Source organism: Alteromonas confluentis (genome assembly GCF_001757105.1).
GTDB classification, from domain to species: Bacteria; Pseudomonadota; Gammaproteobacteria; order Enterobacterales; family Alteromonadaceae; genus Alteromonas; species Alteromonas confluentis.
The window spans coordinates 1-43,092 of record NZ_MDHN01000016.1; the positions used below are offsets into that span (position 1 = coordinate 1).

General features: G+C 48.6%; 40 protein-coding genes, 1 tRNA gene and 1 pseudogene. 11 read left to right on the top strand and 31 right to left on the bottom strand.

Annotated features, from left to right (window positions below; translation table 11 throughout):
• Positions 1–1,033: 1,033 nt before the first annotated feature.
• Positions 1,034–1,216: an IS66 family insertion sequence element accessory protein TnpA gene (gene tnpA / locus BFC18_RS22130; RefSeq protein WP_425388360.1), complete on the bottom strand. Its 183-nt coding sequence runs from the start codon at positions 1,214–1,216 to the stop codon at positions 1,034–1,036.
• On the opposite strand from tnpA, the gene BFC18_RS21680 reads away from it, so the two are divergent.
• Entirely contained in the window at positions 1,210–1,386 is a 177-nt protein-coding gene (locus BFC18_RS21680; RefSeq protein WP_170826579.1) for a hypothetical protein, read from the top strand. The genes tnpA and BFC18_RS21680 overlap by 7 nt on opposite strands.
• A gap of 52 nt (positions 1,387–1,438) precedes the next feature.
• On the opposite strand, the gene BFC18_RS08275 is transcribed toward BFC18_RS21680, so the two are convergent.
• Positions 1,439–3,556 carry a TonB-dependent receptor gene (locus tag BFC18_RS08275; RefSeq protein ID WP_070125099.1) on the bottom strand — a complete coding sequence of 706 codons (2,118 nt, stop codon included), beginning with the start codon at positions 3,554–3,556 and terminating at the stop codon, positions 1,439–1,441.
• Positions 3,557–3,732: 176 nt separating this feature from the next.
• Positions 3,733–4,803, bottom strand: a complete 1,071-nt coding sequence (locus BFC18_RS08280) for a PepSY-associated TM helix domain-containing protein (protein WP_070125100.1) — start codon at positions 4,801–4,803, stop codon at positions 3,733–3,735.
• A 142-nt stretch (positions 4,804–4,945) separates the two neighbouring features.
• On the opposite strand from BFC18_RS08280, the gene BFC18_RS21610 reads away from it, so the two are divergent.
• The gene (locus BFC18_RS21610) at positions 4,946–5,218 is read left to right on the top strand and encodes a hypothetical protein (RefSeq protein WP_139138973.1); all 273 of its coding nucleotides are present in this window, start codon (positions 4,946–4,948) and stop codon (positions 5,216–5,218) included.
• A 48-nt stretch (positions 5,219–5,266) separates the two neighbouring features.
• Here BFC18_RS21610 and BFC18_RS08285 read toward each other — a convergent pair.
• The 3 genes from BFC18_RS08285 to mutY form a co-directional block, all read right to left on the bottom strand.
• Positions 5,267–5,342: transfer RNA gene (locus BFC18_RS08285), tRNA-Phe, on the bottom strand.
• 170 nt (positions 5,343–5,512) lie between these two features.
• Complete coding sequence (locus BFC18_RS08290; RefSeq protein WP_070125101.1) at positions 5,513–5,785, bottom strand: oxidative damage protection protein; 273 nt, start codon at positions 5,783–5,785, stop codon at positions 5,513–5,515.
• Positions 5,786–5,860: 75 nt separating this feature from the next.
• Positions 5,861–6,901, bottom strand: coding sequence for an A/G-specific adenine glycosylase (gene mutY, locus BFC18_RS08295; RefSeq protein WP_070125102.1), 1,041 nt, complete (start codon positions 6,899–6,901; stop codon positions 5,861–5,863).
• Positions 6,902–6,980: 79 nt separating this feature from the next.
• Here mutY and BFC18_RS08300 point away from each other — a divergent pair, with 79 nt between their 5' ends.
• The 6 genes from BFC18_RS08300 (at position 6,981) to arcA (ending at position 13,762) form a co-directional block, all read left to right on the top strand.
• On the top strand, positions 6,981–7,676 hold the full coding sequence (locus BFC18_RS08300) for an alpha/beta fold hydrolase (RefSeq protein ID WP_245680360.1): 696 nt from the start codon (positions 6,981–6,983) through the stop codon (positions 7,674–7,676).
• A 111-nt stretch (positions 7,677–7,787) separates the two neighbouring features.
• Positions 7,788–8,507, top strand: a complete 720-nt coding sequence (gene trmB / locus BFC18_RS08305) for a tRNA (guanosine(46)-N7)-methyltransferase TrmB (protein WP_070125104.1) — start codon at positions 7,788–7,790, stop codon at positions 8,505–8,507.
• A gap of 39 nt (positions 8,508–8,546) precedes the next feature.
• On the top strand, positions 8,547–9,635 hold the full coding sequence (locus BFC18_RS08310; RefSeq protein ID WP_070125105.1) for a methyltransferase: 1,089 nt from the start codon (positions 8,547–8,549) through the stop codon (positions 9,633–9,635).
• Positions 9,636–9,742: 107 nt separating this feature from the next.
• Positions 9,743–11,170, top strand: a complete 1,428-nt coding sequence (gene glgA, locus BFC18_RS08315; protein WP_070125106.1) for a glycogen synthase GlgA — start codon at positions 9,743–9,745, stop codon at positions 11,168–11,170.
• Between the two features lie 90 nt (positions 11,171–11,260).
• Complete coding sequence (locus tag BFC18_RS08320; RefSeq protein WP_070125107.1) at positions 11,261–12,922, top strand: sensor histidine kinase; 1,662 nt, start codon at positions 11,261–11,263, stop codon at positions 12,920–12,922.
• Between the two features lie 132 nt (positions 12,923–13,054).
• Positions 13,055–13,762 (top strand): two-component system response regulator ArcA, encoded by a 708-nt coding sequence (arcA, locus tag BFC18_RS08325; protein WP_070125108.1) that lies wholly within the window; start codon positions 13,055–13,057, stop codon positions 13,760–13,762.
• Between the two features lie 87 nt (positions 13,763–13,849).
• Here the strand turns inward: arcA and pmbA are convergent, their stop codons facing one another.
• Positions 13,850–15,181, bottom strand: a complete 1,332-nt coding sequence (gene pmbA, locus BFC18_RS08330) for a metalloprotease PmbA (protein WP_070125109.1) — start codon at positions 15,179–15,181, stop codon at positions 13,850–13,852.
• 71 nt (positions 15,182–15,252) lie between these two features.
• Between pmbA and yjgA the strand changes: the two genes are divergently transcribed.
• The gene (yjgA, locus tag BFC18_RS08335; protein WP_070125110.1) at positions 15,253–15,804 is read left to right on the top strand and encodes a ribosome biogenesis factor YjgA; all 552 of its coding nucleotides are present in this window, start codon (positions 15,253–15,255) and stop codon (positions 15,802–15,804) included.
• Positions 15,805–15,910: 106 nt separating this feature from the next.
• Here the strand turns inward: yjgA and tldD are convergent, their stop codons facing one another.
• The 24 genes and pseudogenes from tldD to BFC18_RS08455 all read right to left on the bottom strand — a co-directional run bounded on the left by tldD (position 15,911) and on the right by BFC18_RS08455 (position 40,507).
• Positions 15,911–17,353 (bottom strand): metalloprotease TldD, encoded by a 1,443-nt coding sequence (tldD, locus tag BFC18_RS08340; RefSeq protein ID WP_070125111.1) that lies wholly within the window; start codon positions 17,351–17,353, stop codon positions 15,911–15,913.
• On the bottom strand, positions 17,346–18,170 hold the full coding sequence (locus tag BFC18_RS08345; RefSeq protein ID WP_070125112.1) for a carbon-nitrogen hydrolase family protein: 825 nt from the start codon (positions 18,168–18,170) through the stop codon (positions 17,346–17,348). The genes tldD and BFC18_RS08345 overlap by 8 nt, the downstream gene beginning before the upstream one ends.
• The gene (locus tag BFC18_RS08350) at positions 18,163–22,041 is read right to left on the bottom strand and encodes a YhdP family protein (RefSeq protein ID WP_070125113.1); all 3,879 of its coding nucleotides are present in this window, start codon (positions 22,039–22,041) and stop codon (positions 18,163–18,165) included. Before BFC18_RS08350 ends, BFC18_RS08345 begins: the two co-directional genes overlap by 8 nt.
• Before the next feature lie 15 nt (positions 22,042–22,056).
• A complete protein-coding gene (gene rng, locus BFC18_RS08355; RefSeq protein WP_070125114.1) occupies positions 22,057–23,523 on the bottom strand; it encodes a ribonuclease G in 1,467 nt (488 codons plus the stop codon).
• A complete protein-coding gene (locus BFC18_RS08360) occupies positions 23,520–24,104 on the bottom strand; it encodes a Maf family protein (protein ID WP_070125115.1) in 585 nt (194 codons plus the stop codon). Before BFC18_RS08360 ends, rng begins: the two co-directional genes overlap by 4 nt.
• Positions 24,105–24,113: 9 nt before the next feature.
• Positions 24,114–24,593, bottom strand: a complete 480-nt coding sequence (gene mreD, locus BFC18_RS08365) for a rod shape-determining protein MreD (protein WP_070125116.1) — start codon at positions 24,591–24,593, stop codon at positions 24,114–24,116.
• Complete coding sequence (gene mreC / locus BFC18_RS08370; protein WP_070125117.1) at positions 24,593–25,477, bottom strand: rod shape-determining protein MreC; 885 nt, start codon at positions 25,475–25,477, stop codon at positions 24,593–24,595. The genes mreD and mreC overlap by 1 nt, the downstream gene beginning before the upstream one ends.
• Before the next feature lie 72 nt (positions 25,478–25,549).
• Entirely contained in the window at positions 25,550–26,593 is a 1,044-nt protein-coding gene (locus BFC18_RS08375) for a rod shape-determining protein (RefSeq protein WP_070125118.1), read from the bottom strand.
• A gap of 313 nt (positions 26,594–26,906) precedes the next feature.
• Positions 26,907–27,326 (bottom strand): pilus assembly PilX family protein, encoded by a 420-nt coding sequence (locus BFC18_RS08380; protein ID WP_070125119.1) that lies wholly within the window; start codon positions 27,324–27,326, stop codon positions 26,907–26,909.
• 7 nt (positions 27,327–27,333) lie between these two features.
• Complete coding sequence (locus tag BFC18_RS08385; RefSeq protein WP_070125120.1) at positions 27,334–28,185, bottom strand: type II secretion system protein; 852 nt, start codon at positions 28,183–28,185, stop codon at positions 27,334–27,336.
• On the bottom strand, positions 28,182–28,769 hold the full coding sequence (locus tag BFC18_RS08390; protein WP_070125121.1) for a type IV pilus modification PilV family protein: 588 nt from the start codon (positions 28,767–28,769) through the stop codon (positions 28,182–28,184). Before BFC18_RS08390 ends, BFC18_RS08385 begins: the two co-directional genes overlap by 4 nt.
• A complete protein-coding gene (locus BFC18_RS08395) occupies positions 28,759–29,328 on the bottom strand; it encodes a prepilin-type N-terminal cleavage/methylation domain-containing protein (protein ID WP_070125122.1) in 570 nt (189 codons plus the stop codon). Before BFC18_RS08395 ends, BFC18_RS08390 begins: the two co-directional genes overlap by 11 nt.
• A 416-nt stretch (positions 29,329–29,744) precedes the next feature.
• Positions 29,745–29,838: pseudogene (locus tag BFC18_RS22135) on the bottom strand (type IV pilin protein); the annotation flags it as partial.
• 56 nt (positions 29,839–29,894) lie between these two features.
• Positions 29,895–30,530 (bottom strand): pilus assembly FimT family protein, encoded by a 636-nt coding sequence (locus tag BFC18_RS08405; protein WP_070125137.1) that lies wholly within the window; start codon positions 30,528–30,530, stop codon positions 29,895–29,897.
• A 43-nt stretch (positions 30,531–30,573) separates the two neighbouring features.
• Complete coding sequence (locus BFC18_RS08410) at positions 30,574–31,089, bottom strand: hypothetical protein (protein ID WP_070125124.1); 516 nt, start codon at positions 31,087–31,089, stop codon at positions 30,574–30,576.
• Entirely contained in the window at positions 31,086–32,321 is a 1,236-nt protein-coding gene (locus tag BFC18_RS08415; protein WP_070125125.1) for a type II secretion system F family protein, read from the bottom strand. The genes BFC18_RS08410 and BFC18_RS08415 overlap by 4 nt, the downstream gene beginning before the upstream one ends.
• A complete protein-coding gene (locus BFC18_RS08420) occupies positions 32,308–34,053 on the bottom strand; it encodes a GspE/PulE family protein (protein ID WP_070125126.1) in 1,746 nt (581 codons plus the stop codon). Before BFC18_RS08420 ends, BFC18_RS08415 begins: the two co-directional genes overlap by 14 nt.
• A gap of 3 nt (positions 34,054–34,056) precedes the next feature.
• Complete coding sequence (locus BFC18_RS08425) at positions 34,057–35,358, bottom strand: tetratricopeptide repeat protein (RefSeq protein ID WP_170826580.1); 1,302 nt, start codon at positions 35,356–35,358, stop codon at positions 34,057–34,059.
• Positions 35,355–36,269 carry an ExeA family protein gene (locus tag BFC18_RS08430; protein WP_070125128.1) on the bottom strand — a complete coding sequence of 305 codons (915 nt, stop codon included), beginning with the start codon at positions 36,267–36,269 and terminating at the stop codon, positions 35,355–35,357. Before BFC18_RS08430 ends, BFC18_RS08425 begins: the two co-directional genes overlap by 4 nt.
• Positions 36,270–36,272: 3 nt before the next feature.
• Entirely contained in the window at positions 36,273–37,946 is a 1,674-nt protein-coding gene (mshL, locus tag BFC18_RS08435) for a pilus (MSHA type) biogenesis protein MshL (RefSeq protein WP_070125129.1), read from the bottom strand.
• Positions 37,947–37,956: 10 nt separating this feature from the next.
• Positions 37,957–38,319, bottom strand: coding sequence for a hypothetical protein (locus BFC18_RS08440; protein WP_139138975.1), 363 nt, complete (start codon positions 38,317–38,319; stop codon positions 37,957–37,959).
• Positions 38,312–38,956 (bottom strand): hypothetical protein, encoded by a 645-nt coding sequence (locus BFC18_RS08445; protein ID WP_070125131.1) that lies wholly within the window; start codon positions 38,954–38,956, stop codon positions 38,312–38,314. The genes BFC18_RS08440 and BFC18_RS08445 overlap by 8 nt, the downstream gene beginning before the upstream one ends.
• Positions 38,953–39,561 (bottom strand): hypothetical protein, encoded by a 609-nt coding sequence (locus BFC18_RS08450; protein ID WP_070125132.1) that lies wholly within the window; start codon positions 39,559–39,561, stop codon positions 38,953–38,955. The genes BFC18_RS08445 and BFC18_RS08450 overlap by 4 nt, the downstream gene beginning before the upstream one ends.
• On the bottom strand, positions 39,551–40,507 hold the full coding sequence (locus tag BFC18_RS08455; protein WP_070125133.1) for a hypothetical protein: 957 nt from the start codon (positions 40,505–40,507) through the stop codon (positions 39,551–39,553). Before BFC18_RS08455 ends, BFC18_RS08450 begins: the two co-directional genes overlap by 11 nt.
• A 433-nt stretch (positions 40,508–40,940) precedes the next feature.
• On the opposite strand from BFC18_RS08455, the gene BFC18_RS22015 reads away from it, so the two are divergent.
• Positions 40,941–41,483: a DapH/DapD/GlmU-related protein gene (locus BFC18_RS22015; RefSeq protein ID WP_281182391.1), complete on the top strand. Its 543-nt coding sequence runs from the start codon at positions 40,941–40,943 to the stop codon at positions 41,481–41,483.
• A gap of 319 nt (positions 41,484–41,802) precedes the next feature.
• Positions 41,803–42,825 carry an IS110 family RNA-guided transposase gene (locus BFC18_RS08470; protein WP_070123325.1) on the top strand — a complete coding sequence of 341 codons (1,023 nt, stop codon included), beginning with the start codon at positions 41,803–41,805 and terminating at the stop codon, positions 42,823–42,825.
• The last annotated feature ends 267 nt before the right edge of the window (positions 42,826–43,092 follow it).

Below are 43,092 nucleotides of genomic sequence, written 5' to 3' on the forward strand. Positions count from 1 at the left end.
CTGTAAAGACCCCATCTGACTTAATGCAGATGGTCAGTCCGGTTTTATCCTCCACACCATTACTGGCTTTCTCAGGCCGGACCTTACTCACTACTACGGCATCATCTGCCACCTCGCACCAACACCTGCCTTGAGTTTCCTCTCGTACAGATGCTTCTGGTTTATCACCAGAGACGGTGTCAGGCTTCCCCAGTTACTGCACTGGCTCCCTGTTAGAAATCCCACCCTCAAGCACAATACAGGACTGACCGAGTATCGGGCTTCACGCTATTTTGCACGCTTACCCTCCTGCATTGCCGAATCAGGTTCACTTTCGTTGTGTACTTCTAACTTCCTATGGCTTCCTTCAGACCCTGCCGTTGGCCAGCAACGCCCTTGCCATTCGGATTATCTTCCCCTCAGTCAGGGTGATTCAGGTTTCTTTCAACCTGACGGGTTTGCCAGCTTCGCTGGGCAAACAAAAAAGCCCTCGCATTTCTGCAAGGGCTTCAATGATGGTACCTCGACCCGGGATCGAACCAGGGACACGCGGATTTTCAATCCCTATCAGGTTTCATCGAACGATCCAAACTATTGATTTAATTGAACTTGAAAAAATCCTTATGTGACAAAATGCTGTGACAAATACAAAAAAATCGTCACACCTAAACTGGCGAGTGAAGTGCAAAATTTCTTGTTAAGAGGGGTGCTCTCACGTCGTCGCATTTTTATCAGGGTTAACGGCAGCCCTTAGTCAAACGTGTATATATAGGTTTTCTCCAGAAGCCTATGTGAGAGAAATAAAGAACAGCTTTGCCCCTATGGGAATATAAACAATGTATTTTTACGATAGGTCATGTTAACTGTAATTAACATGACCTATTTTCAGTTAATGCCTTATCACAGTTCTCGTGTAGGATCTTGTGGAAAAAGGAGTATATAGTCTAACACCATTATAAAAATGAACTTTCTCGGTGCAGAGCATTAAGGAAATTATCTTGTTACATCAGTTAAGGGCTGCTGCAGACAATGAAGCGGAAGTTCAATTGTATGGTTAAACAATTGGTTTTAGCTGTGGAAGATGCGAATAAGTCCTCCAATTGAGACCGCAGTATTTATAAAAGTTTGAAATGGGTAATTTATTTTCTCTGCAAAAGGCAACAATAAATAAGCCGCTCTTTTGTTGTTCCTCAATTAACTGTTTCCACTCATCTAACGTTTTTCGCTTCAATGACACCTCCGGACAAGATCAGCAAATATTTTCTGGTAACCGCATTTATTTCAGAAGGTGTGATTTACCGGACGCATACTGTTAATGGACACGAACCGTGGGCAAAAGGCGCAAATAAGCTGAAAGCGGGAGAGAATGGCGGCATTACGGTGAAATTCACCAACTATGAGGGTTGAAAGTGATGGCAAGGAAAAGACACCTCGCCTGCATTAGACGAGGTGGTATTAGTTAGAATGAGTAAGTCACACCAAGGGTTGCCGTGGTGCCTAACCCTTTAATATTGTAGCCACCATAGGTATACGACTGAGCGCGCGCAGGATAGTAGTCACTGTTAAACAGGTTCTCGACACCCATAAACGCATTCCAGTTTTCAGCGAACTGGTATTGTCCACTTAGGTTAACAATATTGTAGCTCGATATAGGTCCTTGATCGCCCACATAGTCGCCGTCAGCATTTGGCGAGAAGCGTTTACGGTCACCCACATACAGATAGCTAACTATTAGCGATAAAGTGTCTGATGGTTTCCAATTTACGTTTGCCGTTGCTTTGGGTGGGCTAATTTGGCGAGATCCAAGGTACACGTCAGCTTCGGTATTTTTCCCTTCAACGTAACTATATGTAGCTACCACGTTGAGCGTTTCAGAGATTCGATAGTCTACTAAGCCTTCATAACCCCAAATTTCCTGTGGTGCGCGTACAGGCTCATATACACCTGTCACCTCGTTGAAACTATTGGTCGTACCTAGTTCAGATGTACTTCTGTAAGCCGCAACTTCAAGGCGTACTTGGTCGAAAAGAGAAGTGAAGCCCACTTCGTAGTTATCGATGATAGAAGCTTCCGTTTGAATAAGACCAATATCATCTACCGTTGCAGCGCGCAGTAGGCGGCCAATGTCAGCGATGTCTGAACCCTGCGAGTAATTGAAGAACGGGCTAAAGCTGTCGCTCCAGTTGTACTTTATCGCAATGTTATAAGTAGTGGCGTCGTAATCTATGGTGTCACCCGTAACCTGAAGAGGAACAGAACATTGGGTTTCTGAGCGACACAGCTTCAATGTTTCGTAGTCATCAACCGATAAGTCGATGCTTTCCCTTCTCACACCAGCCTTTATGATAACGTCGTCGCTAATTACCCATTTCGTTTGTAAAAAGCCAGCTAAGCTGTCCATTTCCATTTCAGGAACCCACACGCGCCCATCAACCAGCGGCTGTGAGGTGGTGTCTTTCAGTGCGTCGATACCATAAATGAACGTAGCTTCAACACCATCAAAATCAACAGCAGTATTAAACATCGCGCGAGCGCCGCGCTTTTCAGAGCGAATGATAGACTGACCACCGTCGTAGCCTTCATCTGGATTAGCTAAGTTAGGTGAAAAGAAAAATACGTTCTCAATATCCTGTGTGTACACATCAAGCGTCATTTCGCTGTTTGCAAAGATATTGCTGTCTGTGTATTTCAGAGTAATGTTCTCATTACCGTCAGGCCCCTGTGGTTTCCCGCGTTTTTGCAGAGCTTCAGGTACGTGAATAGCGTAGGTTTTAACACCTTCGTTGATGTCTCCGGGAACATCCGCCAAGTCAGTTTTTTGTTGAGAGCTGAAGTAGTTGTAGCTGAACTGAAGACGTTTTTCTTGATCGAAATCGTAACCTAATTTGGTAAAGTAATTCTGTGTTTCAGCATCTGACAAACCGTACTGCAAACCTAGAATATCGCCTTCAGCATCGCGCTGAACGCCGTTTTCCTCGTAGCTGGCGGTTACAAGGTAATCAAAATTCTCCACCTTCCCGTTAATCGCAGCTGAAATACGTGCACCGGCTGACTCTTCAAGCTTCACTGCGCTAAAACGTGAGGACAAACTCACTTGGCCCTCATGCGTGTCTTGCGCCGTCGCTTGTTTAGTAATGTAGTTGATAATTCCGCCCGACGCTCCGTTACCATAAACAGACGTGGCACCCTTAATTACCTCAATTCTAGCAAGCGCGCTAGGGTCAATCGTCTTTACACCTAACGAGCCATTTCTAAGCGGCGTAGACTGGGGCACGCCGTCAATCATCACAAGCGGAGCTCGTCCGCGCAACGACTGGCCAGTATTGCTCGAACTACCCGTATCAGGAGCTAAGCCCGGTACCATCTGCGCTAACAAGCTTTGTAGTTCAGGGTTCACCTTCAGGTGATCTTCAATCTGTTTTCTGGAAATAACGGTGATCGACGCAGGTACTTCATCAATACTTTCGATAACACGACTTCCAGAAACAATAATGCGTTCCATATCGTTTGGGGCATCATTCGCCAGAGAAGGTGCACTAACAACTAGGGCAATAAGCGTAAGCGATGGTTTAAACATGAAAACTCTTTTTAGAAAATAGGTTTAGGAAAGGCGCGTTATACTAAAGATGCAAATTCACAATGTAAAGCAAATAAAAATCATTCTCATTACCCTGAATAATTTTAGTAGTGAGCTTAGATAATGAAATCTAGATTAGATGAATTTGAAGCCCGTCGCTCAGCCATAAAAGCGCGTCATTTGTAATGGCGTTTATACCAAAAATAAAACCCTGTAATTGTAAAAAACGCTGGAAGTAATGCGATAACTAACCAGATAAATTCAAGCAATGGGCCTGCGAAGTCGCCTATGTGAAATTTGTATTTGAAGTTCCACACCTGCGTCGCAACATTCGCTTTTGACGCATCGTAATAGCCCGTTACTTTCCCATTCAAAGGGTTAGCCCATACCCAACTATAGGCGTGGCTTTCACCTGGGTTTTGCATTCTAAATCCTAGGTGTTCACTCGGCTTTTTAGGGAAATAAATGCGAAATAATGACGCATTAGGAAAAACCTCCATGGCATTTTGGTAGGCGTCATCAATCGCCAATGGAGTGATATTCGTTTCGTAAGATAACGGCGCTGGAACTGGCCTAGTCTCGACCTTTGAAAAAGTAACAGCTTCCACCACCTGCTGCGTAGCGCCTTTCCATTTAAACGCCATACCGCTAAACGCGATAAGTATGAGCGGTATAGCTAAATAAACGCCCAGCACGGTATGGAGTTGATACATGAGAATTCGAAACTTGGCGCGGCGCATAATCGCAAGGCGTTTTAATCTATTTTTTGGTTTTACCCAAAGGTAAAAACCCACTATCACTTCAAGAAGTAGTACCAAGGCACTAACAGACACCCAGTTTCTAAGTGGCCTTTCGTTGTCACCATCTTGATACAACAGCCATCGATGAATAGCCATGGTGAACCCATAAAACGTGCTGTAATAATCGTATCTATGGAGTATTTCGGCAGAGTTAGGGTTTACGCTTATGTATTCGCTGTTGTTGAGCTTCGCTTGCCAAGCAAGTTCAGGGTCTGACTCGGGCATTAAGAGCTCGACCTTCTTACCCGTCTGGTTTTCTAACGAGTTCACAATACTGGAAAGCGGTAGCGGCGAGCCTTGAGGCTTTATGGTCCACTTTTCTGGCTGGACCAAGGTTTGGATATCCTTTGCATAAATGAGTAGCGCACCGGTGATACTGAGGCAAATAATAAATAACCCACACGCCAGCGCTAAAATAAGATGCAGTCGTCGTACCCAAAGTTTCAAAACAGCGCTCACATATTGCGAAATAAATGCGAATAGTAACGATTATCGAGAATAGTTCAATGAAAGTTAAACGCTAGAATCAGACTTACAATCGCATTAGGTCCCGAATTCAGATAATAAGTGCACCACTCATGGTTAATGGGTGACAGACGATCAACTGTTAAGTGGAAAAGAACATAGTTTCGGAATAGATATTACAAACAGCATTAATAACTACCTGGTTAATCCCGACAACGCAAAATTTACCAACAATGTATCTAGAGCTTTATGCAGTAAAAAAATTCTCAATCAAAAATGGATAAATGTCCGTAAATATGTTCACCCTAAATACAAAGCATTTTCTCTTAGCGAAAACTGGTTAGAAAGCTTGGAAGATATTTTTGGAACACCATTTAACAATCAATTATTAAGGTGAATTAACGAGAAAAGCCCCGACCATTTCTGATCAGGGCTTCTTAATAAGTGGTGCCTCGACCCGGGATCGAACCAGGGACACGCGGATTTTCAATCCGCTGCTCTACCAACTGAGCTATCGAGGCTGAAACTGTTTAGCGGGTGGCTTTTTGAAGCCTGTCCTGCTGTGGGTGCGTATTAAACGGATTTCCGTGCTTCAAGTCAACCGTTTTTCTTCATATTTTTTTCAACTGCGCATTAGTTGCGCAATTCCGAGAAAAAAACAGCAACCCGCGCGTTTTTCATCCGGTTTAGATTACTTTTTCGGGGGCACATAGCCTTCAATGGAAGGTTCTTTACCTTCAAATAAAAATGCTTCCATCTGCTCTTCGAGAAATTTTCTGTCGGTGGGCTCCATCATATTGAGCTTTTTCTCGTTGATCAGCATGGTTTGCTTCTTCTGCCACTCAGAAAATGCCTCTTTGGAGATATTGTCGAAGATGCGCTTACCCAGCTCGCCGGGGTAAAGCTGAAAATCCAGGCCGTCGGCTTCTTTGTTGAAGTGCTGGCAAAATACTTGTCTGCTCATAGTGTCTCCTTAAATCGGGTCTGAGCGCTGCGATGCCCGCGCCATTCACTAAACACAGGCAATAATGGGCATAGTCTAAAGGATTTGTTTTATCTGCGAGATAATTTTTTGCGTTGGTGCTGCAGTGCCTACTCCCAATGATTCGTCAATATTGAACCAGCGCTGATTGCTTTCATTTACCTGCAAGCCGCCAGGAGCATCAACAAACAACAGATAAGGCTGAATATCCAGGTGAAAATGACTGAAGGTATGACGAAAGCCTTCCAGCGCTTTATGGCCTGATATTTCAAAAGGCAGCGCCTTAATCGCATCATCTACCGGAAGTTCAGTTTCCAGAAAGCCGAATAGCCCGCCCCACAATCCGGTTGGTGGGCGCTGTTCCATTAATACAGTGCCGTTATAGAACACGGCTAGCATGGTAGTAGTGCGAACTGGCAACGTTTTCTTCGGTTTCTTTCCGGGGAATTCGGCTTGTCTTCCTTGCGCATAGGCCAGACAACCTGATTGCAGCGGACACTCATCACAACGAGGCTTCGAACGAGTGCAAACCATAGCGCCCAAATCCATCATCACCTGCGTGTAGTGATTACAACGCTCATTCGGCGTATTGGCTGTGGCATATTCCCACAGCTGATTTTCTACCGCTTTCTGTCCGGGCCAGCCCTCTACGGCGTAGTAACGTGCCAGTACGCGCTTTACATTGCCATCGAGAATAGGATGATTCTGCCCGCACGCAATAGAGAGAATCGCCCCTGCAGTAGAACGGCCTATGCCGGGTAGCGCCATCACTTCTTCAAACGTTTGCGGGAATTCACCGCCATATTCACTGGCGATTTGCTGTGCGGCTTTGTGCAGGTTTCGGGCACGGGCGTAATAACCAAGGCCGGTCCATAGATGCAGTACATCGTCCTGGGGAGCGTCGGCTAAATCCACCACGGTAGGAAATCGCGCCATAAAGCGCTCAAAGTACGGAATTACTGTGGTTACCTGAGTTTGCTGCAACATAATTTCAGACACCCACACCCGGTAAGCAGAAATATCCTGCTGCCAGGGCAATGTCTTGCGGCCGTGCTTATCGAACCAGTCGAGCACGAGGCGGGAAAATGGCTTTGTCATCGAATACTAAAATCGGTCGGTCTTGATGCGGTGTATGATAACATGCACAAGTCAATACCAAACCCAGTCAGGAGCTTTTGTGTCAAAGCCTACGTTGTTTCTTCCCGGTACTCTTTGTGACGAGCGCGTGTGGCTCCCAGTGTGGCGGCAACTCTCTATTTATCAGCGCCGTTACGTGCCGCTACAGTGGGCGAGCTCAAAAGAAGACATGCTGGCACTAACATCAGACCGGGTGCTCGACAACGAAAAAGTCCACCTAGTGGGTTTCTCGATGGGCGGTTATATGGCTGCAACCTGGGCTACGCAGAATCAAACTAAGGTGGCATCACTCACTATGATTGGCGCATCGCCCTATGGCCTTACCGCTGAAGAAGAAAAGCGTCGCGGCCAATTGGTGACTATGCTGAAAAAAGGCAGTTTTCAGCCAGATAAAGCCGCTTACGTTTCGCGCTTTGTGCACCCTTCGCACCAGAACACCCCAGACGTTGCTGGTGTAGTGCGAGAGATGGGTAAAGATTTAGGCGCGGCCACATTGCTTGCCCATACCAATGCAACTACTCCCAGACCAGCCATTATCGATAAACTTAAAACCTGTACTTTCCCGGTGAACATCATTGCCGCCGAAGATGATGAGTTGGTGCCGTTTTCTTCATTACAACAGGCCGCTGATGAAATCCCATCTTCTCATCTGATCACAGTAAAAGGTGCAGGACATATGTGCCTTTTAGAGCAACCAGACACGCTGGCGCAATCAATTCAGGCGATTTGCGGCTAACGCACCCCACTTCACACGGATTTGCAGTAAAATACAGCAGAGATTATTGCAATCAGCCGGGCAGTGGGCATAATGCCGCCCGGTTTCAACAGCTAAAAAAATGGGCGCAGCATGGGTCAATACAAAAATCAGGAAGAAGCAGAAGCGGCTGGCGTATACGTCAGCAAAGTTCGCAGCTTCGTAAAACGGGAAGGCAGATTAACGAACGGTCAGGCGAAAGCGCTTGAATCCTTCTGGCCAACCATGGGGGTAGATTTTCAGGAAAACTTACTCTCTTTTACTGAATTGTTTGGCAATGACAACCCGGTTGTGTTGGAAATTGGTTTCGGAATGGGCAAATCTCTGGTAGAAATGGCAGAGAACGACCCAAACACCAACTTTATTGGTATTGAAGTTCATCGCCCTGGCGTGGGCGCTTGTTTGTCTGAAGCTGGAGAACGCGGCCTGACAAACTTACGTGTCATGGAGTACGACGCGGTAGAAGTTTTCAAGAAAATGATTCCCGACGGCAGTCTTGCCCGGGTTCAACTCTACTTTCCTGATCCATGGCACAAAAAACGTCATCATAAACGTCGTATAGTACAGCCTGAATTTGTACAGATGGTACGTGAGAAGCTAGCTATTGGCGGTAAATTTCATATGGCAACCGACTGGGAACAATATGCAGAGCACATGGCTGAAGTCATGAATGCGGCCCCAGGGTATAAAAATACCGCCACCGACGGCGATTATGTGCCGCGCCCGGACTATCGTCCTATTACGAAATTTGAAGTACGTGGTCAGAAGCTGGGCCACGGCGTTTGGGACCTGATTTACCAGCGCACAAATTAATACAAAACAATAAATAAAATAAACGGAACCTAAAACAACATGTTGAGCCCGCAAAGCCAGTTATTAGAACGGAACCTTGAGCTTTTTGATACTGGAAACTGGTTATTCATTAATCCCAGCGATGCCTATTTCGCTGATTTACTCGACAATAAACCAGCCACCTTTTTGCATCAGTATTTCGATATTTTTGCAGAAAGCGTGCGGGTGATCCCATCCTGCGAATTCGACAGTCGCGATGTAAGCCAACGAGAACATGGGTTTTGTATTGAACAAAAAGCCAGTGGTCATATGCACTGGTTCTCACCGTTTATTCCTGCCGAAAAGACGTTTTCAGATATTCTGATATTTATGCCCAAGTCGAAGCCGCACACACAAATGCTGCTGGCAATGGCCCATAGCGCTTTATCTGAAGGTGGCAGAATTCACATTGTCGGTGAAAACAAAGGCGGCATAAAAAGCGTTGCCAAACTCACCGACAAAATTGGCCCTAACCAAAAAATCGACTCTGCCCGCCATTGCAGCTTGGTTACCGTAATGCCAGAAACCACAGGCCCGGCTTTTTCTCCGGCAGACTGGCTCACCGAATCAGAGTACGAAGTGGACGAACTTACCTGGGAAGTAGTGTCGTTACCGGGTGTGTTCAGCCACGGCGAGCTTGATGAAGGTACTCGCATGTTGCTGAAAAAAGGCTCTGACCGTTTACGTGGCAGGGTACTGGATTTCGCGTGCGGTGCGGGCGTCATTGGGGCTTATCTACTCAAGCGCTTCCCTCACCTCGATATGCAACTGCTGGATGTGAGCGCCCTGGCCATCTATTGCGCCGCGCGTACCTTAAACGCTAACCAGCAGTCTGCTTGTTTGTTGGCCGCAAACGGCCTGCATGGCATCGAGCGTAACTTTTCGCACATTGTTACTAATCCGCCTTTCCACACGGGCGTAAAAACCGATTACACCATTACCCGCAGATTTATTGAAGACAGTAAGCAGCGTCTTGCCTCTGGTGGCACTCTGCAAATGGTGGCAAATCGATTCTTGCCCTACCCTGGCTTGCTAGGCGATGTGTTCCCTCAAACGCACACCGTGGCGCAGGATACCCGCTTTTCCCTGTACATGAGCACAACAGGTTAGGCAGATTTAATTCTGTGTGATAACGTTTAGTTGAATATAACCGGTGTCACACTTACATAGCATGTGTACAAAACGCACCGTGGCTTTGGGTTGTTTGGAGACTTGCCGTGAATATTGTTTTCGCCATTTCGGAAGTAGAAGATTTAGTTAAAACAGGCGGTCTCGCCGACGTTGGAAAAGCACTGCCACTGGCGCTTAAGAAAGCTGGTGAACAGGTCAGCATCGTGATGCCGTATTACAAAGCCATTGCTGAGCAGTACAAGCTTGCTGACGCCTGCGCCCAGCAAACGCTGTTTACAGAAGGCAAGGTTTACCACTACAACATTAAGCAATTGTCCTGGAATGACATTGACGTTTATTTCATAGATTACCCTGAATACTTCGACCGTGAAGGCCTGTACACCAGCACTTATGAAGCTTACGCTGATAATTCCGAACGCTTCAGTTTCTTTTGCGGTGCGGCACTCAATGCTTTGCAAGCACTGAGTATTCAGCCCGATGTCATTCATTGCCACGACTGGCACACGGCAATGCTGCCATTCCTGCTTCACAATGATCATTCTGGTTTTTTCAACACCACTAAAACCGTTTTCACTATTCACAATGCGGCTTTTCAGGGCGTAACCAAGTTAGACGATATTCCTTACTTACGCCATCACCCTGCTATTGCCTCACAAGTGCATGGTGGCTATATCAATATGCTGCAGTCGGGTATCGAGTTCGCCACTAAAATTACTACGGTGAGCCCGAATTACGCCGAGGAACTGCTTACCGATTTAGGTTCGCACGGGCTACACGACCGGTTAGTTACCCGCCAGCAAGATTTAAGCGGCATTCTAAACGGATGTGATTATGGCCAGTGGAATCCGCAAGACGACGAATACCTTCCCAAAAATTACTCAGCCGACACCTTGCACGACAAGAAAATGTGTAAGCTGGCGCTACAGGAAATCAGTCATCTGCCGCTTAATGCAGACGTGCCGCTACTCGGCATGGTTTGCCGCCTGACAGACCAAAAAGGATTCGGCTACTTAGTACCTATTCTTCAGGAACTCATGCACCACAATGTGCAGCTCGTTATTGTAGGCACCGGCGATCCGAAGGTGTGTATGGATTTGGATGAATTTGCCCAAAACCATGCTTCCCAGTTTGCTTTCATCAATGGCTTTAGTGTTCATCATGCGCACCTGGTTGAAGCTGGCGCAGACTTTTTCCTGATGCCTTCTCAATTCGAGCCATGTGGACTGAATCAGATGTACAGTCTGGCTTATGGCACATTGCCTATTGTTCGTGCTGTGGGAGGCTTAAAAGATACGGTAGTCGACACGAATCAAGACAAAGACAATGCCACAGGTTTTGTGTTTAATGCGCCGAGCCCAGCGGCACTGCTAAGCTGTATCCGTCGCGCTTTATTATTCTATTATGAGCACCCGGTGAAGTTCCGTGAGATGCAAATTCGCGGCATGAATACCCGTTTCACTTGGGAAACGGCCGCGGAATCCTATCGCGCTCTTTATGCCTCAATGAGCCATTAGAAAAAGATAAATAATCATCCCGCTTTATTTTTGCGCCTCTTTCAGCCATATTTAGCGTAAGAGTGCGCAAATTATAATCATTCATAACAAATGTCACAGCCAACCGTGCAGCTATCGATAAGAAGCCTTTTTCTCTGGGTTGTGATGGCCATTGCCACCTTGTCACTCATCGTGTCTGCGGGGCTCACCAGTTACAACCAAATAAAACATTACCGCGAAACCTTGCGCAACGACGTGGTGATTTTCGCCGACCTGCTAGGCGCTATCTATGGCGATATGATAATTAGCGGTTTGAGTGACCACGAAGAAGAACAGCTTGATGGTCATCTTAGCAAGCTCGCAGCATCGCCCGATCTGATTAACCTTAGGATTTATGAACAAGATGAAGCTGGCGATCTTAATCCGCTTGCCAGTTATACCCGCGAGGGTGACTTTCCAGCAACGCCGAAACAAACTTCCATCGGCCAATATTTCGAGCCTGTGATGACTGCAGATGCCATCGAAATTGCCCGGGCGATTGAGAATCAACAAGGCAGAACGGCTGGCTACGTCTATATCAAATTTTCCACACAGCGCTTGAACCGGGAAATTGAACAAGCCATTTTTACCACGGTAGCCGTTATTATCGTGATCCTGGCGTTGTGTTTAATAGTTTCGCTGCGCATGCAGAAGCTGATCACCCAGCCTATAGAACGACTTGGTGACTTTCTCAGTAACACATCTCGCCAACGAGACTACAGCGCCCGGGCCGAACCCACCAATATTCGTGAAATTGCAGACCTTTCTGTATCGATTAATGTCATGCTGAGCCGGGTGCAGGAATATGTACAAAAACAACGGATGGCAGAAGAGCAACATCGTAAGCTAAATGCGAGTCTGGAAGACATGGTAAGTCAGCGTACTTTGGCCCTCAAAGAGGCAAACCGCGAACTTATCCAGACGCTGGAAAAATTACACCAGTTTCAACGCCAAATTGTGCAGAACGAAAAGATGGCATCGTTGGGCGATATGGTTGCCGGGGTGGCCCACGAAGTTAACACGCCAATAGGTCTTGGGGTAACTGCATCAACCATGATGTTGGACCGATTAGCAATAATTCAAAAAGAATTCGAGAGTAAAACATTAAAAGCCAGTACAATGGCTCGGTTTCTGACCGAAAGTCAGGAAAATCTGAATATTATTTACCGTAACCTGAATCGCGCAGCCGAGCTGATTTCCAGTTTTAAACAGGTGGCTGTAGATCAATCATCAGAAAATGACCGTATTTTTTGCTTTTCCCAACTGGTCAATGAGATACTTTTATCTCTGCGGCCCCGGCTAAAGCAAGTCGAGCATGATATCCGGGTAGATTGCGATCCTGCACTGGTTATTAAAACCAAAGCAGGGCCAATCAACCAAATCCTGATCAATCTAATCATGAATTCAGTTATTCATGGTTTTGAAGACATGGATCACGGCGAAATAAACATCATTGCAGAAATGATGACGCCGACAAAAATGAAACTAATTTACAAAGATAACGGAAAAGGGATCTCCAACGACATCCGCAAACGTATCTTTGACCCGTTTGTTACAACAAAACGAGGGCAAGGTGGCTCCGGTCTGGGAATGCATCTGGTGTATAACCTGGTGACTCAGGCATTAAACGGCACCATCACAATTACCAGTGAAGAAGGCAACGGCGTGGAATTTCTTATCATTTTCCCTGTCGAAAGCTCTGAAAGTGGAAAATTACCGTTAAAAGGTGAATAAGCCCTTGTAATTTTTGTACGAAAACTTATACCGTAGACAAGTTGTCCGATAAGTACTTTTAAAACAGGCTATCGGATATTAGAATTTGTCAGAAGAAGCAGCTTAATCGATTGTAGAAGAGTGTAAAACACCATGCATACGCCAAATATTTTAATTGTTGAAGATGAAGTGGTAACCCGTACCACGCTGAAAAGCTTATTTGAAGCTGAAGGCTACAATGTGTTTGAGGCCGAAAATGGCGATCAAATGCATGACTTTTTTGAAAACCACTCTATCAATCTGGTTATTATGGACATTAACCTGCCAGGTAAGAATGGTCTGATCCTGGCGCGTGAAGTTCGCGACCGCAAAAATGTCGGCCTTATCTTCCTGACTGGTCGTGACAACGATGTAGACCGTATTTTAGGTCTGGAAATCGGTGCCGATGACTACCTGACGAAGCCATTTAACCCACGTGAGTTAACGATTCGTGCTCGTAACCTGCTTGCACGTACCACTAACTCTGCTGAAGACGACGACTTACCAAGCCGCGTTAGCTTCAATGGTTGGACGCTGGATGGCGATAGCCGCTCACTGATCTCACCAAGCGGTACAGAATTCCGTCTGCCACGCTCCGAGTTCCGTGCATTGCACCTGTTCCTGAGCAACCCAGGCAAAATCCTTACCCGTGAACAACTGATCATGGAAATGACTGGCCGTGAACTGCGCCCGAATGACCGTACGGTAGACGTAACCATTCGTCGTATTCGTAAGCACTTCGAGTCTGAGCCAAGCGAAGAAGAATTGATCGTAACCATCCACGGTGAAGGTTACCGTTTCTGTGGTTCAGTAGACCAATAAGCACGCTGCTTATCTACTGATAACCACAAGCAAAAAACGCAGCTTTAACGCTGCGTTTTTTTATGCCTGAAATTTACGAGTGCGGACTTAACTCCCCGCCACTCGCATTTCACCAATCAATACAGAACCGGTTTGTACACCGCCGCGTAACTCGCGCTCAGCGCCGATGGCAGCAATGTTCATGAACATGTCTTTCAAGTTACCGGCAATGGTCACTTCGGCTACCGGATACTGGATAATACCGTTTTCGACCCAGAAACCTGCTGCGCCACGGGAGTAGTCGCCGGTTACGGTGTTTACACCCTGCCCCATTAGCTCGGTCACCAATAATCCTGTGCCCATTTCTTTGAGCATTTCGGCATCAGACTGACCGGTTGTACCGATTATCCAGTTATGAATACCGCCAGCATGGCCGTTAGACTTCACGTCCAGCTTGCGAGCAGAATAAGTGGTGTACAGGTAGTGTGACAATAAACCATTTTCCACAATGGTCATGTCTTTAGTAGCGACACCTTCAGAGTCGAAGCTGGAGCTGGCCAGACCGCCTTTCAGGAACGGCTTTTCTTCAATATTCAGCCATTCGGGAAACACCTGCTCACCCAGTTTGTCGAGCAGGAACGATGAACGACGATACAAACTACCACCGCTGATAGCACTCACGTAGTGACCAAACAAAGAGCTAGCGACATCGCGGTGCAGCATCACAGGCACTTTACCCGTAGGCAGCTTACGCGCCCCCAAACGGGCTACAGTGGCTTCGGCAGCCTCACGGCCAACCTCTGCTGCAGATTTCAATAAATGGGCCTGACGGCTCACTGTGTACGCGTAATCGCGTTGCATGTCGCCGTCTTGTGCTCCAATCATCATGCAGCTTAGGCTATAGCGGCTGCTCGGGTAGCCAGCGTTGATTCCATGGGTATTACCATAAACCCGCATACCCAGATTAGCGTTGTAAGAAGCACCATCAGAATTGGTAATGCGCTCATCGTACTCAAGCGCGGCCTTTTCGGCTTCAATGGCAAGCTCGATACCTTTTTGCGGGTCTAACTCGATAGGATGATACAGTTCCAGATCCGGAAATTCGGTGGCGATTAAGTCTTCATCAGCCAGGCCGGTGCACGGGTCTTCGCTGGTGTAACGGGCAATATCCACCGCTTTTTCTACTGTCAGAGCCAGTGCTTCTTTACTCAGATCAGCGGTTGAGGCGCTACCTTTGTGCTTACCCACGTAAACACTGATACCCAGTCCACCGTCATTGTTAAATTCAACATTCTCCACATCGCCCATGCGGGAAGACACAGAAATGCCCTGCACTTTCGACATACTGGCCTCGGCCTGCGTGGCGCCTTTACTCAGAGCCATGTTCAGCACGTCGTCGACAACGCCCTGGATTTCCGCAATTTGCTTTTCTATTTGCATAGTGAGTTTCGCTATTTCCGTCTGTATGTCACAATACTCGAATACTGCAGTGTAACATTTATGAGTGCCAAATGAGCGATAACAAGCATCATTCTGACGAAGAAAACTATTTTGACGATGGTCAGCCTGAAGACGGCTCCGAAATTGTCAGTAAATCTGAACTGAAACGCCAGTCTGAAGAGCTTCAGAAGCTAGGCGAAGACTTGGTGAATCTGTCTGCCGCCCACCTGGCGACCATTCCAATGGATGAAGAGTTGGAAGATTCGGTCATGCTGGCGCGGAATATCAACCGCAAGAAAGATGGCTTCCGCCGACAGCTTCAGTTTATCGGTAAATTAATGCGTAGCCGTGATGTGTCAGACATCGAAGCAGCCATGGCCCGGTTAACCCACCAGCACCAGGCGCAGAATGCGGCCTTCCACGCGCTGGAAAAAGCCCGTGAAGACGTTATCAATCATGGTGATGACGGTATTCAGCGCTTAATGGAAGAATATCCGCAGCTCGATCGCCAAAAGCTACGCCAGTTCCACCGCCAGATTAAAAAAGAGCGTGAAAAGAACGGGCCTCCAAAAGCATTCCGCGAACTGTTTCAATATCTGAAAGAAATGATTCACGAAGAGTAGGCGCTTTAGTTAAAGTGCTGTTCTAACAATTCGGTACTAAAAACCCGTACAAACAAAAACGGCGCGATAGCAATATCGCGCCGTTTGTTTATCTGTTAACAGGTACTTACGCTGTACCGCCCACGGTGAGTTCATCTACCTTAAGTGTTGGCTGACCAACCCCTACTGGTACTGACTGGCCGTCTTTACCGCATACGCCTACGCCGCGATCGAGTGCTACGTCGTTACCAATCATGGAAATCTTTTGCATAACTTCCGGGCCGTTGCCAATCAGCGTGGCGCCTTTTACCGGTGCAGTGATTTTGCCGTTCTCAATGAGGTAAGCTTCCGCGCTGGAGAACACGAACTTTCCCGAGGTGATGTCTACCTGACCACCGGCGAAGTTAGGCGCATAAATGCCTTTATCGATTGTTGCGATAATTTCCTGTGGATCATACTGGCCACCCAACATATAGGTATTGGTCATGCGGGGCATAGGCAAGTGTGCGAAGGATTCACGGCGACCGTTACCCGTTGGCGCAACACCCATCAAGCGTGCATTCATTTTGTCCTGCATGTAGCCTTTGAGGATGCCATCTTCAATCAATACATTGTGCTGCGTCGGCGTGCCTTCGTCGTCTACCGACAGAGAACCACGGCGGTCGGCCATGGTGCCATCGTCCACCACTGTAACCCCTTTTGCTGCCACGCGCTCACCGATGCGACCACTGAAGGTAGACGCACCTTTGCGGTTAAAATCACCTTCTAAACCGTGGCCAACCGCTTCATGCAGCAGTACGCCAGGCCAGCCGTTACCCAGCACTACCGGCATGGTACCGGCAGGCGAAGCTACGGCTTCCATGTTAACCCGAGCCATGTGAAGGGCTTCGTCAGCCAGCATTTCAAAGTAGGGTCGGCCGTCTTTGTCTGATTTGAAGAAGTCATAGGAATGACGACCACCGGCTCCGGCACTGCCGCGCTCACGACGATCGCCTTTTTCCATCAACACTGAGCAGTTCAGGCGCACCAGCGGGCGAATATCTGTCGCCAGCGTGCCGTCTGTGGCAGCTACCAGAATTTCTTCGTATACGCCGCTTAAGCTCACTACTACCTGATTGATGCCTGGCTCTTTCTCACGAATATAGGCATCTACGGCTTTCAGCAGAGAAATCTTGTCGGCGTCTTGCATGGCTAGCAGCGGGTTATCGTCTTTATAACGACTGCTGTACTTGGCACTTTCCAGCGACTTCACCTGATGCTTGCCACCCGTTGGCGCAATGGTGCGCGCGGCCCGGCAGGCATCCAGCAAAGCGTTTTCGTTGATGTCGTCTGAGTAGGCAAAACCGGTTTTTTCACCGCTGATTGCCCGCACGCCAACACCACGTTCAATGTTGTAACTGCCATCCTTGATAATACCGTCTTCCAGCACCCAGCTTTCATGCTGACTGGACTGGAAATACAAATCGGCATAGTCGTTGTCGTGGTGATAAATTTCACCTAATGCTTTTTCCAGCGACGACAGGTCGAGGCCTGAATCAGTAAGCAAATGGGTTTTTACGTTATTAAACAAGTTGGCTCCTGAATCGGTTATGTTGGCTGACAGGCATGTTTGTCTTCAGCTTCTTCCGATCGTTAATATCTATTTCAGCGCAGACGATACCGGTATCAGTGGCGTTTTCTGCCATGATCTCACCCCATGGCGAGATAATCATACTGTGACCGTAAGTTTCCCGGTTGTTCGCGTGTATGCCGGTTTGTCCGGCTCCGACGACAAAACATTGCTTTTCAATGGCGCGACTGCGTAAAAGCACTTCCCAGTGGGCTTCACCCGTACGTTGAGTAAAGGCTGCCGGTAATACCAGAATATCGATGTCGCCCATAGCGGTAAACAAACCAGAGAAGCGCACATCATAACATACTGCCATACCGATACGCCCTATCGGCGTATCGACCACCACCACCTTTCCACCGTGGCGGGTGTATTTCGATTCCAGATAACTGCCGGTGTTGTCGTTTACGGCCACATCGAAGAGATGTATTTTCTGGTATTCCGCCATTAACTCACCTTCCGGTGAATACAACAAGCTGGACGCAGTGAATTTATTTTCATCGTCAGTTTTAAGCGGGATGGTGCCTGCCACCAGATAGCATCGATACTGCTTTGCCATGCGACTCAGTTCATCTTGCATGTATCCAGCGCCTTTCGATTCTGCGATAGCAAGCTGCTCGCCGTCCCGAGAACCAAAGCGGGCAAAACATTCAGGCAGCACCACAAGGCTGGTTACCTTGGCTGGGTCGGGCAACGATTTTAGTTGCGACTCAACAAACCGTAGATTCTGGTCTACATGGGGCGTAGACGTCATTTGAATTGCCACTACGTTAACCATCGTCTACCTCCAGTTTGATGCGTTGCATATCTTGCTCTGTGAGCGGATCGTCGGGAGATGTTGCTGGTGTGGTTTTAGCCGGTAACGAGACCTCTTTGCTATCACGACCGACTTCCTCAAACACCGGTTCGCTCAGACTCCCGGTTACGCGATAATTCACGTTTGAAATCACCTTAGCAGACGTGAGCACCTGATCAAGGGCCAGTGCCGCCAAGGCCGTTTGTGGCGTTGCAAGGAAATATACCAGCACAGGCAGGTTGCCCGTCACATTGGGCGTGAACTCCACATTGTAATTCAGTTGGTTATTAACTAAATCGGTGTAACCATTAATATTGATCTCACCGGCACCGCCATCAATTCGGGTATCGTCGGTATAAGCTTTACCGTCAGCGATAGACAGCGTGCCGCTCATATCATCGTAGAAAAACCCTTTGGCAAATACATCCCGGAAATCCAGGCTGAGTTTGCGCACCAGTGAGTTCAGGCTAAACAGCGTGAAAATCCGTGAACCTTTATCGCTCACGTCGCTGAGATAGCCGTCAGACAACGACCAGTCCATGTTTCCGATAAGGCTTTGTGCCGAGAAATCCATAGGCGACTTCGCCCAGCCTAAATCGAATTTCAGATCGGCTCCCGAATCTTTAATGCCGCTGTCGACACCCCAGCTTTTCAACATCATGCCCACATCGTCGCTGGTAAACGTACCGTTCAGGGCTGAACGATTGGTGGCTTCGGTGAAAATCCATTTGCCTTTGGCGTTAAATTTACCGTGCTTGCTGATTGCGCTGAACTGGCGAATATCCAGACCGTCATCGGCCCGGGCCACATCCAGCGTTACCTCTCCCAGATCTTTTTCCAGCAGGGAGCACTGATTACAGTGAAAATAAATAGGTGGCAGAGTGGACGCATCCCAGTCTTTAGCGACACTTTCGTCGTCTTCACTGGCTGCTACCCAGTTATCGAGCTGCAGATAGTCGGCCTCTATCACGATACCTCGTGCCAGCCAATCATCAAACAGGTTCACCGTACCCCGCGCTTCCGTGGTGTTGATGTCTACCACCCAGTTGTTATTTTGCTGCTTGGTTGTGATTTGTGCCTGATGCAAGCTCTGCCCTGCCAGCTTCACGGTATTGGCATTCAGGAAAATGCGCTCTGGTACGGAAAATAACGGCTTCGCGGTAGTTTCAGTGCGGCTACTGTCGCCGAAACCACTGATCAACATATCCACCGTATTGTGCCATTCATTTATATCGACTTCGTCCATATTGGCCGAAATACTAAAGCCGATGCCCATACCGACAAAATCGCTTTTACCCAGCGCCAGATGCGCCCGTGAGAACTGCATTTGCTCGTACGGCAATACACCTTCAAAGCGCACATCGTCACCTAAACTCGCCTGCACCGTGGATGCCTGCTCGTTGCCTTCGCTTACCACATTAAACAGCAGTTCATCGGTATCGGCTTTAGCGAACGGCGCAGGTAGCAAAGAGTGCAGTCCTACCAGCGGCGTGGTGATATTCGCTTTATAATTGAAGCCTTCTGGTAACAGGCGCAAATTCAGCACCGCTTGCCAATGGGCATTACCAGAAAGTGATTGATTAAATTTTGGATTAAATTCTGCCAGTAACGGCGCAACTTCCCAGTCGCCGTTCATTGAAAGGTCGACAACGTAATCTTGTTCGTCCTTATCGCCAGTAAACGTTAGCTTTACCGGCTGCCCCAGAAGCTGGGCATTCAGATTATCGAAGGTCACTCTTTCATTCACAAACGACACCTGGCCTTTTGCGTCACCAAAATCCATCTTGGTACTGGCAATATGAACGTCGTTTCCTGGCAAGGTCACCGTACCGGATGCCACCACATCAGGACTGCTGAATGGAATATCGAGATGCAGACTGGCCGACAGCGCACCATCAATCAGTATGTCTTTATCTAGCAGTCGGCCGAGTGATTCAGACAAACTACTGTCTAGCATGAGTGCTGTAACGGCTTTTGAATCCGCCTCCCCGAAGGCATCTATAATGACTTTTGAATTGCTCTTTAGCGCCGGGATTTCTGCTCGTAACTGGCTCACTTTCACGTCGCCAAGCAGGGCATCCGGGCCAGACATCAACAATTTTTCATTTTCGAAGAGTAAGGTGAGATCGAGATGCTCTAGGGGCTGCCATTTGTCTGAGAACCGGAACGTGCTATCGGTAATACGCACATTGGCCTGAAACACGCCCTCGTTGTTTTCAAATGGAAAGTCGGCAGGCTTGCCTTGCCACACGATGCTAGCGGCCTCAATGGTACCAGGCCCTTCAAATGCACGATTAAGAAATGCGGTGGTATTTTTACCCATGATTGGGCCGGGCAATAACAATTGAATGTCTTGTAGCGGACGTTTCTGCACATCTAAACGCGCTGCCAACTCGCCATTTTTCGTATCGAAGCGGAATGAAGGGATTGCCGTGAGCTTAGCAGATTCAAGCATCATGCGGTCACTGTGTACAACCCAGTGCTTTTCTTCATTAACGTCTTGCTGATAAATATACACGCGTCCACGCAGCGCATCGATATCTACGGACTCTGGTAATAGGTTGTCGATATCCAGTTTGGCCTCGTTCGCAGACAGCATGATGACGCCTTGCTTCTTGTGCCAATAGATGTCGAGATCCAGGCTCGACATGCCCGGCGTTTTATTGTCTTGCTGCCAGCTCACACCCAGTAGTTTAGCTGCAACGTCTACACCCCTCGGCCTGATATTCAGCTGCAACGTGGCCAACTGACCTTCCGGTTTCAAATCACGAATATTGTCATCGGCGGTGTCATCGGTGAACAAGGGAAGCAGCACCAGGAAAGGATTCACCGGCGCAGGTTTCACCGTATTCACCAGTACCTCGCCCTGAGGCGATACTGTGCCCACTAAATCGGTAACCAGACTTTGGTCATTCGAATCGAAAATCAGCTGATCTACGCGGAAGTGCCAACGATTGTTGTACGGTTGCGCCTGAATACTGCCACCACGAATACCGGTGTTAAATACCACATCGTCATCGCCGCCCCAGGCCAACTTACTTTCATGAAATTCAGTATAAAAAGCACTGAACTGACTTTCTTTTACCTCAGCCCACACTTCGAAGTTTGCACGACTTTCTTTAAGTGGGCGGCGGGTTGCTAATAACCCTTTCACCCAAGGTGAAATATCCAGCTCTTCCGCTTTGGCGTACATCACCCCGTCTAGCGAATCTGCCGAACCATTTAAGTCGATGATAAACGAGGCTGAATTGGCGGTAAGTTCCTGCACCCGCACTTCGCCAGTGCCTTGGTGGTGCTGCTCTTCGTTTATCCAGCTTAAAGATTCAAGTTGCAGTATTTCGCGCTCACCATTTCTAACAATGGCAACCTCACCATCGGTAAGTGAGAAGCGCTGGAGTTGCTCGAGAAACAACCGCTTTAATGCATCAACAACGGGAAAGTCGCTTTCACCTGCACTGTCCATCCTATCTGCATCGATTTCCAGGCTTAAATCATCAAGGGTGAAAACATTGGAAGACAGCATGCGTAGCCGCAGGCTTTCCCAGAAATCAATTTCCATGTGCACATGTTTGATTTCCAGTTCAACAGGAGACGATTCGTTATTGGCCAGCACCACGTCGTTAAGCACAATACTGGGGCCGCGCTTTTCCCAGTCGGCTTTTACGCTGCCGATTTTAAGTTCGACACCGTATTTTTCGTTAACGAAGTCTTCGAGGATATATTTTTTGTGGTCGATGTGAGGCAATGCGTAGCGCATCACGCTAAGCACTACGGCAAAGAGAACAAGTAATACTGCCAGTGACAGCCAAAGCTTCTTAATTGCCCAGGCTGCTACAGTTCTTGCTTTTGACACCTGTTTCGGTCCGCCTTACATCATCACAACATCGTATTTGTCCTGATTATACAGCGGTTCTGTCTGCACTTTAATCTGCTTAGACACGAACACTTCCAGCTCAGCCAGAACATGGGATTCCTCACCCAGCAGCGCATCAGCTACATTTGGCGAGGCATAAATAACAAATTTGTCAGCGTCGTAGGCGCGGTTAACCCTCACCACCTCACGCATAATTTCAAAGCAGATGGTTTCGATGGTTTTCACCGACCCCCGCCCTTTACACACCGGGCATACACCACATAAAGTATGTTCCAGGCTTTCCCTTGTACGCTTTCGGGTCATTTCAATTAAACCCAGAGCAGTAAAGCCGTGAATATTGATTTTCGCCCGGTCTTTTACGGTGGCCGTTTCCAGACTATTTAAGACCCGTCTTTTGTGATCTGGTTCCGACATATCGATAAAGTCGATAAGGATCATGCCACCCAAATTCCGTAGTCGAAGCTGGCGGGCAATAGCCAGTGTCGCTTCGATATTCGTATTGAAGATGGTTTCTTCCAGGTTACGGTGACCAACAAACGCGCCGGTATTAATATCGATGGTGGTCATGGCTTCGGTTTGATCGATAATCAAATAGCCACCCGATTTAAGATCGACCCGGCGTTCCAGCGCTCTTTGCACTTCGTTTTCTACATCGTACAAATCGAAAATGGGGCGCTCGCCACGGTAGTATTCCAGTTTGCTCTGTAGTTCAGGCACATATTCGCTGGTGAAGTCTTTCAGTTCCTGAAACGACAAATTAGAATCGATACGAATGCGGTCTAGCTCGGTACCAACAAAATCACGAAGTACGCGGCGGGCCAAGGGCAAATCTTCATACATGATGTGCTGTTTCTTACGCCCCATGCGCTGCTTTATCTTGTTCCACAACCGGCGTAAAAATGCCGCATCAGAAGATAACTCAGCCTGAGATACGCCTTCGGCAGCGGTACGAAGAATGAATCCGCCTTCGTCGTCGCAGTACTCCTGCACCAGATTTTTCAATCGCTCGCGCTCGGATTCATCTTCAATTCGCTGACTCACGCCCACGTGGGTAACACTGGGCATGAAAACCAAATAGCGGGAGGGAATGGTGATGTCGGTGGTTAATCTGGCACCTTTTGTGCCGATTGGGTCTTTCACCACCTGAACAATGATATCCTGACCATCACGCACCAACTCGCGAATATCTTTTTTCTGTACCTGACTGCTGGCCACTTCATCGGCCACCTCGTTATGAGCAACAATGTCAGATGCATGAAGAAATGCAGCTTTATCCAGGCCAATATCCACAAACGCCGCTTGCATGCCCGGTAACACCCGACTTACCTTTCCGCGATAAATATTGCCCACGATGCCTTTCTTCGTGTGACGCTCTACGTGGATCTCCTGAAGGATCCCGTTCTCAATCAGTGCCACCCTCGACTCAGAGGGTGTCACGTTAATCAGCAGTTCTGCACTCACTTTGAAATTCCAAATTCTTTAAGCAAACAACGGGTTTCATACAACGGCAGACCAATTACCGAACTCACACTTCCACTAACGGATTTTACAAACTGGCCGCCAATGCCCTGAATGGCATAACTGCCTGCTTTATCAGCAGGTTCACCGGTATCCCAGTATGCGGCAATATCGTCGTCGGATACAGGGGCGAATTGCACCTTGGTGCAAATGCACTGGGTTTTACTTCCCTGATCATCTTTTACACTAATGGCAGTAAGCACTTCGTGTTCGTTATCGGAAAGAGAGCGAAGCATAGTGAAACAATCTTCACGGTCGGCAGGTTTCCCCAACGGCTTGCCGTTAAAAGCAATAAGCGTGTCTGAGGCAAGCACAACCATGTCCGTCTCACCCGCTGCCGAAAGACGCTGCCAGGCGGTGGCCGCTTTTTGCTCAGCAAGGCGCATTACCATGGCCTCGGGAGACTCATCGGCAAGTGGCGATTCGTCGATATCTACGGGAAACTGGCGATGACTAAGCCCCATTTGGTCTAGAAGGGCCGTACGGCGGGGCGATGCTGATGCCAGAATGAGTGAAATCGACATAAGCGCCCCTTAATTGATGCTAAATTGTCTGCGTGCTTTACGAAGGAGCCAGAAAATCCACGGCCACAGCAGCATAGAGCTGACAACCGGCCACAAATAACTGAGCTGGAATGGAATACCGGTGAGAAGATGCTGCACCCAAAACAATACAACATGGTAGAGCGCACTGATTACACCGATAATGATAGCCTGTTGCCAGACCGAATAATTACGCAAACGCTGGTAGTTTGCGGTTAATGTATATACCGACAAACTAAGCGCGATGGAGTGAATCCCCAGCGCGGTCCCCAGCAGAATATCCATGGCGATGCCGGTCATAAATGCCACACCCACATTCACCCTATGTGGCAATGCCATCGTCCAGTAAGACAGCACGATGAGCACCCAGTCAGGGCGATAGATATCGACCTGAATGGGCAGCGGAATAATTTGTAATACCAGGGCAATCAGAATACTGATGATAACAGAGTAATGACGAACTTTGAGCATCAATTGGCGTCCTCTACTGATGCTTCGTCTTCAGTAACTGCATCGATTTCCTGCGGATCATCGGTCCCTTCCGGCCATAGCAACAACAAATATCTCAGCCTGTCGAGACGCGCCACTGGCTTCGCCACAACAATAGCAAAGGGGCGGCTTTCGTCTCTGGTGACTTTAGATACCTGTGCGACCGGATATCCTTCCGGGAACACGTGACCCAGGCCAGATGTTACCAGCATGTCGCCCACTTCCACATCGACGCTGTGTGGCACGTGCTCAAGCAACAACTCATCCAGCGAGCCAGTGCCACTGGCAATAAAACGAATATTATTACGCACAGAGCGTACCGGTACCGCATGCGTTACGTCGGTAATAAGAATGACACGGCTGTTCGTGGTACCCACTTCCGATACTTGCCCGACAATCCCGCGATCGTCCAACACCGATTGCGACAGATACACGTCGTCCAGCGCACCTTTATTCAGCACAATTTGCTGGCTGAACGGGCTGGTTTCCACTGCCATCAGCTCTGACACTTTTTTTCGCATGCCAGGTTTAGAAGGAGTATCGAGTAATGCGCGAAGCTGGTCATTTTCGGCTTGCAGTACATCGAATCTTTGCATGCGCTCACTCATCAGCAACACCTGATTGGTCAGGCGCTGATTTTCATCAACCAGATCCTCATGGGAGGTAAGGCGCTGAGCACTCACATTCAGCAACACGGAAGGCAGGTTAGCCAAATACTGAAGTGGACTCATAAGAGAATTCATATACACGCGCGAAGATTGGAACATATCGAAACGGGTGTCAGCGATAATCAGCGCCACAGACATCACCAGAGCCAGTATCAGCCTGATATTGAGTGACGGACCGCGTGTAAAAATAGTATCCATAAATAGGGTACGTACAACGAGATAAAGGCTATAAAAACAAAGGCTACCTTACGGTAGCCTGATTATTTGATATTATTCGTAGCTGAACAGGTCGCCGCCGTGAATATCAATCATGTCGAAGGCTTTACCACCACCGCGGGCCACACAGGTTAGCGGGTCTTCGGCCACAACTACCGGAATACCAGTTTCTTCCATTAGCAGTCGGTCGAGATCTTTCAATAACGCACCACCACCGGTAAGAACCATACCACGCTCAGAAATGTCTGATGCAAGCTCTGGCGGAGACTGCTCCAGGGCGACCATTACCGCAGACACGATACCGGTTAACGGTTCCTGCAATGCTTCAAGGATTTCATTAGAGTTTAGTACAAAACCGCGCGGTACGCCTTCAGCCAGATTACGACCACGCACTTCAATCTCGCGGACCTCATCACCAGGGTAAGCCGCACCAATTTCGTGCTTGATACGCTCTGCGGTTGCTTCACCAATCAGTGAACCAAAATTACGGCGAACATAGTTAATGATCGCTTCATCAAACTTATCACCACCGATGCGAACTGAAGAGGAATACACCACACCGTTCAAAGAGATAATCGCAACTTCAGTGGTACCACCACCGATATCGACCACCATTGAACCGGTCGCTTCAGATACCGGTAAGCCGGCACCGATGGCCGCTGCCATTGGCTCGTCAATCAAATACACCTCACGGGCACCTGCGCCAAGGGCAGATTCTTTGATTGCACGGCGTTCAACCTGAGTCGAACCACAAGGCACACAAACCAGCACACGCGGGCTTGGGCGTAAGAAATTGTTGTCATGCACTTGCTTAATGAAGTGCTGAAGCATCTTTTCTGTTACGTAGAAGTCGGCTATTACACCGTCTTTCATTGGGCGAATTGCACGGATATTACCAGGTGTACGACCCAACATGCGCTTGGCCTCAGAGCCAACTGCGGCAACACTTTTGGGTCCCGATGCGCGCTCTTGACGGATTGCCACAACAGACGGTTCGTTAAGTACAATGCCCTGATCTTTTACGTAAATGAGCGTATTAGCCGTTCCGAGGTCGATGGACAAATCGTTGGAAAACATGCCTCGAAGCTTTTTAAACATGAAATGCCAGTTCCTGTTATTGCGCCTGCATACCTCTTGTTCGGGCATGTCTTTCGGCGTGACTGCAAAATGAAGATTATACTCAAAATACCTCGTGAAAGATGGTTCAGAAGTAGTTTGAGTATATATCCGCACACTTTAACAACGGGTCAGAGTTTGGGCAAGCAAATCACTGTTCATGCCGCAAAAATCCCGCTTATATGTCGACTTAAATTTAGCCTCAGACATTTTAGTGCAAAAAAACGGCTGAACCCGGAGTTTGACCAGCGCGATCTCATTCTGTTCAAGCTAATTTACGTTTTATTTCGAATTATTAGTTTTGGCGGCGGGTCATGCTGCGGGTGCTGGTCTTTACCGCGGTAAAATCGCCCGCGGAGCAGGTTGCTGTCGATTTCACTTCGTAGTGCCAATCACGGCCACCACTGAAGCTTACATCTCTGGTATCACAACGCACAACAACGGAACAGCCTTCCATACCCTCCAAGGTTGAAAACCTTGTCAGGTTGAAGCTGGCGTTACAAATATAAATCATAGAATCGTTGGCAGGATGAATTGCGTAAATCAAAATTTCCAACCCCGCCCGTGAAGCCTGTTCCGCTCGCTCACCGAGCACTTCATTCACGATAGTACGCTCTGAAGATGTCAGCAGTGTGGCCATGCTAATGCCCAGCAAAGACAGAATAACCATGGCGAACATGGCCATAACCAGCATGTTACCTTGCTGTTTTTTCATGGAAGATTTAAAGCGTGAATACACTGCCAACCTCTTCATGATGATTAACCACTTCGTCGTAGCTGTTAAAATACAGATTAATTTTCACAAAATTGCCAGCCGGATACACGCCAGAAAATACGGCAAACGGGTTGGTCGATTGATAATCGGTCACAGGGTTAGACGACAACGGATTGGTTACATGCTCTGCAACCACCGTGGCCCCAGATAATGAAACATTCTGGTTTACGTCCAGCCCGCCTTCTTTACGCCACAGGCTGCCGTTAGAAACGCAGTAGCTTACAGTACGGTTAAGCAAATACCCGCGTCTGGCACCAGAGCTACTGGCAAATGCACGATTTACATTCACCTGAATGACATCGTCGGGATCATCCCGGGTAGCACAATTGCCATCACCACCGTCAGAACACGATTCTATACGTGCCCGGCGATTACGCCCTTCATCATAAACGTCGGCGGCCTGTTGTGGATTTACCGTGAGGTACTGGCCGGCAGCAATCACCCAAATGTTACCGTCGGGGTCGTGGGGGAAGAACATCTCAACGCGCCGACTGGATGTTGAGCCTTGAGGAATAGAAAAATAGTTTATTTGCCAGAGTGTAGGCGCAAATTCCACGCAGTGCGTGCTGCTATTACCTGCGACCCGGAAGCTGTTGGGCACAGCCTTACGCATTTCTTCTTGCATTCTTGTCATGGCGAAACGGGATTCACTGAGCAATTGGTCCCGCTCAACGTTGCCACTAAACAGCAGCATTGCATTGCCAAGAAAGCTGCTAAGCCCTATTCCCACGATACCGAGGATCACAATAACGGTGACCATTTCGATAAGGGTGAAGCCGGCGTGTCTACGGGTATTCATCGAATATTCCACCGTATCGCAGAAAAACGCACCCAATCACCACCGGGGGTATTCACATACACCACCATTCGCTTTACGTTGCCAACATAGGTGCCGGTATCGTACACCCCATCCTGATTTAAATCGTCATCGTCAATGCCGTCGGTATTGTCATCGTAGTGAACACGCACATAAAGGGCGAAGCCTTCGTACATGGCCGAGCCATCTGGATTCACCAGGCGAACGCCTCGGCTATCAGTAATATCCGCACCAACCTGATACAGACGATGAAAATCATCAAAATCGTCCCAGTTCTGACGTTGCTCTCCGCCACCAGGCCCTAATTCATTGGTTTGAGAGCAGCGACTGCCGTTTTCGTTGCAGCGAGGATCAGCAGGGTTAGAACTGGAACGGGTGTCGAATTTTTTGTTTTGCGCTTCAGACAGGATGGAGCGTGCAAGTTCGGCAGCACGACTTTGCCAAATAGGCTCCATGCTACGTCTGGATTGCTCGGCAATCATTTGTATAGTCGTAGCCATAACGATGGCAAAAATAGCCAGCCCAATGACGGTTTCAAGCAATGTGAATCCGCGGCTAGCATTCATAAATTAGCCCTTCGCCATTAACGCATACACCCACCGTGGACTTGCCAGTGAATGAAAACCGACAGCCATTGCCTGAAGCACAAGATGCCCCCGCAGTTAGCGGACGACCCGCATTATTAAACCCAATGTACATGGGTCTTGAAGCGCCTTCATCTACGCCGTTCATTGTAATACCAAGGCCCTGCATTTCACCGGCACTGGTACGCAAATAATCAGGCGCATTAAATTCAATGGAGGATGAACATGAATCAGAAGCCGAGGCTGCACTCATGTTACTCACGGGAGGACCGAAATTTTGAGTGCCAGGGGAATAGTTAAAGTTCAGCCGGTAGCAATAGCCGTCACGGGTATCATGCATCGCCTGCATCTGAACATGCCTCAACGCGCTATGCAGGCGTTTCTGCAACAGATACTCGTCATACCCTGCGCCCTCATCCATACGCGTAATGGCCATTGCGGAAATAATGCCAAGAATCGCGATGATTATGATGAGTTCGACCAGGGTAAACCCCGACTGAACTTTACCAGTAGGGCCAGCGCGCCCTACATTTTTTTTCATTTAATTGTCCGGTTAGCAGCCGCCAGTTTCCAATGTGATGACTGGTGCAACATTAGCGCCGGTAGATTCGGTGAAAATCAGTTGGCAGGCGCTGGCAGCTGTTGCGTTATAGGCCACACCCTCAGGTGTCACTACAAACTGACCCGCAGCAGGCGTATCAGCTGTCAGATCCCAGTCCGCATCGTTCAGTTCAATCCATTGATTCAGAATACCAATGTTCGTTGTTGTCTCTGCATCTGGATAACCAAAGTCAGTTTCTACTGCGTTACCATTAATGGTAACCCGTGATGTATCGTCGCCAGCGTTTGCGTTATTTTGCTCACCTGCAATTGCAGATTTCGCATACACCAATTGCATACCGCTGGTCATTGCTGCTTTTGCGCCTTGCAGGGTAGATGCGCGCGCATCACCTTGTAAATCAATGAAACGCGGTGCTGCAGTAACCGCTAAAATACCTAAAATGACGATCACAATGACCAGTTCTATTAATGTAAAACCACGTTGTTGCATGCTCAGTACCTCTGACTTGGAAATTAAACTAAATGTATTATCGGCTATTTCAACGGCTAGTTGGTTATGAGTTGATCGTTGTTGTTAGTAAAAACAATAACCTGACCTATCCGTGAGTCGTATATAAATCCATTTCCCTGAGAGTTATCCACTGGCGCACTGTTAAGATTCTTAATGGTTTGACTTAAGTAATAATAGCACAAGTCATTACCACCAGAGCCTTGCCCCGTGCGGACTGCGGTGTAGTAACGGTATCGCTCCGTTGGTACGTTACTCCATATCGATGTGATGCTGGGTGCGCTCTGCATGATCAGGCTGAACACACTCTGGCAATCCGCATCGGTCATATTGGTATCTTCCGAACTTCCATCATTTAGAAGTTGTCCGGTTGGATAACCAGTATCTCTGTCAACGCCCACCTCAACACCGTCGAGGGTGACAAACGTTAAATTTGAACCACCGTTTTCTTCCGGTCTGGCATCGAGCTCCCATTGCGCACGCACCAAACCCGCGCCAGTGGCAAAGCCACCAGCAACACCCTCAACGGTGGCGTTTTCGGCATCTTCGGTGACATCCAGAAAACGCGGAATCGCTACAGCAGCAAGAAGCCCCAGCAAAACAACTACGATTGTCAGCTCAATGAGCGTAAAGCCCGCCTGCTTATCGACGCGTTGGATAGGCTGCGTTTCCATGGTTTGATTCTCCAAATGGTAAAATTTTTGGCGTACGGACAATTTATTCATCGTCATAAATCACGTCGCCGCGAAAAATAGCGTAATCAAAGTAATCACCGCTACTCAGACTAAATCGACAATAAGAATTGTCGGCTCGCCCTTCGCCTTGTGATTCATCATAAAATTCGCCGCGCACCCTGAACCCATCGACTTCCATCGGTTGGTGCAACAGCATCTGCCAAACCCGCTGACATCCTTCCGACGAGGCGTTCACTTCAGGCCACCCCGCCAGATTCATCGCCACAGGGCTGCGATCGGTTTCTTTTCCATCACTATTGTAGTGCACCAGAATAATTCGCTGCGGACGCCCCTCAGCTTGCCACTGCCAATGAGACGTAATGGCCGCATCTTCAAGCGCTTCGCCCCGCTGATGCAGAATTTGCCCTTTCAGGTTTGGCTCGCTCTCGTAAAAATAGATGATAAACGTGGCCATCAATATGGCGAAAACCAGGGTCGACACAATGCCGATGTACATTTTCCGCTGTTCGCCTTCGGCGGTGTCGATACTTTTTCTCATCGGCCCCCCTTTATGGCACTCATCATGTCCCACATTGGCGAGAAGATACCCAGTGCCAACACCAGAACCATTCCGGCCACAAAAACTATAAGTATAGGCTCTATGCGAGCAGTGAGACTTTTCAAATCGTAGTCCACTTCCCGTTCATAAAAGCCGGCCACCTCGGCCAGTAGTTCATCTACCCGACCGGTTTCTTCGCCCACGTTTATCATCTGCATGATCATTGGCGTGAACAGCCCACTTGCCCGGCTTACCCGTGTAAGGTTTTCGCCTTTTTCAATGCGCTGGCGCATTTCAATAATTGCGGCCCCCACATAAGCGTTATCGACCGCATCGGCCACAAGGTTTAGCGCATTGGTTAACGGCACCCCGGAATGCAGCATCATGGAAAAGCTGCGACTGAATCTGGCGAGCAAGGAGCGACGAATAATCTCACCCACGATGGGTAAGCGGAGTTTCATGCGATCCCACTTGTAACGACCGGTTTGTGTATTGATATAGCGGTAAATCGCAAACCCGATAATCGCAACGATAGCCACCAGAATGTAGCTGCGATGAATCATAAAATCCGAGATCGACAACAGCACACGGGTCATGGTTGGCAGTTCTGCACCAAATTTGGCGAACATGGTGGCAAACTTAGGAATAACGAAAACGTTTAGAACGATAAAAGCCGCAACAATAGCGACAATAACGAAGATGGGATAACGGGTTGCAGCCTTGATTTGTTTGCGTGTTTCCTGCTCTCGCTCCAGGTACTCGGCAAGCTGCAAGAAGGCGGCATCAAGCTGACCGGTGTTTTCACCCACATGGATAATACTGACAAACAGTTGGTTAAAAATATCGCTGTGAAGGTGTAGCGCCGATGACAAAGTACGACCCCGTTCAAGCTGCGCAATGACATCCAGCAATGCGACGCGCATGCGCACGCTGCTACTGGATTCGGCTAAGCCACTCACGGCACGTAATATTGGAATACCGGCCCGGGTTAGCGAGTACATTTGCCGACAGAAAATCACCAATTCCTCAAGGGCAACATTCGGCGTATACCAGTGTACTTCCGATGATATCGCCGCCCCGGGGCTCGCCTCCTCCTTTGCCGACTCAATGCGAATAGGAACCACGTTACGGGCAAGCAACAGTTTTGCTACCGCGCTTTCGTCGGTAGCTTCAATAACGCCTTCGGTTAATTCCCCGGTGCGCTCGCGAGCGGTATAACTATATTTGGCCATACTCGCCTGTATCCTCAGCCTGCTCGGTATCGGTTCCCGCTTCAGCCACCATTTCTGATAGTTTGAGTACTTCGTCTACCGAGGTCATACCCATTTTCGCGTAGGTTAGTGCGGCATAGGCCAGCGGTCGATAGCCTTTGCTGTCGCGTGCATGGCGGGCAAAACCCACGGTGTCACCCACTTTTAGCGCGTCCATCATTGCATCATTCATTTCCAGCAACTCGAACACACCGATTCGGCCTTTATAGCCGGTCTGACTGCATTTCTGACAGCCACGGCCACGTTTAAACACCACCTCACCGATGTTCTCATCGACGTGTTTTAGCCAGAACAATTCCTGAGAAGTGGGCGTGTAAGTTTCTTCGCAACTGTCGCAAATTCGCCGAACCAGACGCTGAGCAATTACGCCACGTAGAGCACTGGCCGCCAAATATCCGGGTGCGCCCATATCCAGCAGACGAATAGCGCTGGATAAGGCATCGTTTGTGTGCAAGGTAGACAACACCAAGTGACCCGTTAATGCGCCGCGCAGACCAATTTCAACAGTCTCCTGATCACGCATTTCCCCCACCATGATGATGTCAGGGTCTTGACGTAAGGTTGTGCGCAGGACACTGGAGAAAGTCAGGTCGATTTTTGCATTTACCTGCACCTGATTAATACGCGGCAGACGATATTCCACCGGATCTTCAACGGTGATAATTTTGCGCTGCGGTTGATTCAGTTCACTCAATGCACCATAGAGCGTGGTGGTTTTACCTGACCCCGTGGGACCAGTAACCAGAATCATACCGTGAGGACGTTGCAATAAGGCCCGGAATCGATTGAGGATAGCCGTTGGCATGCCAGTTTGGTCGAGGGTGAGTACTCCCGCCGACTGATCCAGCAAACGCATAACCACAGATTCCCCTGCCTGAACCGGCATGGTAGATAAACGTACGTCAATACGATGACCTTTCACTTTGACCTGTGTGCGCCCATCCTGAGGTAAACGCTTTTCCGAAATATCCAGCCCGGCCATGAGTTTAAGGCGAAGCACCAGAGCCGCTGCAATGTTGCCCTGAGGAATTACCGTTTCTTGCAACATGCCATCAACACGCTGACGGATACGCAGTTTATTTTCATCAGGCTCGATATGAATATCTGATGCTTTGGCAATCACCGCATCGTCAAAAATAGACTGCAGGAGCCGTGAAACCGCGGTGTCCTGCTCTTCTTCAACCCCGGCGCTTAACGTGAAATCATCGGTTTGCTGATATTCTTCTGCAAGTTCGGTGGCGAATGAAGCAATTTCATCGGTTTTCCGATAGTGCGTGTCGTAGGCATCATAAAGTTGCGCTTCGCTGACAACGGCAGTATCGAATGGCTTAGTTAGTAATTCAGAGAGATTATCCTGAGCGTTAAGGTCTGCAGGATCGCTCATGGCCACCAATAGACGGTCGCCCTTATCCTCAATCACTAAGGCACGATATCGTCGGGCCTGTATTTCAGGTAAAAGTTTTACCGCATTGGGGTTTACCTGATACTGCTCCAAATTAATCAGCGGCACATTCAAGTGACGTGATAACAACTCCAATAAAGCTTGCTCTGACACCAACCCCATGGATATCAAAGTAGCCCCGAGCTTACGGCCGGTTTTACGCTGTTCTCCCAGCGCCGAAACCAGCTGTTCGTCTGAGATCAAGCCATTTTGTACTAACAGATCGCCTAAGCGTATTTTCGGCTGATTCATGGGTTACTCCGAGAGTTCGCTTATTCGCTGGCGAATAAAAGTTTCAACATCATCATCCAGTTCCTGTAACCGGAGCGCCTTTTGATAAGCCTGCACAGCCATGTGGCTTCGATTCGTTTTATCTGCCGCTACGCCAAGTCCCAGCCACCAGCGGGCATCGCCTGGCTGCAAGGCCACCAGAGTATTGTAGTCTGCCAGGGCGGTTTCAAAGCGTTGCTGTTGCTGGGCAAACCCGGCACGAAAGCCAAGAAAGTCGGTATCGTTGGTCAGTGCCGGCTCGCGAATCGCTTCCCAAGCCAGTGAATGCATGTTTTGCTGCACATACAAACGCCCCAGCATCAGCCTGACACTGGTGTTCGCCGGAACCTTGATCAGAGTTTGTTCAAGTAGCTGTTGTGCCTGCTCTATCTGACCTTCAGCGAAATACACAGAGGCGAGTTTTTTGCGTACGCTAATGTTATCGGGCTCTCGCTGGGTGAGCTTATTAAGTAAACGAATCGCTTTCCGGGTGTCGCCGCTTTTCATCGACCGGTCAATTTCGTCGCGTAGTGTTGCTTCCACCTCTCTGGGCGTCGCTATGGCCACTTTCATGGTAGCTGGCTTTTTTGCAATCGCATCCGCTTGAGGGGTTGGATTTGCCGGCGGGCGCCGTTGATTTTCGTCTTTGCTGGCAAACACGATCAGCGGCCCATCCTGGGCATCATTAAACTGGTTGGCCTGTGCGGCGCTTACGTTGCTGGCAGTCGCGTCGGGGGATTCTGCTACATCTGCCTGTTCTGTTAGTTCTGTTAGTTCTGTTTGTTCTATTTGAATTAATGGCTGCGATTGCGATGTATTTTCCACCGCTACCAAACCTTTGCTTCCCGCTTCCGGGATCAGCACTGGCTCGTTATTTTCGCTTGTAGGCTTCACTTTTCGTACCGGCGACTCACTGTCAGCATTAAAAGCAATACCACTATTCATATTCAATGCGGGTTGAGTCACAGCTTGTGCGGTGCTATCAGTACTTGCAGCAGTTTCAGCACTTGAACTGTTATTTATAACTTGCTGTGGCGCTGCAGCTGCATTGGCCACCGACGCCGGCACCGGGTTTGATACAAACGTGCCTGCGCTCGCCGGTGTTGGATTGTCAGTAAATGTCATCCAGCTCCACACTAAAGCCGCAATGAGCAAAATGCTCAACACAACAATGCGCCAAACCGGTAACGACGACCCCGTCGACGATGAAGGATGGTAATTTTTGCCGTTGGGATTCTGGCTATTTTGTCCTTCTAGATCCCGCAGCATTCTATTGATTACACTCACCAGCCGCCTCCTGTCTGCCACATCACAACCAATGAGACTGTGAGAAAGACAACGGTGGAAGCAGCAACCGCCCATCCCATGTATCGATTCATCACGGCACCACGGGTGGCTTCTGTGTCGTTAACAGCGTACTTTACGTGCTCCAATGACACTTCATGCTTACCCTCTCCGTAAGCCAGCATCAACGCTTTATGTGACACCACATTAATAAGTCGCGCGGTGCCGTGGCAGGCGGCGACCATTGCTTTACATTGTTTGTGTCCGAATACGGGCGCGCCTTTATAGCCAGCAATCTGCAGCCGGTGATGTACGTATTGTTCTACCTGATCGGCATCCATCTTTCTTAGCTGATAGCTGAAGGTAATGCGCTGTCGAAGCTGGCGAAGGCGGGGCGAAGCTAATTTCTGATCGAGCTCAGGCTGTCCGAACAGCACCACTTGAAGGAGTTTCTTTGATTCGGTTTCTAAATTTGTCATCAGGCGCAGTGCTTCAATGGTGTCATCTGGCATCGCCTGGGCTTCATCAACAATGAGTACCACCGACAGACCTTCCGACGCTTTCTCAATTAACTTGTCTTCGATTTGCCGGGTAAACTGCTGCTGATCACCACCTTCTTGCAAAACCACGCCAATCTCGGCCGCCACAGCGCGACGGAATTCCTGTGGCGCCAACATAGGGTTGGGAATGTAAGCCGTGGGGAAATTTTCAGGTAGCTCGTTAAGAAGCTTGCGGCACAGTAGCGTTTTGCCCGAGCCCACTTCGCCAGTCACCTTAATAAAGCCTTCCCCCGCATCAAGTGCGGTTCGCAACACCTCCATCGCCTCGTTGTGGCTAGGCAACCCAAAGTAAAATTGGGTATTTGGTGTCAGGGTGAAAGGCTGCTCTTGCAGGCCAAAGTGGCTCAGATACATGTTCTATTCCACGTATAACCAGTCTGCCATTTGCGAGCGGCTCATTTCGATTTGCTTGCTCCAGGTGCCCGGTTCAACCACCGTAGGCTTCAGCAGAATAATCAATTCTTTCTTGGTTTCCTGCTCACGTCTGTTTTTAAACAGATAACCCAATACCGGAATATCACCTAGCAGCGGCGTTCTGCTTTCGTTGTCAGTACGTGTTGTTTGCATCAGGCCGCCAATTACCACGATTTCACCGGATGACGCACGGATCACGGTATCCGATTCTCTGATGGTGCTTTGTGCCAGTGGCAACACGATTTCTTCCTCATTAAGCGTGACCACTTTGGTCTGCTCTTCGGTTTCAATCACTGACGGATGCACATGCAGCAGCACGCTTCCTTTGTCGTCGATCTGCGGGGTAACATCCAGCGCAATACCAGAGAAAAACGGCGTTAGCTCGATATTCGGCACCACGGAAGTAGATGCTGCGGTGATGGTATTCTGACTGGAAACATCGGTAACGAAGTATTCATCATCACCCACCTTTATCACCGCTTTCTGGTTATTGGTGGCAGTGACACGGGGGCTTGAGAGCACCTGCACATTACCTTGGGTAGAAAGCAGGTTCAGCACACCGGAAAAGTCTTGATTTAAGAACGATAAGCTCGTTACCCCACCCAAGCTGGCAGAAATGCTGTTACCCAATGCGGCGGCGCTGGAAGAGAAGGTTAAATCGGTACTGCCCACGTTAGCGACAATCTCGTTCCAGTTTATTCCCTGCTGATAACCATCGTTTAATACCACTTCCAGAATGCGTGCTTCCAGTACTACCTGACGTTGCAAGTGGGTTTCGGACACCTGCAGGAAGCGCTTGATTGCACGGATCTCTGACGGTAATGCCCGTACTGTTACCAAGCCAGCCTGAGGCGTCACAAATACTGCACGCCCGTTATCCTTGCCCAGCATGGATTCAAGACTGGTTTGCAGATCATCCCAGAAATTGGTTTCTGTGCGGGTACTGATCATGGTGCCATTGTTATTGGCATTCATGTTGTTGTACTGACTGCCGCCACCATTGGCATTGCTGCCGGCAAAGTTACTGAAATTGCCGTTGTTGTTACTCTGGCTATTTCCGCCATTTGCACTTTGCGACACGCCACCTGAGATAATGCTGGTTTGCGTGGCCCCATCGCGCTTCATCAGTAGGTAATTTACTGCAAACGTTTCTGTTCGCATACCTGCGGGCAAAATTCTGAACACATTGCCGGAGCGCTGAATATCAAAGCCATAGAGATCGGAAAGCAGCGCCATCGTCTCATCCAGAGAGACTTGTTTCAGGTCGAGGCTCACTGAACCCGTAACGTCAGGATGCACGGCAACGCTGTAAGGGGTTTCAGACACCAGTCCAGAAAGGAACTGACGCACATCTACACCTTGCGCATTGATATCGTACTTTTCAGGGCCTTGTAGTGCCGTGGGCATCGACGAACCTACCGGTTTGTCCAGCAGTGCCGAATTCACGGCATCCGGTAGCTTGTCTAACTTACTGGCTTTTTCCTCACGGGCTTTCTCAGCATCCAGTTGAGCTTGCAGTTCCTGCTTCAATGAGCGTTCAACCGCCGACTCTTTAGGTGCCGACTGACAAGCACTGAGTACTATGGTGGCTAATAAGGTGATTGTGGCTTTACGCATTGCCTGATCCCTAAAACTTATCCGCGCTGCGGATACTAAACTTATTCGATGACGCTTTACCGACTGTAAGCGTAATTAATTGCCAGTTGCCGTCTTTCTGCTGGTTTAACACCACTGACTCTTTGGTTATTTTCTTCACCACCGCATCTGAGAAGCGGTCGCCTTCACTTACCAGTCGATTATTTACAATTGCCTGAGGTCGCTCGCCATTCACAAAAATGGCAGACACCTTGTAATTTGCAGAGGCCGGTTTTTGTGCATACGTCCCCTTGTAGCTGCGTCCTGGTCGGGTTGGATCGCCAGATGCCGCCACAGCGCCGGTTGCTAAAGCGAGTAGACTGACAAGAATGCGCATGCTTTTTCTTTTAAACACCGATAAATGCCTTCTCTGTACTCAAGGTGTATACCTCAACGTTAACTTCAGCTAGTGGGTAACTTGTGACTTTATAATCAATTCCACGCCAGAATAGCTGTTGAGTCTGGTCTTCCAGCGCCTCAATAAATTGTTTCACATCGAAATATCGACCGCTGAACGTGAGCGACACGCCATGTTGATAAAGTGGCACGTCGGCCATTTCTTCATTGCCGGCAAAAACCGATACCGGATTCAGCGAAGACATCTCAATAAGCGTTAAATTGGTGGCATGATTGAATACCTGTTCAACCAGAAACACCATTTGTCCAGGCGTGACGAGTTCGTTTAACTCGTTCGCAAATACAGTTTCTATTTGCTTCTTCTGAATTTTAAGCTGAGCCAGCTCAGCATTGAGTTCGGCGTTGGGATCAGACGACAATGCTTCTGAATACAGTTCAAGCTGGGCATTCAACGATTGACGCTTAACTTCTTCTGAAGCTAAATCGGTGCGGTACTTGGAGTAATCGTCTATCGCGGGCTCAATGAAAAACGTGAAGCCAGCCATAAAAATCAGTGCCAGGCCTGATATTAATGTCAGCACCTTTTCGCGCTGTGACAGTGCGGCGAATTTTTCGTTTAAACTGGGAGCGCTCATGGTGCTACCCCGCTTGTATTCTCTGCCGCTCTTAGTGTTCTCAGCTCAAATTTAAGGCCATCGTCTTTAAGAAAAACTTTTGCTTCTTCAAAATGCTTACCATTGAAGCTAGTGGTATTGCTTAAGCGCTGTAACCACTGTGGAAACGCGGCAGGGGAAGAGACTTCACCGGTAAAGTCCATCCGGGCTTCAGACACCATAATCGACTCCAACCACAAATCTGATGACGATTCGTTTGCGAGGTCGTTGAACAGCACACTAAACCCTTTGTACCGAAGCGGCGAACGGCGTCGCAGTTCCTCTAACACCCTTTCCTGCTTTTCCAAATTCCGCGTGATATCTTCCACTTCCGTAGTAAGGGCTTCATCAGGTTTCCAGTTGCTCACCTCAGCCTGCAACATGTCTACCTGGCTTTGTAACATCCGATTTTGTGTTTCAACGGCGGCATAGGCATTTTCAGCCCGGGAAGCCATAAAATGTGCCGATAAACCGATAAGCAGCATAACAGAAGCACACACCACAAAGACAAAGGTGATGCTGGGCAGTGCCAGGTAATCGACCTTGGGTGCAAAGCGCGGATGATAAAGGTTTATATTACTTTTCATCGGCGGTTTCCTGCTTGGCTTCCACTTGCTTTGCTCTGAAAGGCAGTAGTGCCATTCCCAGACTGCTTAAATTTGTCAGCGAGTCTGATGGGTCATTTACCACAGCATTTAGATCCATCACCATGACAGATGCCGAGACCACCTGTGAAATTTGCTCGACGATGATTTCTGGCTGCGCGGCGTTAATATGTAGCACCACTTTTCTCACTGGCGGTTGCCGTAACTGACTTTCAAAGAAGTCCATGGAGCGCTGAATTTGAATACACAGCCCGTCGAGCACACCCATTCTCAATTCTTCGGCAGAAAAGGCCGCCAGGTTCTCGAACCCTTTCAGTCGACGGCTAATATATAAATGGCCATCTTTAACAATATTGAGAATGATTTCTTCACCGGCTTCCTGGGTTAGTGTGACCACCGCTTCGTCGGTCACAGGCAGCAGCGAGCAATGCGCCAGTTCTTCAATAGAAATGCTGTCTAATCTCACTCCCGCTTCTATGCACCCGGCCACAATGTCCTCTACGGTGTTCTCGGGCATGGCAACAACATTCACTTTTTTACTGCCCGCTAACGGTACAGGTAAATCGAAATAATCGAGAACGATAGGGCTTTCAAAGTTAATCAATTCTTTCACCGGCCACACCAGGGAGTCTGCGACTTCATCCTCTTGCACATTAGGGCGCTCGATCTGCAAGAGTTGATACCAGTTTTGAGAAAGCGCGACGTGGCAGGTTGCCCCAGTTAGCTTACGCTTCGTCACCCACTGAGATAATTGCGCTTTCCATTGAGAATAGAGAACCGAAACTTCAGATATAACGTAAAACTCATCGGCTTTGCGGCGCAACGCCGTAAAGGTCGCCGTGTCTGGTGACAGAGCAACCCCTATGGTGACGTCTGAGCGTTTTGGCTGAAAGCGCAGCTTCAGATATTTAGTCCAACCGATGTACATAGAATAAATTCGCTTTTGTTAAAACCCGGTTCAGAAAAAGGTGTCTGCATCACTTAGCTTGTCTGTTAAGTGTAGACGAACCTTTCTGACAACCAACATTCTCTTACACCGGTAACCGGCGGGAGCCAGGAACCAGTGGCGAAATTCCTTTTCTGATAAACGTGGCCAGAGTGAGTTTGCAGATAGTCACTTTTTACTCGCATTTCAGGTAAGTTAACGGCCACTACGGCGCTAACTTTAGCGTCAAAAAAATGTCCTGTTAGCAAATACATACTTCTTAATCTGCAACCTGTGCAAAGATAGCGCCAGATCGTCTGACAGATCCCTGGCGAGATCCCGCCAACCCTGGAGATGTAGTATTTCTATTTAATTCGCTTAGTATTAAATAAAGCGCATTGCATATTATCCATTCAGTTTTCTAAGAGAAAGAACTTTGACCCCAATAGCATTCAGGTGCGGAAATATTAAGCACATTCGCGGTAGCTTTCCCGCTACCACCTTGCATCAATCCTTTATCGACGTGATAAATGATGTAGATGCGCCCCCCAAGCAGAAGCGTAATGCATTGAAAACCTTGCTGAATAGCAATGGGCCATGTTGGCTGGAGAGCAGGTTCCATCTGGCCGGAGAAGGTAAAGTAACCTTCGGCAAGTTCGTATTTGCAAACCACAACCTCACGTTACTCGCTGGCGATGAGATCACGGTAGGCGAAAGTACTTTTTTTGGCCCGAATGTGGTGGTGAGCTCTTTACCTTTGGAAGCAGATGGTGTGGTTGCCGACCTTTCAGCGCCGGTGGAAATTGGAAAGCAGGTATGGATAGGTGCCAATGCGATTATTTTGCCGGGCGTTAAAATTGGCGATGGCGCTATTGTCGGAGCCGGCTCGGTGGTGAATAAAGATGTACCGGCGATGTCGATGGTAGCAGGAAAACCGGCTGAAATTACCTCCCGCGCAAAACAACAAGACTCAATTTGACGGCAAAAACTGACCGCTGGTGAAGCCGCGGGCACGTGCGGCATTGTGGAGCAGAAATGTATGTACGGCATTGGGGAGCCGAAGTGTATATGCGTGCGGCATTGGGGTGAGCTAGTGTACATGCGTACGGCATTGGAGAGAGGCATTGTATATGCGTCCGGCATGCTAAAGGAGAGGGAACGCAGACTAAACCGTCTGCCGCAGGGAAGCGGCAGCCGAGGCCCCATGGATGATGAGATGGACACCTAATGTTGATACGGCGTCATAATGCGCCATGATTGAGTTTTCGAAGCAACAATCAAAACAAAAGGTGTCCACCATGAACGTTACGCTAATTAGCATCGATTTGGCAAAAAATATTTATCAGGTCTGTGGTGTCAATCAGGCCTGTAAGCCGCAGTTCAACCGCCCTATCAAGAGCGATAAGTTACTTCCTTTCCTCATTAAATATCACCCGGGTGTCACTGTAGCGATGGAAGCTTGTGGTGGTTCGAATTACCTTGGCAGAACGCTACAGGCGCACGGGTTCAATGTGCGCATTATTCCAACACGGCATGTAAAACCCTTCGTTAAAGGAAATAAAAATGACCGCAATGATGCCTTTGCGATTGCAGAAGCAGCCATGCGTCCAAGCATGCGTTTTGTTTCACCTAAAACCGTTGAGCAAACAGACCTTTCTATTACGCATAACATTCGTGAGCGTCAGGTAGCGGCCAGAACCAACATCGTCAATCAGCTTCGCGGGCTGTTGAGAGAATACGGCATCAACATGCCTCAAGGCATTGAGCGTGTGAAAGAAATGCTGCCGTTCATCCTCGAAGATGCGGAAAACACGCTGACCACAGCGGCACGTCGTAATTTCAACTTGATGATGGAGGAATGGCGCTATCTTGATGACGCGATTCATCAGCAGGAAAAGATTATTCGGGAACAGGCCCGCACCTCGCCAGCTGCAGAGTTAGCCATGACGATTAAAGGGGTCGGTATTATAACGGCGACTGCCGCCGTGGCGCACATGGGAGACCCGTCACAGTACAAGAATGGTCGCCAATATGCAGCGTGCCTGGGCTTAGTCCCCAGAGAATACTCCAGTGGCGGTAAACAAAAACTGGGTGGCATCACCAAACGAGGTAACCGATATCTCAGAAAGTTACTTGTGCAGGGAGCCTGGTCCATCATAAGGCACAGCAAGAATGCGGATGACCGGTTATCTCGTTGGGTCGAGCAAGTGATTATACGAAGTGGAAAACATAAAGCTGCCGTCGCTCTGGCAAACAAACTGGCTCGCATCCTCTGGGCGGTGCTAGCAAAACAAGCGCCCTTCGAGTTGAAGGGAATGTAAGATAAATCTCACCAAAACGTTGTAGATAAAACAGTAATGAAATAACAGGTTACGCCGGGCCAGACCCAACGCTGAGTGAACCCATGACACATGATGTCGGAGGGATGATAAGAGCAAGTCTGGCGCGGTACTCATTAGGGCCAGGGACATATGAAGCTCCCATTAACAGGCCGGATATACGACAGCAGCGTAATATCTGTTATTTAAAACTGAAAAAATATAGCCCTGGTGAAGCTATTCACTTGCACCAGGTGTCCATATATGGGT

Excerpts from the sequence above, each read along its gene's own strand:
- BFC18_RS08430 (WP_070125128.1), bottom strand. The coding sequence starts at position 36,269 with ATGTATCTGAGCCACTTTGGCCTGCAAGAGCAGCCTTTCACCCTGACA.
- BFC18_RS08395 (WP_070125122.1), bottom strand. The coding sequence starts at position 29,328 with ATGAAAAAAAATGTAGGGCGCGCTGGCCCTACTGGTAAAGTTCAGTCG.
- BFC18_RS08385 (WP_070125120.1), bottom strand. The coding sequence starts at position 28,185 with ATGAATACCCGTAGACACGCCGGCTTCACCCTTATCGAAATGGTCACC.
- BFC18_RS08405 (WP_070125137.1), bottom strand. The coding sequence starts at position 30,530 with ATGGAAACGCAGCCTATCCAACGCGTCGATAAGCAGGCGGGCTTTACG.
- BFC18_RS08380 (WP_070125119.1), bottom strand. The coding sequence starts at position 27,326 with ATGAAAAAACAGCAAGGTAACATGCTGGTTATGGCCATGTTCGCCATG.
- BFC18_RS08320 (WP_070125107.1), top strand. The coding sequence starts at position 11,261 with ATGTCACAGCCAACCGTGCAGCTATCGATAAGAAGCCTTTTTCTCTGG.
- BFC18_RS08275 (WP_070125099.1), bottom strand. The coding sequence starts at position 3,556 with ATGTTTAAACCATCGCTTACGCTTATTGCCCTAGTTGTTAGTGCACCT.
- BFC18_RS08345 (WP_070125112.1), bottom strand. The coding sequence starts at position 18,170 with ATGGTTAACGTAGTGGCAATTCAAATGACGTCTACGCCCCATGTAGAC.
- mreD (WP_070125116.1), bottom strand. The coding sequence starts at position 24,593 with ATGCTCAAAGTTCGTCATTACTCTGTTATCATCAGTATTCTGATTGCC.
- BFC18_RS08445 (WP_070125131.1), bottom strand. The coding sequence starts at position 38,956 with ATGAGCGCTCCCAGTTTAAACGAAAAATTCGCCGCACTGTCACAGCGC.
- BFC18_RS08390 (WP_070125121.1), bottom strand. The coding sequence starts at position 28,769 with ATGAATGCTAGCCGCGGATTCACATTGCTTGAAACCGTCATTGGGCTG.
- yjgA (WP_070125110.1), top strand. The coding sequence starts at position 15,253 with ATGAGCGATAACAAGCATCATTCTGACGAAGAAAACTATTTTGACGAT.
- BFC18_RS08420 (WP_070125126.1), bottom strand. The coding sequence starts at position 34,053 with ATGAATCAGCCGAAAATACGCTTAGGCGATCTGTTAGTACAAAATGGC.
- pmbA (WP_070125109.1), bottom strand. The coding sequence starts at position 15,181 with ATGCAAATAGAAAAGCAAATTGCGGAAATCCAGGGCGTTGTCGACGAC.
- trmB (WP_070125104.1), top strand. The coding sequence starts at position 7,788 with ATGGGTCAATACAAAAATCAGGAAGAAGCAGAAGCGGCTGGCGTATAC.
- BFC18_RS08290 (WP_070125101.1), bottom strand. The coding sequence starts at position 5,785 with ATGAGCAGACAAGTATTTTGCCAGCACTTCAACAAAGAAGCCGACGGC.
- BFC18_RS08310 (WP_070125105.1), top strand. The coding sequence starts at position 8,547 with ATGTTGAGCCCGCAAAGCCAGTTATTAGAACGGAACCTTGAGCTTTTT.
- BFC18_RS21680 (WP_170826579.1), top strand. The coding sequence starts at position 1,210 with ATGACACCTCCGGACAAGATCAGCAAATATTTTCTGGTAACCGCATTT.
- BFC18_RS08360 (WP_070125115.1), bottom strand. The coding sequence starts at position 24,104 with ATGTCGATTTCACTCATTCTGGCATCAGCATCGCCCCGCCGTACGGCC.
- mutY (WP_070125102.1), bottom strand. The coding sequence starts at position 6,901 with ATGACAAAGCCATTTTCCCGCCTCGTGCTCGACTGGTTCGATAAGCAC.
- BFC18_RS08470 (WP_070123325.1), top strand. The coding sequence starts at position 41,803 with ATGAACGTTACGCTAATTAGCATCGATTTGGCAAAAAATATTTATCAG.
- BFC18_RS08415 (WP_070125125.1), bottom strand. The coding sequence starts at position 32,321 with ATGGCCAAATATAGTTATACCGCTCGCGAGCGCACCGGGGAATTAACC.
- BFC18_RS08410 (WP_070125124.1), bottom strand. The coding sequence starts at position 31,089 with ATGAGAAAAAGTATCGACACCGCCGAAGGCGAACAGCGGAAAATGTAC.
- BFC18_RS08450 (WP_070125132.1), bottom strand. The coding sequence starts at position 39,561 with ATGAAAAGTAATATAAACCTTTATCATCCGCGCTTTGCACCCAAGGTC.
- mreC (WP_070125117.1), bottom strand. The coding sequence starts at position 25,477 with ATGGATACTATTTTTACACGCGGTCCGTCACTCAATATCAGGCTGATA.
- BFC18_RS08455 (WP_070125133.1), bottom strand. The coding sequence starts at position 40,507 with ATGTACATCGGTTGGACTAAATATCTGAAGCTGCGCTTTCAGCCAAAA.
- mshL (WP_070125129.1), bottom strand. The coding sequence starts at position 37,946 with ATGCGTAAAGCCACAATCACCTTATTAGCCACCATAGTACTCAGTGCT.
- arcA (WP_070125108.1), top strand. The coding sequence starts at position 13,055 with ATGCATACGCCAAATATTTTAATTGTTGAAGATGAAGTGGTAACCCGT.
- BFC18_RS08375 (WP_070125118.1), bottom strand. The coding sequence starts at position 26,593 with ATGTTTAAAAAGCTTCGAGGCATGTTTTCCAACGATTTGTCCATCGAC.